The organism is Rhodanobacter sp. B05 (genome assembly GCF_002001085.1).
In the GTDB taxonomy this organism is placed as follows: Bacteria; Pseudomonadota; Gammaproteobacteria; order Xanthomonadales; family Rhodanobacteraceae; genus Rhodanobacter.
Map to the genome: position 1 here is coordinate 57672 of NZ_MUNU01000017.1, position 57671 is coordinate 115342.

At 66.1% G+C, this 57671-nt stretch carries 50 protein-coding genes (2 of these 50 cut by a window edge); 28 read left to right on the plus strand and 22 right to left on the minus strand.

Annotated elements, in window-relative coordinates; all coding sequences use genetic code 11:
- The 7 genes in view from B0E47_RS11625 to B0E47_RS11650 are tightly spaced (at most 37 nt apart) and all read left to right on the plus strand, a layout consistent with a single transcriptional unit that may run on beyond the window.
- A protein-coding gene (locus tag B0E47_RS11625) for a non-ribosomal peptide synthetase (RefSeq protein ID WP_077514435.1) crosses the window boundary here: on the plus strand, positions 1-5886 show its 3' portion. It extends 573 nt beyond the left edge of the window; the window shows 5886 of its 6459 coding nt (coding positions 574-6459); the start codon falls outside the window, past its left edge; its stop codon occupies positions 5884-5886.
- A 37-nt stretch (positions 5887-5923) separates the two neighbouring features.
- Positions 5924-6214: a hypothetical protein gene (locus B0E47_RS16895; protein ID WP_139351445.1), complete on the plus strand. Its 291-nt coding sequence runs from the start codon at positions 5924-5926 to the stop codon at positions 6212-6214.
- On the plus strand, positions 6202-7464 hold the full coding sequence (locus tag B0E47_RS11630) for an O-antigen ligase family protein (protein ID WP_077514436.1): 1263 nt from the start codon (positions 6202-6204) through the stop codon (positions 7462-7464). The genes B0E47_RS16895 and B0E47_RS11630 overlap by 13 nt, the downstream gene beginning before the upstream one ends.
- A complete protein-coding gene (locus B0E47_RS11635; protein ID WP_077514437.1) occupies positions 7461-9011 on the plus strand; it encodes an oligosaccharide flippase family protein in 1551 nt (516 codons plus the stop codon). The genes B0E47_RS11630 and B0E47_RS11635 overlap by 4 nt, the downstream gene beginning before the upstream one ends.
- Complete coding sequence (locus tag B0E47_RS11640) at positions 9008-10378, plus strand: phenylacetate--CoA ligase family protein (protein WP_077514438.1); 1371 nt, start codon at positions 9008-9010, stop codon at positions 10376-10378. Before B0E47_RS11635 ends, B0E47_RS11640 begins: the two co-directional genes overlap by 4 nt.
- The gene (locus B0E47_RS11645; protein WP_077514439.1) at positions 10375-11484 is read left to right on the plus strand and encodes a glycosyltransferase; all 1110 of its coding nucleotides are present in this window, start codon (positions 10375-10377) and stop codon (positions 11482-11484) included. Before B0E47_RS11640 ends, B0E47_RS11645 begins: the two co-directional genes overlap by 4 nt.
- Positions 11485-11494: 10 nt before the next feature.
- A complete protein-coding gene (locus B0E47_RS11650) occupies positions 11495-12646 on the plus strand; it encodes a glycosyltransferase (RefSeq protein WP_077514763.1) in 1152 nt (383 codons plus the stop codon).
- 9 nt (positions 12647-12655) lie between these two features.
- Here the strand turns inward: B0E47_RS11650 and B0E47_RS11655 are convergent, their stop codons facing one another.
- Positions 12656-14764, minus strand: coding sequence for an NAD-dependent epimerase/dehydratase family protein (locus B0E47_RS11655; RefSeq protein ID WP_077514440.1), 2109 nt, complete (start codon positions 14762-14764; stop codon positions 12656-12658).
- 25 nt (positions 14765-14789) lie between these two features.
- Positions 14790-15953, minus strand: coding sequence for a glycosyltransferase (locus B0E47_RS11660; protein WP_168171062.1), 1164 nt, complete (start codon positions 15951-15953; stop codon positions 14790-14792).
- Positions 15954-16214: 261 nt separating this feature from the next.
- Here B0E47_RS11660 and B0E47_RS11665 point away from each other — a divergent pair, with 261 nt between their 5' ends.
- The 7 genes from B0E47_RS11665 to B0E47_RS11700 all read left to right on the plus strand — a co-directional run bounded on the left by B0E47_RS11665 (position 16215) and on the right by B0E47_RS11700 (position 23877).
- The gene (locus tag B0E47_RS11665) at positions 16215-16847 is read left to right on the plus strand and encodes a polysaccharide deacetylase family protein (protein WP_077514442.1); all 633 of its coding nucleotides are present in this window, start codon (positions 16215-16217) and stop codon (positions 16845-16847) included.
- Positions 16848-16905: 58 nt separating this feature from the next.
- Positions 16906-18093, plus strand: a complete 1188-nt coding sequence (locus tag B0E47_RS11670; RefSeq protein ID WP_077514443.1) for a hypothetical protein — start codon at positions 16906-16908, stop codon at positions 18091-18093.
- Positions 18094-18228: 135 nt separating this feature from the next.
- Positions 18229-19170: a class I SAM-dependent methyltransferase gene (locus B0E47_RS11675; RefSeq protein ID WP_077514444.1), complete on the plus strand. Its 942-nt coding sequence runs from the start codon at positions 18229-18231 to the stop codon at positions 19168-19170.
- A 606-nt stretch (positions 19171-19776) separates the two neighbouring features.
- A complete protein-coding gene (locus B0E47_RS11685) occupies positions 19777-20838 on the plus strand; it encodes a glycosyltransferase family 2 protein (protein ID WP_077514446.1) in 1062 nt (353 codons plus the stop codon).
- On the plus strand, positions 20835-22046 hold the full coding sequence (locus B0E47_RS11690; RefSeq protein WP_077514447.1) for a GNAT family N-acetyltransferase: 1212 nt from the start codon (positions 20835-20837) through the stop codon (positions 22044-22046). Before B0E47_RS11685 ends, B0E47_RS11690 begins: the two co-directional genes overlap by 4 nt.
- Entirely contained in the window at positions 22043-23038 is a 996-nt protein-coding gene (locus B0E47_RS11695; protein WP_217318930.1) for a polysaccharide deacetylase family protein, read from the plus strand. Before B0E47_RS11690 ends, B0E47_RS11695 begins: the two co-directional genes overlap by 4 nt.
- 71 nt (positions 23039-23109) lie before the next feature.
- Positions 23110-23877 (plus strand): glycosyltransferase family 2 protein, encoded by a 768-nt coding sequence (locus B0E47_RS11700; RefSeq protein ID WP_077514448.1) that lies wholly within the window; start codon positions 23110-23112, stop codon positions 23875-23877.
- 75 nt (positions 23878-23952) lie between these two features.
- On the opposite strand, the gene B0E47_RS11705 is transcribed toward B0E47_RS11700, so the two are convergent.
- The 8 genes from B0E47_RS11705 to B0E47_RS11735 form a co-directional block, all read right to left on the minus strand.
- Positions 23953-25794 (minus strand): hypothetical protein, encoded by a 1842-nt coding sequence (locus B0E47_RS11705; protein WP_174566981.1) that lies wholly within the window; start codon positions 25792-25794, stop codon positions 23953-23955.
- Positions 25791-26783 (minus strand): UDP-glucose 4-epimerase GalE, encoded by a 993-nt coding sequence (galE, locus tag B0E47_RS11710; RefSeq protein WP_077514449.1) that lies wholly within the window; start codon positions 26781-26783, stop codon positions 25791-25793. Before galE ends, B0E47_RS11705 begins: the two co-directional genes overlap by 4 nt.
- Positions 26780-27511, minus strand: a complete 732-nt coding sequence (locus B0E47_RS11715) for an alpha/beta hydrolase (RefSeq protein WP_254422911.1) — start codon at positions 27509-27511, stop codon at positions 26780-26782. Before B0E47_RS11715 ends, galE begins: the two co-directional genes overlap by 4 nt.
- A 98-nt stretch (positions 27512-27609) precedes the next feature.
- Positions 27610-28287, minus strand: a complete 678-nt coding sequence (locus tag B0E47_RS17030; RefSeq protein ID WP_254422932.1) for an alpha/beta fold hydrolase — start codon at positions 28285-28287, stop codon at positions 27610-27612.
- A 101-nt stretch (positions 28288-28388) separates the two neighbouring features.
- Entirely contained in the window at positions 28389-29705 is a 1317-nt protein-coding gene (locus B0E47_RS17035) for a hypothetical protein (protein WP_168171064.1), read from the minus strand.
- Between the two features lie 55 nt (positions 29706-29760).
- Positions 29761-30552 carry a polysaccharide biosynthesis protein gene (locus B0E47_RS11725; RefSeq protein ID WP_254422912.1) on the minus strand — a complete coding sequence of 264 codons (792 nt, stop codon included), beginning with the start codon at positions 30550-30552 and terminating at the stop codon, positions 29761-29763.
- Positions 30549-32102 carry an XrtA system polysaccharide chain length determinant gene (locus B0E47_RS11730; RefSeq protein ID WP_077514452.1) on the minus strand — a complete coding sequence of 518 codons (1554 nt, stop codon included), beginning with the start codon at positions 32100-32102 and terminating at the stop codon, positions 30549-30551. The genes B0E47_RS11725 and B0E47_RS11730 overlap by 4 nt, the downstream gene beginning before the upstream one ends.
- A gap of 36 nt (positions 32103-32138) precedes the next feature.
- On the minus strand, positions 32139-32759 hold the full coding sequence (locus B0E47_RS11735; protein ID WP_077514453.1) for an XrtA/PEP-CTERM system exopolysaccharide export protein: 621 nt from the start codon (positions 32757-32759) through the stop codon (positions 32139-32141).
- Between the two features lie 190 nt (positions 32760-32949).
- On the opposite strand from B0E47_RS11735, the gene tviB reads away from it, so the two are divergent.
- On the plus strand, positions 32950-34227 hold the full coding sequence (gene tviB / locus B0E47_RS11740) for a Vi polysaccharide biosynthesis UDP-N-acetylglucosamine C-6 dehydrogenase TviB (RefSeq protein ID WP_077514454.1): 1278 nt from the start codon (positions 32950-32952) through the stop codon (positions 34225-34227).
- 63 nt (positions 34228-34290) lie between these two features.
- Complete coding sequence (locus B0E47_RS11745) at positions 34291-35307, plus strand: NAD-dependent epimerase (protein WP_077514455.1); 1017 nt, start codon at positions 34291-34293, stop codon at positions 35305-35307.
- A gap of 82 nt (positions 35308-35389) precedes the next feature.
- Here B0E47_RS11745 and B0E47_RS11750 read toward each other — a convergent pair whose 3' ends face one another.
- Positions 35390-35605 carry a twin transmembrane helix small protein gene (locus B0E47_RS11750; RefSeq protein ID WP_077514456.1) on the minus strand — a complete coding sequence of 72 codons (216 nt, stop codon included), beginning with the start codon at positions 35603-35605 and terminating at the stop codon, positions 35390-35392.
- A gap of 59 nt (positions 35606-35664) precedes the next feature.
- On the opposite strand from B0E47_RS11750, the gene B0E47_RS11755 reads away from it, so the two are divergent.
- From B0E47_RS11755 to B0E47_RS11785, 7 genes are all read left to right on the plus strand, one after another.
- Positions 35665-36393 (plus strand): SURF1 family protein, encoded by a 729-nt coding sequence (locus tag B0E47_RS11755; RefSeq protein ID WP_077514457.1) that lies wholly within the window; start codon positions 35665-35667, stop codon positions 36391-36393.
- 34 nt (positions 36394-36427) lie between these two features.
- Positions 36428-37000, plus strand: a complete 573-nt coding sequence (locus tag B0E47_RS11760) for a hypothetical protein (protein ID WP_077514458.1) — start codon at positions 36428-36430, stop codon at positions 36998-37000.
- Positions 37000-38163, plus strand: a complete 1164-nt coding sequence (locus B0E47_RS11765; RefSeq protein WP_077514459.1) for a COX15/CtaA family protein — start codon at positions 37000-37002, stop codon at positions 38161-38163. Before B0E47_RS11760 ends, B0E47_RS11765 begins: the two co-directional genes overlap by 1 nt.
- 1 nt (position 38164) lies before the next feature.
- On the plus strand, positions 38165-39085 hold the full coding sequence (cyoE, locus tag B0E47_RS11770) for a heme o synthase (RefSeq protein WP_077514460.1): 921 nt from the start codon (positions 38165-38167) through the stop codon (positions 39083-39085).
- A gap of 302 nt (positions 39086-39387) precedes the next feature.
- The gene (locus B0E47_RS11775) at positions 39388-39621 is read left to right on the plus strand and encodes a hypothetical protein (protein ID WP_077514461.1); all 234 of its coding nucleotides are present in this window, start codon (positions 39388-39390) and stop codon (positions 39619-39621) included.
- A gap of 159 nt (positions 39622-39780) precedes the next feature.
- Complete coding sequence (gene mgtA / locus B0E47_RS11780; RefSeq protein WP_077514462.1) at positions 39781-42438, plus strand: magnesium-translocating P-type ATPase; 2658 nt, start codon at positions 39781-39783, stop codon at positions 42436-42438.
- Between the two features lie 16 nt (positions 42439-42454).
- Positions 42455-43120: a hypothetical protein gene (locus tag B0E47_RS11785; protein ID WP_077514463.1), complete on the plus strand. Its 666-nt coding sequence runs from the start codon at positions 42455-42457 to the stop codon at positions 43118-43120.
- A gap of 219 nt (positions 43121-43339) precedes the next feature.
- Here the strand turns inward: B0E47_RS11785 and B0E47_RS11790 are convergent, their stop codons facing one another.
- From B0E47_RS11790 to dnaG, 3 genes are all read right to left on the minus strand, one after another.
- On the minus strand, positions 43340-44341 hold the full coding sequence (locus tag B0E47_RS11790; protein WP_077514766.1) for a bile acid:sodium symporter family protein: 1002 nt from the start codon (positions 44339-44341) through the stop codon (positions 43340-43342).
- 8 nt (positions 44342-44349) lie between these two features.
- Positions 44350-44970, minus strand: a complete 621-nt coding sequence (locus B0E47_RS11795) for a DedA family protein (protein WP_077514464.1) — start codon at positions 44968-44970, stop codon at positions 44350-44352.
- 124 nt (positions 44971-45094) lie between these two features.
- The gene (dnaG, locus tag B0E47_RS11800) at positions 45095-46837 is read right to left on the minus strand and encodes a DNA primase (protein WP_077514465.1); all 1743 of its coding nucleotides are present in this window, start codon (positions 46835-46837) and stop codon (positions 45095-45097) included.
- A gap of 85 nt (positions 46838-46922) precedes the next feature.
- On the opposite strand from dnaG, the gene B0E47_RS11805 reads away from it, so the two are divergent.
- On the plus strand, positions 46923-47555 hold the full coding sequence (locus B0E47_RS11805) for a GNAT family N-acetyltransferase (RefSeq protein WP_077514466.1): 633 nt from the start codon (positions 46923-46925) through the stop codon (positions 47553-47555).
- 1 nt (position 47556) lies between these two features.
- Here B0E47_RS11805 and B0E47_RS11810 read toward each other — a convergent pair whose 3' ends face one another.
- Both B0E47_RS11810 and rpsU read right to left on the minus strand, forming a co-directional pair.
- Positions 47557-48003 (minus strand): GatB/YqeY domain-containing protein, encoded by a 447-nt coding sequence (locus B0E47_RS11810; RefSeq protein WP_077514467.1) that lies wholly within the window; start codon positions 48001-48003, stop codon positions 47557-47559.
- Between the two features lie 196 nt (positions 48004-48199).
- Positions 48200-48415, minus strand: coding sequence for a 30S ribosomal protein S21 (gene rpsU / locus B0E47_RS11815; RefSeq protein ID WP_007081639.1), 216 nt, complete (start codon positions 48413-48415; stop codon positions 48200-48202).
- A 101-nt stretch (positions 48416-48516) separates the two neighbouring features.
- Between rpsU and tsaD the strand changes: the two genes are divergently transcribed.
- Entirely contained in the window at positions 48517-49560 is a 1044-nt protein-coding gene (gene tsaD / locus B0E47_RS11820) for a tRNA (adenosine(37)-N6)-threonylcarbamoyltransferase complex transferase subunit TsaD (RefSeq protein ID WP_077514767.1), read from the plus strand.
- A gap of 52 nt (positions 49561-49612) precedes the next feature.
- The gene (locus B0E47_RS11825; protein ID WP_077514468.1) at positions 49613-50320 is read left to right on the plus strand and encodes an MgtC/SapB family protein; all 708 of its coding nucleotides are present in this window, start codon (positions 49613-49615) and stop codon (positions 50318-50320) included.
- A gap of 15 nt (positions 50321-50335) precedes the next feature.
- Here B0E47_RS11825 and B0E47_RS11830 read toward each other — a convergent pair whose 3' ends face one another.
- The 3 genes from B0E47_RS11830 to B0E47_RS11840 form a co-directional block, all read right to left on the minus strand.
- Positions 50336-51055, minus strand: coding sequence for a pseudouridine synthase (locus B0E47_RS11830; RefSeq protein ID WP_077514469.1), 720 nt, complete (start codon positions 51053-51055; stop codon positions 50336-50338).
- Positions 51056-51148: 93 nt separating this feature from the next.
- Entirely contained in the window at positions 51149-51922 is a 774-nt protein-coding gene (locus B0E47_RS11835) for an ABC transporter permease (RefSeq protein ID WP_077514470.1), read from the minus strand.
- Positions 51919-52881, minus strand: coding sequence for an ABC transporter ATP-binding protein (locus B0E47_RS11840; protein WP_077514471.1), 963 nt, complete (start codon positions 52879-52881; stop codon positions 51919-51921). The genes B0E47_RS11835 and B0E47_RS11840 overlap by 4 nt, the downstream gene beginning before the upstream one ends.
- Before the next feature lie 91 nt (positions 52882-52972).
- On the opposite strand from B0E47_RS11840, the gene B0E47_RS11845 reads away from it, so the two are divergent.
- Together B0E47_RS11845 and B0E47_RS17270 are read left to right on the plus strand one after the other, a co-directional pair.
- Positions 52973-53719 carry an FAD-binding oxidoreductase gene (locus B0E47_RS11845; RefSeq protein WP_077514472.1) on the plus strand — a complete coding sequence of 249 codons (747 nt, stop codon included), beginning with the start codon at positions 52973-52975 and terminating at the stop codon, positions 53717-53719.
- A 500-nt stretch (positions 53720-54219) separates the two neighbouring features.
- Complete coding sequence (locus B0E47_RS17270) at positions 54220-55044, plus strand: spore coat U domain-containing protein (RefSeq protein ID WP_254422913.1); 825 nt, start codon at positions 54220-54222, stop codon at positions 55042-55044.
- Between the two features lie 7 nt (positions 55045-55051).
- Here B0E47_RS17270 and B0E47_RS11855 read toward each other — a convergent pair whose 3' ends face one another.
- The 3 genes in view from B0E47_RS11855 to B0E47_RS11865 are tightly spaced (at most 9 nt apart) and all read right to left on the minus strand, a layout consistent with a single transcriptional unit that may run on beyond the window.
- Entirely contained in the window at positions 55052-56023 is a 972-nt protein-coding gene (locus B0E47_RS11855) for a spore coat U domain-containing protein (RefSeq protein WP_077514473.1), read from the minus strand.
- Between the two features lie 9 nt (positions 56024-56032).
- Positions 56033-57040, minus strand: a complete 1008-nt coding sequence (locus tag B0E47_RS11860; RefSeq protein WP_077514474.1) for a spore coat U domain-containing protein — start codon at positions 57038-57040, stop codon at positions 56033-56035.
- Positions 57037-57671: the final stretch of a fimbria/pilus outer membrane usher protein gene (locus B0E47_RS11865; protein ID WP_254422914.1), read on the minus strand. 1699 nt of this gene lie beyond the right edge of the window; 635 of the gene's 2334 nt are visible here — the last part of the coding sequence; its start codon lies beyond the right edge, outside the window; its stop codon occupies positions 57037-57039. Before B0E47_RS11865 ends, B0E47_RS11860 begins: the two co-directional genes overlap by 4 nt.

The following is a 57671-nucleotide window of genomic DNA, read 5'->3' on the forward strand; positions in this document are numbered from 1 at the left end:
CCGGCGGCCGATTCGTTCGCCGACTTTGCGCTGCTGCAGGCGCGCGGCTCGGAGCAGCACGCGCACATCGAGGACGAAGCGTATTGGCGGAGTTGTTACGCCGATTCGATCCCCGTGCTCGATCTGCCGGCCGACCATCCGCGCCCGGCGCTGCGCACTTTTGCGTCGGGGCGCGTGGATCACGTGTTCGAGGTGGCCTTGATGTCGGCGATCAGGAGTGCCGGCGCGCAGCATGGCGCCAGCGTCTTCGCGACCTTGCTCGGCAGCTTCGCGGCGACCCTGGCGCGGATCGCCGGCCACGCCGAGGTGGTGATCGGCATCCCGGCCGCGGCGCAGGCGATCGACGGCCACGACCATCTGGTCGGGCATGGCGTCAACCTGCTGCCGTTGCGGTTTGCGCCCGATCCGGCGGCGCCGTTCACGCAACTGCTTGGCGCGGCCGCCGCCACCTTGCTGGACGGACTCGAGCATCAGCAGTGCACGTTTGGCAGCCTGTTGAAGAAGCTCGGGGTCGAGCGCGATGCGAGTCGATTGCCGCTGGTCAGCGTGCTGTTCAACATCGACCAGGCGCTGGATCACGAAAGCGCGACGTTCCCCGGCCTGGCGCTGACGTTCGCCGGCACGGCGCGCTCGTTCGAGAATTTCGAGCTGTCGATCAATGCGGTGCAGGAGCACGGGCAATTGCGCCTGGAGTGCCAGTACAACCGCGACCTGTTCGATGCCGACACGGTGCGCCGCTGGCTGCGCGCGTACGAGACCTTGTTGCGCGCTGCGGTGGCGCAGCCGCAGCTTGCGCTGGGCGAGCTGCCGCTGGTCGATGCCGCCGGGCGCGCCGAACTGCAGGCGTTGCAGCCGCCTGCCACCCCCTTCGACATCGAGCAGCGCGCCCACGAAGCGTTCGAGGCGCAGTGCGATCGCGCGCCGACGCGCATCGCCGTGCGCGCCGGCGCAACGGCGCTGACCTACGCCGAGCTGGAGGCGCGCGCCAACCGCATCGCGCATTGCCTGCGTGCCCGCGGCGTGCATCGCGGCGCGCTGGTCGGCATCGCGCTGGACCGCGACGCCGACATGCTGGCGGCGCTGCTCGGCGTGCTCAAGAGCGGCGCCGGCTACGTGCCGCTGGACCCGGCTTTCCCTACCGAACGCCTGACCTATATGGTCGGCGACGCCGGTCTCGCCGCCTTGCTTACCCACAGCGCCCATGCCGACCGGTTCGATCTGCGTGGCCGACCGGTGCTGGAACTGGACCGGCTCGAGGCGGAACTGGCGGCCTTGCCGGCTGCCCGGCTGGGCCGCGATGCCGAGGCGGCCACGCCCGATGCGGTGGCCTACGTGATCTATACCTCCGGTTCCACCGGCCAGCCCAAGGGCGTGCTGGTGCCGCATCGGGCCACTGCCAATTTTCTGGCCGCGATGCAACGCGCGCCGGGCCTCGCGGCGGAGGATCGGCTGGTGGCGGTGACCACGCTGTCGTTCGACATCGCGTTCATGGAATTGCTGTTGCCGCTGTGCGTGGGCGCCCAGGTGATCCTGGCCAGTCGCGATGAGGTGCGTGACGGCGTGGCGCTGCGCGCGCTGGTGGAAGCCAGCGCGGCGACGGTACTGCAGGCGACACCATCGGGCTGGCGGCTGCTGCTGGAGTCGGGCTGGCAGGGGCACCCCGGTTTCAAGGCGATTTCCGGCGGCGAGCCGCTGTCGCTGAACCTCGCCGAAGCCCTGCTGGCGCGCTGCGGCGAAGTGTGGAACGGCTATGGCCCGACCGAGGCCACCGTGTATGCGACGTTCTGGAAAGTGCAGAACCCGCGGGACGGCATCGTGATCGGCCGTCCGGTCGCCAATACCAGCGTGTGGATACGCGACGAGCAAGGCCAGCTGTGTCCGCCGGGCGTGCCGGGCGAACTGTGGATCGGCGGATGCAGCGTGGCGCTGGGCTATCTCGACCGGCCGCAGCTGACCGCCGAGCGCTTCGTCGTCGATCCGTATGCGGGACAGGCCGACGCGCGCCTGTATCGCACCGGCGATCGCGGCCGCTGGCTGGCCAACGGCAACATCGAACATCTGGGCCGGGTCGATTTCCAGATCAAGCTGCGCGGCTACCGCATCGAACCGGGCGAGATCGAGGCGCACCTGCTCAGTCGGCCGGAGATCGCCCGCGCGCTGGTGATCGTGCGCGAGGACCGCGCCGGCGACGCCCGCCTGGTGGCCTATCTGGTCGCCGCGTCTGCGGCGGCGGTGGACGAGGCATCGCTGCGCGGAGCACTGCGCGAGTTGCTGCCCGACTACATGATTCCCCAGCACTTCATGCTGCTGGATGCGATTCCCCTGCTGCCCAACGGCAAGCTGGACCGCGGCCGGTTGCCGCCGCCGCTGGATACGGGCGCCGGCCCGGTCGCCCGGGTGGCGGCGCGCGACGAGCTGGAACAGCAAGTGGCGACGGCGATGGCGGACGTGCTCGGCAGTGCCGGCTTGGGCGTGCACGACAACTTCTTCGAGCGCGGCGGCCATTCGCTGCTGGCCGCGCGGCTGGTCGCGCGGCTCAATCGCGAGCTTGAGCTCGGACTGCCGTTGCGCAGCGTCTTCGATGCGCCGACGGTGGCCTTGATGGCAGCGGCCATTCGCGCCGTGCAGACCGATGGCGCGCCTTCGCACGGCATGCCGCGATCCATCCCGCGACTGGCCGACCGGACTGTCGCGCCGGTTTCGCTGAATCAGCAACGGATGTGGTATCTGGAGCAGATCCATCCCGGCCGGGTGGTCTACAACGCGCCATCCGCGCACCGTTTGCGTGGCGCGATGAACGAGGCCGCGTTCGAGCAGGCGCTGCGCGAACTGGTGCGGCGCCAGCCGACCTTGCGCACCTCGATCGAGCCGGGCGACAAAACCGCCATCCAGCGCATCCATGCCGAGCTCGCCTTCGAGTTGCCGCTGGAGGACCTGTCCGGATTGCCCGACGACGAGCGCGAAACGACGCTGGCGCGACGCCTCGACGAGTTGACCGCCGAACCGTTCGACCTGGCCAGGCCGCCGCTGTTCCGCGCGCGTCTGTTCCGGCTCGGCGCCGAGGAGCACGTGTTCTATTTCGCGGTGCATCACATCATCTGGGACGGCTGGTCGTTCGACCTGCTGTACGAGGAAATGTCCAGCCTGTATGGCGCGTTCTGCGCCGGCCGGCCCACGCCGCTGGCACCGCTGAGCGTCGAATACGGCGATTTCGCCGCATGGCACGGGCAATGGATGCGCGGCGAGGAGCTGGAGCGCCAGCTGGATCATTGGCGACAGCATCTGGCCGGCAAGCTCGAACCGCTCGAACTGCCGCTCGATCGCCCGCGCCCGCCACGCATGACGGGTGCCGGCGCCACCGAATGGATCCATCTGCCGGCCGCGCAGCAGACGGCATTGCACCAGTTGGGCCAGCAGGCGCAGTCCACCCTGTTCATGGTGCTGCTGGGCGCCTGGTACGTGCTGTTGCAACGCTTGAGCGGCCAGCACGACCTGATCGTGACTACCCAGGTGCGCGGACGCGACACGGCGGAGCTCGAGCGGGTGATGGGCTATTTCGCCAATGCGTTGCCGCTCAGGGCGCAGCTGGATCCCGGGATGTCTTTCATCGAGGTGGTGCGCAAGATGCGCAGCGTGGTGCTCGATGCATTCGCCTATCCCGATGTGCCGTTCGATCACCTGATAACCGAACTCGATGTTCGCCGCGACGACAGCCGGCCGCCGATCAGCCAGGCCATGTTCTCGTTCCAGGATGTGCGCTTGCGCCCCGACCATTGGGGCGATCTCGCGCATCAGAACATCCCGCTGTTCCAGCATGGCGCGGCCGACGACGTCGGCCTGTGGTTCATCGAACATGGCCACGGCTTGGCGGGTGGGCTCACCTATGACACCGACATCTTCGATGCCTCCAGCGCGGCGCGCTGGGCCGGCTATCTCAAGCAGATACTGGCGCAGGCGGTGGCGAAACCGGATACCACGCTCGGCGAATTCGAATTGATGGACGCCGCCGAGCGCCAACAGCTGCTGCAGGGCTGGAACGCGACGGCGATGGACTACGACCGCAGCCAGGGCCTGCCGACGCTGATCGAGGCGCAGATGGCCAGGACGCCGCAGCGGATCGCGGCGGAGTGCGGAGGCGAGCGGATCGACTACGCCGGCCTTGATCGCGCCAGCCGCAGCTTGGCGGCGGCGCTGGGGCGCCGTGACCTCGGTCGGGGCGACCGCATCGGCGTGTGCGTGCCGCGCAGCCTGTCGATGCTGGTGGCCGTGCTCGGCGTGCTGCGCAGCGGCGCCGCCTACGTGCCGCTGGATCCGACCTTTCCGCCCGAACGCCTGCAGTACATGGCCGAGCATTCACGCCTGCGCCATGTGCTGGTCACCGACGCCGGGCTGTTGCCTTCGGCGGTTGCCCAAGGGCGTGAACTGCTCGGTGTGGACGCGCTGGCGGCGGAGCCTGCTGGCCCCGCAGGCTTGCCGGAGGTACGCGGCGACGATACCGCCTACGTGCTGTACACCTCCGGCTCCACTGGCAAGCCCAAGGGCGTCGGCATCCTGCATCGCAACCTGGTCAACTTCCTGCTGAGCATGGCGCGTGAGCCGGGTTTCACCGAGAATGACACGTTGTGCGCGGCCACCACGCTGTCCTTCGACATCGCCGGGCTGGAGCTGTACCTGCCGCTGATCGTGGGCGGGCGCATGGTGATCGCCACCGACGAGGAGCAGCACGAGCCGCACCAGATGTGGGAGCTGATCGATCGCAGCGGCTGCAATGTGCTGCAGACCACGCCGTCCATGTTGCGCCTGCTGCAGGACACCGGACAGGACCGCGCCGTGCATCAGCTGAGCCTGTTTGTCGGTGGTGAGGCGCTGCCGCTGGTGGTCGCCAACAGCATGGCCGGGCGTTGCCGCGAGTTCTGGAACCTGTACGGTCCCACCGAGACGACGATCTGGTCCACCGTGGCGCGGATCAAGCCGGGCATCAACGTGGTGCCGCTGGGCAGGCCGATCGCCAACACGCAGGTTTATGTGCTGGACGCCCGCCTCCGCCCGCTGCCGCCGGGCGTCATCGGGGAAATATGGATCGCAGGCGATGGCGTTGCCGCGGGTTATCTGTTCCAGCCCGAGCTCACCGCCGAACGCTTCGTCGACGATCCCTTTGCCGGCGGCGCGGCACGCATGTACCGCACCGGCGATCTCGGCACCTGGCGTGATGGCGTCCTGTACTTCCATGGCCGCGCCGACCACCAGATCAAGGTTCGCGGTTTTCGCATCGAGCCGGGCGACATCGAGGCCGTGGCCGACAGTTACCCGGTCGTGCGCGAATCGGTGGTGGTGCTGCGCCAGTTTGGCGCCAACGACGCGCGCATGGTGCTGTACGTGGCGATTGACGGGGACATCGAGACGACTGCGCGGGCGTTGCGCGAGCATTTGCGTCAGCGCCTGCCCGGCTACATGCTGCCGCAGCACATCGAGGCGCTGGTGGAGCTACCGAAGACGCCGAACGGCAAGATCGATCGCAAGGCGTTGCCGATGCCGGCGGCTGCCGTCGCCGTCGCGGAGTCCAGATCGGCACCAACGGAACCCACGGCAACCGCGGAAACCATGACCGACCCGCGCGAGCTTTACCTTGCCAACATCTGGCGCGAACTGATCGGTGTGCAGGATATCCGTCGCAGCGACAACTTCCTCGACCTGGGTGGGCATTCCATGCTGGCGGTCGAGTTTGCCACCCGGGTCAGAAAGGAGACCGCGGTGAGCCTGCGACTCCTGAATATCGTCACCGGTACGCTGGCATCATTGGCCGTGGAGCTGCCCAGGGATCGTTCGGTGTCGACCTCGGAAGACTCCCTGTGGTCGCGCTTGCGCAAGCGTCTGGGACGGCGTTGAGGTGTTCGACCGACGAGAAGATGCAGGGGTGTGCCGCGTGACAGGCAGCAGGAATGACCTGATACCGCACATCGGCGGCTGGTACTATCGCGACATGTCGCGGCGGCATCGCCGTGCATCACGACTCCCGGGCAGAACATCGGTTGATCGGCGTCACGACGACGTGCCGCACGTTCGAAGGTTGGTGCGCGATGCATTGCGCGGGCCCGTGATCAAACGCAACATGGAGCCGGGCTGGCTGGATGCAAAGCCGATCTCGATCGACTGGCTGGGTCACTTCATTCCGAGTCATGCGCTCGATCCTGATCAAGCCGAATGTTCATACTAAGTCTCCTCTATCTCGCGCTCACCATCGTTCGACCGCAGGACTACTTGCCCGCGCTGACCGGCATTCCGCTGTTGCCGGGAGTACTCGGCCTGGCGTTTCTGGCATGGGCGATCAGCGGCAAGAAGCGCCTCGACGCTCCGCAGTTCTTGCTGCTTCCGGTGTTCCTGCTGGTCGGCATGGTCTCGATGGTCGCCAACCACTGGGCCGGCGGCGCGATTGAATTCCTCGTGCGTTTCGGCCCGATCGTCATTGCGTTCTTCGTCTTGGCGGCGGCCTGCACCACCCAGCGCCATGTGACCATCGCCATGACCGTGTTCGTGCTCTGTGCGGCCGTGCTCGCCGCGCACAGCATCCAGCAGGCGAACACCGGGGTAGGCTGGACGGGCATGACCATCGGCGAGGATGGGCGCGTTCGCTACGTGGGGATCTTCAACGACCCCAACGATCTCGGTTTGCTGTTCGTGGCGACGCTGCCCATGGCCATTTTCCTCAGCGGTCTTGGCGGTTTCCTGCGTCGCGTTTTGTGGCTGACTGCCGCGGCTCTGCTGCTGTACGGGATCTACCTGACCAATTCGCGCGGTGCCATGCTCGCGGTGCTGGTGGTGGGCGGCATCTTCATCTGGCGGCGTCGCGGCATGTTCACCGCCGGTGTCCTCGGCGTGGCGGGGCTGCTGGTCATGCGCTTGCTGTCCTCGCGCATGCAGGAGCTGGATCCCGACGAATCCTCCGCCTTCGGGCGGGTGGATGCCTGGTATGAAGGTATCCACATGTTCTTTTCGAATCCCTTGCTTGGCGTCGGGCCCGGCAACTTCACCGATTACAATCAGCTGACCGCGCACAACTCCTGGGTACTGGTGCTGGCCGAAACCGGGTTCGTCGGCTACACCCTGTGGCTGGCGTTCGTCGTTTATGGTTTCTGGATGATGGTGAACGTCATGCGATACCAGCCCGATGCGGTCGCTGCCCCCGACCAGGAACGCCTGTTGCAGGGCGAACGCAGCATGGCGTTCACCTTGCTGCTGTCGCAGTACGGCCTGTTTGCCGCCGCATTCTTTCTCAGCCGCAGCTACACCGTGGTGATGTACCTGCTGATCGCGGTGGTGGTCGGTCACTATCTGGGGATGCGACAGCGCTGGCCGGAGTTGCCGATGCTCCGGCTGTCCGACCACTGGCTACGCTGGATGATGGTGTCCGTGGGCAGCATCATGGCGTTGTACGTCATCACCACCCTGATGCTGATCGGCACATGAGCACTCGCAGCAGCGCCTTGCGCAACACGTTGTTTTCCTCGGTCGGGATCTATGTCGAGTACTCGCTTGGCATGCTGGCGGCGATCCTCATCGCCCGGCAACTGGGCCCGGATCACTATGGCATCTACGGCCTGTTCATCTGGTTCGCCGCGGTGGGCGTGGTGGCCACGAACTCGGGGGTCACCACGGGAGTGATCAAGTTCGTCGCCGAGTTGCGGGGATCGCAGCAGGAACACCTGATCGTGCCGGTACTGGCCTATCTGCGGCGGATGCAGGTGTGGCATCTGCTGATCGTGATGGGGTTGGCCCTGGTGCTGTACCTGCTGTTCGGCGAACGCTTTGCTGCCGAAATGGGAGTCACCGAGTTCGCGATGCTGGCCGCGGCGGTGGCGATGCGCGCGCCCTACATGTTCAACATCGCGATCGCCAAGGGCTTCGAGGCGTTCGATGCCACCGCGAAGGTGAGCATGCTGTCGGCGCCGCTGAATCTGCTGATGGTGATCACGGCGATGCTGCTGGGAGCGTCGATATTCTGGTTTCTGGTGGTGTACCTGATTTCGAGTGCCGTGTTCCTGCTGACGTCGCGTCACCAGGCACGCCGGCTGCTGGCGCCGCATGCGAACCACCATGCCGTACCCGACCAGTTGCAGCAGCGGGTTCGCCGACATCTGCGCATCGTGTCGGTGACGATCATCGTCGGCTTTCTGATCGCCAGCGACGTGGAGATCCTGTTCCTCAACATGTTCGACAGCGCCGCCTCCGCGGGCTACTTCAAGGTGGCCTACCAGCTGGCGACGGGAATCATGTTGCTGGTGCCCGGCGTGTTCGGCGCCGTCCTGTTGCCGATGATGGCCAAGGCGCAGAGTCAGGGGCGCGAGGCTGGCGGACGGCGCTTCGTCGCCGTCACCAGTTATCTCGCCTTGCTGGCGGCGCCTGTGGTGGCCTTTGGCGGCACCTTTTCCGGCCCGGTCATCGCCCTGCTGTACGGCGCGTCATACGCCACCGCGGCACCGGTATTCGCCTGGTGCCTGTTCGCCTGCGCCATGGGCACGCTGATCCAGGGCGCCACCAGCCTGCTGGTCAGCGCGGACAGGCAGCACGTTGTGCTGATCCTCACGATTGCGTTGGGCGCGCTCAAGATGCTGCTCGATTTCGTGCTGATCACGCGCTTCGGGCTGTACGGTTCGGTGGCCGCCATCGTGATCGAGTTGCTCGTCATCGCGACCTCATACCTGACCATCGCCGTGCGTATCAGCGGAGTGCAACTGGAGTGGCTGCGCCTGTTGCGCATCGTGCTGGCCGCGGCGCTGGCAGCCGGTCTCGCCGCGCTGGTACGTACGCTGCAGCTGGCGCCGATACCGACCCTGCTACTTGGCGCTGCCGTGTTGAGTGGAACCTACCTGCTGCTGACCCTGGTGCTGCAATGCTGGAGCCGCGCCGACATCGTACAATTGCAAGGCCTGCACGAGCGGTATGCAGCCGGCCGTCCGCGCCTGTTTGGCCGCCTGCTCGACTGGGCCGGCGCGCGCGCGTGGGGGGAGCCATGAAAGCATCCTGGTACGAGAAGGCATTCAGTCGCGTGCTCTACCCGGCATGGGAAAGCGGCCTGCTGCGTCGGCACACCTTGTCCCACCTGGCCGACTACCAGCGGGATCAGTGGCTGGCGCCCGAGCAGATCGCCACGCTGCAATGGCAGCGTCTGCAGCGTTTGCTGGAGCACTGCGAGCGCGAGGTTCCGTACTATCGACGACGCTGGCGCGAGTTGGGCATCACCGCGGCGGACATTCGCAACCTGGACGACTACGCGCGGCTGCCGCTGCTGACCAAGGCGGATATTCGCCAGCACTTCGACGAGCTGAAGGCGGATTCCTGGCGCGAGCGCCTGCTGTACAAGGCCACCGGCGGCTCGACCGGCGACCCGATGCGCTTCGGCTATACGCGCGAGAGCTATGAGCGACGCACTGCGGTGATGTGGCGCGGCTACGACTGGGCCGGCTCGCGCATGGGCCGGCGCACGCTGTTCCTGTGGGGCGGGGCGGTCGGCGAGCCGAGCCGGCTGCAGCAGTTCAAGGACCGCGTGTACAACGCGGCCTTCGCCCGCCACGTGCTGAACAGCTTCAACATGACCGAGGCCAACATGGCCGGCTTCGCCGATGCGATCGATCGCTACCGGCCGCAGGTCATCGTGGGCTATGTCGGTCCGCTGGTGCGGCTGGCGCAATGGCTGATCGCGCAGGGGCGCAGGATCCATGCGCCGCAGTCGATCATCGGCGCGGCCGAAGCCCTGCACGAGTTCCAGCGCGAGATCATCGAACAGGCCTTCGGCTGCCCCGCCTACAACACCTACGGATGCCGCGAGTTCATGCTGATCGCCTCCGAATGCGAACGGCGCGAAGGCCTGCACGTGAATGCGGATCACCTGGTGGTCGAGCTGCAGCGGCCGGCGCATGCGTCCGGCGAGCAGCCCGGCGAGGTGGTGATCACCGACTTGTTCAACTACGGCATGCCGTTCGTGCGCTACCTCAACGGCGACGTCGCCACGGCGAGCAGCCATGCCTGCAGTTGCGGGCGCGGGCTGCCCTTGCTGCAGCGTGTCGACGGCCGCCTGCTCGATGCCATCCGCACGCCGGCCGGCCATGTGCTGCCCGGCGAGTTCTTTCCGCACATGCTCAAGGACGTGCCGGGGCTGCTGCGTTTCCAAGTTGTGCAGCGCCAGCTGGATCGACTCGACTTGTCGCTGGTGCGCGGTGCCGGTTTCGACGAATCGTCGCTGTCGTACATCCGCCGCGAACTGGCCAAGGTGGTCGGCGACAGCCTTGAACTGCGCTGCCATTTCGTCGACGAGATCCCGCTGACGCCCAGCGGCAAGTGGCGCGTCTGCATTTCCGAACTGCCGGCCACGCCTGCGGCATGAACATCGTCCACGTCGTCGAGAATCTCAATCGCGGCGGTCTCGAGCGCATGGTGATCGATCTGGTGACGATGCAGCAGCGGCAGGGGCACGCGTGCCGGGTGGTTTGCCTGTTCGAAGCGGGCGCGCTGGCGCACGAGCTGGCCGAACAGGGCGTTCCGGTGCTGGCCTGCGGCAAGCGTCGCGGCGTGGATCTGCGCGCCCTGACGCGGCTGCGGCGGGCGCTGTCCGCGCACGCCGCAGAGGTGCTGCACACCCACAACGCGGTGGCGCACTATCACGCGGTCTGGGCCAGTCGTGGCCTGGCCATCCGGCGGGTGCTCAACACCCGTCACGGCATGGGCGCGAATCGAGGTTCCGGTCGTCGCGAGTGGCTGTATCGATGGGCGCTGGCGCGCACCGATGCCGTGGCCACCGTGTGCGTGGCCGCGCGCGACGATGCGGTGCGCCGCGGCATCGTGCCGCCGGAGAAGGCCCGGGTGGTGCCCAACGGCATTCGGGTGGAGCAGTTCCAGCCGGCTTCGGCCGAGCATCGCTTGCGCGTGCGGCAAGCGCTGGGGCTGACGCCGCAGACACGCCTCATCGGCAACGTCGGCCGGCTCAACTGGACCAAGGATCAGGCCAGCCTGATCCGGGCTTTCGGCGCGGTGCAGCGCCAGGTCGCCGACGCCGTGCTGGTGCTGATCGGCGACGGCGAGCTGCGCGCCGAGCTGGAGCAATGCGCCGCTGCCGAGGGAGTAGGTGAGAGGGTTCTGTTGCTGGGAGACCGCAGCGACGTGCGCGACTTGCTGCCGGGGCTCGACCTGTTCGCCTTGTCCTCGTTGAGCGAAGGTTATTCGATGGCCTTGCTGGAAGCCTGCGCCAGCGCGCTGCCGATCGTCGCCACCGCGGTGGGTGGCAACGGCGAGATCGTGCGCGACGGGATCAGCGGGCGGCTCGTCCCGGCCGGTGATCCGGCGGCCCTGGCCGGCGCGATGATCGCCTTGCTGGAAGCGCCCTCGTCCGCTTGGGCGCTCGGCGCACAGGCGCGCGCGTGGGTGGAGGCCGAAGGCTCGCTGGAAAGCATGGCGGCCCGCTATGCCGCGCTTTACCGCGACGCGGCGAAGTGAGGCGACGCGCTTGAAACTTCTGGTGACCACCAACCTGTTTCCGACCCCGTGGGATCCGCTGCGCGGCACGTTCAACCGACAGCAATTTGAGCGCCTCGGCCAACGCCACGAGGTGCACGTGCTGACCGCGGTGGATTTTCGCGAACGGCTGGCTGGCGTGCGCGGCCAGGTCGAGGTGGCCGGCCTGCGCCGGGATCACTTCGTCTTCGTGTTTCCGCCCGGGATCGGACGCGCGCTGCACGCCGGCTGCTGGTTTGCCTCGCTGATGCTGCAACACGGTCGCCGCCTGCGCGCGGAAAAATACGACGCGATCCTGGCCAGCTGGGCCTATCCGGATGCGGTGGCCTCCGGCTGGCTGGCGCGGTGGCTGGGCATTCCCTATGTGGTCAAGGTGCATGGCAGCGATCTGAACGTGACGGCCGAAGCCGCCTTGCGTCGTCCGCAGATCCGCTCGGCCCTGCGTCACGCCGGCGCGGTGGTGGCGGTGAGTCGCGCGCTGGCCGACAAGGCGGTGGCGATCGGCGCGGAGCCGGCGCGGGTGCACACCATTTACAACGGCGTCGACGAGCAGTTGTTCTCGCCCGGTTCGCGCGATGCGGCGCGGCAGCGCCTGGGTATCGCGGACGATCGGCCGATGCTGCTCTACGTGGGCAATCTCAAGCGGACCAAGGGCTGTGTCGATCTGCTCGAGGCTTTCCCCGCCATGTTGGCACAGCGGCCGCAGGCGACCCTGGTGTATGCCGGTGCAGGCGCGTGCCGGGCCGAGTTGCTGGCCCGCGCCGCCGCGCTGGGCTGTGCCGAGCGGGTCAGCCTGATCGGTGCCGTGTCGCATGGCCAACTGGGCGACTGGTTTCGCGCCGCCGACCTGCTGTGCCTGCCCAGCCACAACGAGGGCGTACCGAACGTGGTGCTGGAAGCGATGTCCTGCGGCACGCCGGTGGTGGCGAGCCGGGTCGGCGGGATCCCCGAAGTGCTGCCGGAGTTTGCCGGCATCCTGGTGCCCGCACGCGAACCCACCGCGCTTGCAGACGCCTTGCTGGACGCCACCGCCCGCACCTGGCAGGGCGAGCGCATCGTCGAACACGCGCGCGGTTTTCGCTGGGACGACAATATCGATCGGCTGGAGCGGATCCTGCAGACGGTGGTCGCCGAGCGCGTTTAGCCGCTGGGCTCAGGAATCGACTCCGTCCGTTTGCGTCGTCGCGGTATCGGCCGATGGTTGCCCGAACATCTGCTCGAGACCCCGTCGCAAGCCGGTGCGCGGCTCCCAGCCCAGCGCGCCGCGCGCGGCGCTGATGTCGAAGTTGGCCAGCGGGCGCAGCGAACGTACCCGGTAGCGGGTCAGCGGCACGCCGCGATGGAGCAGCTTGCCCAACAGCTCCACGCCGCTGGCGAGCAGCATGAACACGCCGGTCGGCACGCGCAGCAGCTTCAGCTCGGCGCCCAGTTTGCCCTTCACCTTCGCCAGGTAGTCGCCCTGGGTGACCACTTGTGGATCGACCAGGTTGAAGATCCGGCCCGTCGCTGCCGGCGCTTCGGCGGCCAGCAGCAGGCCGTCGACGACGTCGTCGACGTAGACGAGCGGCAGCGTCTGCTGTGCCGAACCGACCGCGATCCAGCGCCCGGCCAGCGCCAGCGTGCCGTTGGGGGTGACGCGCTCGGCCCCCGGCCCCACGATCTGGCCGGGACGCAGGATTACTGCCGGCAGCGCGCGGTCGCGGATCGCGTCGGTCACTATGCCCTCGGCAGTCAACTTGGTCTGGGTGTAGGCGCCGCGTCGCTCGGGCCAGGGCTCGAACGATGAGTTCTCGGTGATCGCCACCGCCGGATCACGGCCGGCGTGGTCAAGCACGCTGAGCGAGCTGACGTAGACCAGCCGCGCGACGGCATGCTTGAGGCAGGCCTCGACGACATTGCGCGTGCCCCAGACCGTGCCCGCCTCGAAGTCGCCCGGGCCGCCACGCATCGCTGCGCCGACGTGGTAGACAATGCGGGCGCCGTCGACCGCATGGTCGACGATGTTCGGATCGCCGAGGTCGCCCACGACGACCTGCATGCCGGGGGTCTGCGCAGCGACCGGATCGGCGCGGCGAACCAGGATGCGCACCGACTGCCCGCGCGCGCGCAGGGCGGCGACCACGGCGCGACCGAGGAAACCCGCCGCGCCCGTCACCAGTGCATCGACGGGTGCCAGCGGCGTGATGCGCGCGGCCAGCTCGTCGCGGCGTTCCCGATCCGCCTGCGCGCACACCGCTTCCATCAGGGCCACCGGCCGGCGGCCGTCCTCGGCGCTGATCGGCGGCGCCGAACCTTCGTGCAAGGCGCGCGCAAAGGCTTGCGCACCATGCTGGATGCCGGGCGAGGGCCGCAGCCGGCCGGTCGCGAAGCGCAGCACGTTCCACGGCACGCGAACAACATCACGCAAGGCGTTGGTGAACGCGTTCAGCACGATGCCGATGAACTTCGGACCGGGCAGGACGCGCTTGATCCGGCAGATCTGCAGGAAACGATCGGCCTCGATGACGCCGCGGGTGCCCTGCACGATGATCCGGTTCTGCATCGGGCGGACATTCCACGACAGCAGCAGCCGTCCGATGCCGTCGGCGCATTGCGCCCGGGCGTCCCATTCGTCGAATTTCAGATTGGTGATGCGGCTGCTGGCGCGATAGTGGACATCGAGCCGATCGATCGGCCCCAGGAACGATTCGAGCACGTACAGCCCGTGCACGCCGAGGTCGCGAAACGGATACGAGCCCTGCCTGACCATGCCGGGCAGGGGGCCGCCCGCGTACGGCGGGTAATCGGAGCTGCGCAGCACGTCGAAGGCCAGCACGTCGCCGATCCTGCCGGCCTTCGTCCATGCCAGCGCCTGCATGATCACCGGGTCGAAATGATCGGAGTGGTCGACCGACAATTGCAGACCTTTTTCGCGGGCCTTGGCGATCATGGCGTCGCACTCGGCGACCGAGTCGGCCATCGGCTTCTCGACGAAGACGTGGCAACCCATGTCGAGCGCCTGCAGCGTCAGGGCGGCGTGGCTGGAGGGCGGCGTCAGCACATACACGGCATGCGGTTGCCGGGTGCCGAGTTCGGCGAGGTCGGCGGTGACGAAGCCGATGTCGAAGGTTTTCGCCAATGCCTGCGCGGCCTTGGTGTCGAGGTCGCAGATGCCGACGAGCTCGACGAAATCGAGTCGGCGCAAGGCGGCGATGTGATAGCGCGCCACGTAGCCGGCGCCCACGATGGCAATGCGCAGCTTCCCTTCGATTCCCGCGTTCATCCTGTCCCCTGTGGTTTCCACTGATTCATGCCTGCTGTCGTTCCAGCGCTGATGATACTTCGCGCAGTACCTCGTCGACCCGGTTGTCCCAGGTCTGGTCGGCCACGGTGGCCATGCGTTCGCTCGCCGCGGCGGCCGAATCGCTGTTCAAGGCGTGCTCCAGGCCGAGCAGGAACGCCTCGCGGTTCTCCGCGATCGTGATCCAGCGCGAGAACTTGTTGATCTCGGGCTGGCTCACGCTGACCACCGGCTTGCCGGTCGCCAGATACTCGCGCAGCTTCAGCGGATTGGCGTTCTCGACCTGGCGGTTGTGGCGGTAGGGGATGATCGCGACGTCGAACGCCTTGGCCCAGCCCGGCAGATCCACGTAGGGTTGCGCGCCGACCAGCCGGACGTTGTCCAGCGCGCGCAGGCGGGACACGTCGACCGCGGCGTGGCCCACCAGCAGGAACGTCCACTGCGGGCGCTCCCGCGCCAGCCATTCGATCAACTCCAGGTCGATCCATTCGTGGATCGAGCCGAAGTAGCCCACCACCGGATGTGGCAGGTTTTGCGCCGCGGCGGGAACCGGCGTCGCCGGATCGTGCGCCTGGCCGAACAGCGCCACGTCCACGCCGTGCGGCGAGAACTTCGCGCCGGGGTGGATCGCCTGCTTGGCGGCAAGCAGGGCCGGCGGCGCCACGAACACCAGATCGGCGCGCCGGGTCAGTTCGAGGTCGCGGGAGGCGATCAGCTCGGTGTCGACGCCGGGATGGGCGGCGTAGTCGTCGATGCAGTAGTAGACGCACAATCGCTCGCCCAGTTGCTGCGCCAGGAACCCGGGATGCGGCACCGCGAACCAGGAGATCGGCTTCGCCCCCTGCAGCACGCGCATGCCGCGGCGCACCGCCCAGCGACCGAAGGCCTTGTTGAGCCACTCGACGCCCGGCACCCGGCGAAATGGCAATTGCGGCACGGTGCAATGCCAGAGGTTGGGCCTGACCGGCACCGGCGCGCGCAGCGCCGCGCGCAATTTGCGCAAGGCGCGGCGCAGGTCACGGCCGCTGGCCTGTGGCGCGCGCAGGCCGGGCGAGTCGACATACAGCAGGGGTGCGGCATGCGCCAGGCGTTCGGCCACGTGATGGCTGCTGGTGCGGTTTTCCGCATACCAGTCGTTGCCGAAATAAACCACGCCGTATCCTTTCAGCACGAATCCCCCGCCGAATCGTGGCGCCGGAGCGCAAACCAAAGGTTCATGACCGACCTGTTGCCACCAGGCTTGGCCGGCCCGAGCGGTTGCCGACGTGCGAGAATCCCACGTCGGGGAACCGAATGAAGATATTCTTTGCATTCACCATCGGGTGGCGGCAGAACAGCTACCAAGCCACCGACGACAAGGACGAATTATGCCTGCAAGTAAGGGTCTCTGCCGATTCCGGCGCGGCTTGCCCGGAACCGACGGTGGGTCGAGATGATTGGCTGGTTGAAGCGCACGCGATTGCTGCACTGGTTGCCCGACGCCGTGGTGCTCGCCGCCATGCCCCGCGGTGCCCGGAGCCTGTACCTGACCTTCGACGATGGCCCCGACCCGCATTACACGCCGGCCCTGCTGGATCTGTTGCGGCAACACCAGGTGCGCGCCACGTTCTTCCTGATCGGTGCCAAGGTCGAGGGCCACCCGCAACTGGTGCAGCGCATGCTTGCCGAAGGGCATCGCCTGGGCAATCACTCCTACAGCCATCCGAACTTCAATAGCTTGTCGCTGGCCGGCAAGATGACGGAGATCGATCGCACCGATCGGTTGCTGGAGGGCTTCGACGGCATCCGGCATCACGGCGTGCGACCGCCGAGCGGGGCGTTCTCGGTGGCGCTCACGCTGCATCTCGCGCGCCAGCGGCGCCGGCTGATGTACTGGTCGTACGACAGCCTCGACTATCAGCATCGACCGCCGGAGGAACTGGTGCAGCGCATGCGCGTGGAACCGCCACGCGCCGGCGACATCGTGCTGATGCACGACGACAGCGATTGCTGCACCCGCATGCTGGAGATCCTGCTGCCCGAGTGGCGAGCGGCCGGCCTTCGTTTCGATGCCTTGCCGACGTGAGGCGGATGCCGGGAGCGGTCGCCATCAACGTACAGCCATCTTTTGACGGAGCCTGCGAATGACCGGCCAGATCGGGATTGTCCTGCTGCTGCTCGCCCTGCTTGGCGTCGCCGCCATCACCGTGGCGATCCGCGCCCGCAACATGCAGTACTGGCTCGGCGGCTATCTGCGCCGCCGGCGGCCGCCGGCGGTCGACGGGCCGATCCACGTGATGTTCTGTTTCGTCGATCACTTCGAGCCGGCCTGGGGCAAGGTCGACCTGGCCACCCAGCGCGCCCGCGTCGATCGCTGGTGCCGCGACTATCGGGTACTGGCTTCGGCGCACCGGGACGCCGATGGTCGGCCGCCGCAGCACACGTTCTTCTATCCCGAAGAGGAATACCTGGAGGAGCACCTCGACAAGATCGCCGCGCTGTGCGCCGAGGGCTATGGCGAGATCGAGATCCACCTGCATCACGACGATGATACCGAAGACAACTTCAAGGCCACGATCAGCCGCTTCAACGCCTTGCTGCACGAGCGCCACGGCGCCCTGCCGCGCGACCCGGTCACGGGGCAGCTGCGTTTCGGCTTCATCCACGGCAACTGGAGCCTGGACAATTCGCGCGCGGACGGTCGCTGGTGCGGCATCAACAACGAGTTGATCCTGCTGCGCGAGCTGGGCTGCTACGCCGACTTCACCCTGCCGTCGGCACCCAGCGACACGCAGACGCGGATGAGCAACGCGATCTACTACGCCACCGATGATCCGCTGCGGCCCAAGTCCCACGACAGCGGCGTGCCCGTGCGCGTGGGCGGCATGGCCAGCGGCGACCTGATGATCGTGCAGGGGCCGCTCGGGCTGAACTGGCGCGAACGCAAGTTCGGCGTGATGCCGCGGATCGAGAATGCCGACGTGCGCCGGGGCTGCCCGCCGACGCCGGAGCGGGTGGATGCGTGGGTGCGCACCGGCATCCACGTCGAGGGGCGGCCGGAGTGGGTGTTCGTCAAGGTGCATACCCACGGCACCCAGGAGCGCGACATGGATACCTTGCTCGGTGACGCGGCGCGGCGCATGCACGAGCACCTGGAACGCGGCTACAACGATGGCGTGCGCCACGTGTTGCACTATGTGACGGCTCGCGAGATGTACAACATCATCAAGGCGGCCGAGGCGGGGCGTGACGGCGATCCCGATGCGTTTCGCGATTTCCTGTTGCCGCCGCCGCACAGCAAGCGTGAAGGAGCGCGGCGGCAGGACGGCTGATCCGGCGACAAGTCGAAGGTATGCTCTTTGTGCCTGCAACCCCGGTGGTCGATCCGTGCTTGCTCTGGTCGGCCGCCATCCACCCCGCCACGTAGTGGCCGGACACCGTCTTCATCCTGCAGAGGGTTGAAACACATGGACTGGCGTGCGAAAGGGCTGCTGCAAAAAGTACTCGGCTCCGTACCGGGGGGGGATTCGATCCATTACCAGCTCCAGCGGAAATTCGGCGGGCTGCGCAATTTCGATCGCGAGTTCGACATCAAGGTCGACGACTGGCGGCTGATGGCCAACCAGTTGCGGGAGGTCGGTGTGCCGATGGTGGGCGCGCGGCTGTTCGAAATCGGCAGCGGTTGGTATCCGACTTTTCCGCTGAGCTGTTTCCTGGCGGGCGCGCAGCGCGTCGTCACCGTCGACCTCAGCCGGCATCAGAGGTCGGAGTTGGTCCGCGCCTGCGCCCTCGGCCTCGGCCGGCATACGGCCTTGATCGCCGACATGGCCGGCGTGTCCGAGGCCGAGGTCTGCCGGCGCCAGCAACAACTGGTCGGCAGCCTGGCTCGCTCGGCTGACCTCGGTGTTGCCACTGAGGGCGTGGTGGTTTACCAGGCGCCGGCAGACGCGGCCGGCACGGATTTGCCGCCAGATCAAATCGACTGCGTGTTTTCCAACAGTGTGCTGGAGCATGTGGCGCCGGCAGCGATCGACGGCATTTTCCGCGAAGCCATGCGCATGCTCCGGCCGGGCGGGATCATGTTCCACTCGGTCAATTGCGGCGATCACTATGCCTATGTCGACCGCCAGATCACGCAGCTCAACTATTTGCAGTATTCGGATGCGCAGTGGAAGCGCTGGGACAACGCCTTCCTGTACCAGAACCGGCTGCGCGCCGATGCCTTCATCGAGTATGCCGAAGCGGCCGGTTTCCAGATCGTGACCCGCGTGACTTCACCTCCGGCCAAGCGTCTGCGCGAGCTGGCCGCGCTGAAAGTTGCTCCACAGTTCGCCCGGGTACCTCCGGAACGCCTGTGCATTACCTCGATCGACTTCATCGCGCGCAAGCCGGTTGCCGGCCCCGCCTGACGGCTGGTGCCATGGTCTGCCGGGCGATGCCTGTCCACGACGCGGTAGCCGGGCTGGCGTGAGGCCTGGTCAGTGCGAAAGCCGATCCATCGCGGCCGCTGACCTGCTCAAGGCCGTGCTGCGCGGGGAAGTAGAAGTCGATGGCGGCCCCAAGCAACCCACCGGCCCGGCATGAGTAGATGCGGGTGCATTCCAGCACCAATGTCGAGCGGCGGCTGGAATGGATGTTGGTCAGGCGTATGCCAGCGGCATCCAAACGTGGGACATGGACGCCTTGCCCGGAGGGTCCGCGGATGTCATGTATGCCTACCTTGAAAGCGCTTACAATGGCGGCGGCTGCTTCATGGTGCATGACCCGACCATGGAATGGCCCACAACCTCATTGAGGCGGCTGATGCGAGCAGGCGGGCGGGCGACTCCGGTGCGTTTCGTGATTGTCCGTTACTGCACCCGGGCAGTGCCCGGTTCGATACTCGCGCCACCGCCGACAGCTCGTCAGGCGCGCCTGATCCCGACGGAGCGGGAATCGGGGGGTGGCGCCGGCTGGACCAGCGAGGCAACCAGGGGCACGTGCTGGCCGCTTGACTCAGGAGTCGTCAACAATTCATGGCACTGGTGAGCGTCGTCATACCCACCTTCAATCGGGCCTACTGTCTGGCACGGACGCTGGATAGCGTGCTCGCGCAGACGCATGCCGATCTCGAGGCCCTGGTGATCGATGACGGATCCACGGACGGGACCCGTGAACTCATCCAGGCCCGCTACGCCGCCGAGCCACGGGTCAGGTATATCCAGCAGGAGAACCGCGGCGTGGCCGCGGCGCGCAACCACGGCATCCGGATGGCTCGAGGCGATTTCGTGGCGCTGCTCGATTCGGATGATATCTGGCAGCCGTGGAAGATCGAGCTGCAACTGCGTTGCATGCAACAGTACCCTGAACTCGGCATGGTCTGGACCGACATGGAGGCGATCGACCCGTCGGGTCATGTGTTCAATCGCGCCTATATCCGCACCATGTACAGCGCCTATGCCCTGTTCCCCGAGGTCGAGCTGTTCCCGGACTCCGTGCCGCTGCATTCGTTCGCACCGTCGATGGCGGGCATCGTTGGCGATGCGTCGCTGCGGATGGGCATGATCTTCTCGCAGATGATCATGGGCAATCTGGTACACACCTCCACGGTGTTGATCCGTCGCGAGCGGCTGGCGAAGGTCAAGGCGTTCGACGAAACGCTACGCTATTCCGGTGAAGACTATGATTTTCACCTCAGAACCTGCCGGTTCGGGCCGGTGGGCTTTGTCGACTTGCCGGCCATCCAGTACCAGCGCGGCATGCCCGACCGGTTGACCCGCTCCGAGTACCGCATCCATACCGCCACCAATTTCCTCAGGACGATCGCGCCGTTGATCGAGTCGGCGCGCGCCGAAATCCACCTGCCTCGACGGATGATCCATGGTGCCCTGGCCGATGCCCACGAATGGATCGGTGAACTGCAATTCGAGGCAAACGACGTAGCCGCTGCCCGGTTTCATCTCCTTTCAAGCATTCGTCATCGGTGGTTTCAGCGGCGCGCCTGGCAGCTGTTTCTGTGCTGCTACCTGCCTGCGGCGCTGCGCGGCTGGCTGCGGAAACACCGTCGACATCTGCGTCGGCCGGTGCCATCACCATGAGGCTTGGCCATGGGGCTCACGACGCTTCCGAGACGGTCGAGGGGAGCCGTCCGGACGAAGCCCCGCTCACGAAACGCATCATCGACGATGTGCGCGAGTGGGATGCCATCCGCGCCGACTGGGATCGCCTGTACCAGACGAGCCCAACCGCCTCGACGCCGCTTGATTTTGTCTGGTTGCGCAAGTGGTGGGAGGTCTACGGGCCCGTCTACGGAAGGGGCGGCTTGCGCATCATCAGCTTGTGGCGCGGGTCCCGTCTGGTGGGGGTTCTTCCCTTGTACCTCGATGTCGGGCGCGGTACATCGTTCGGTGTCCGTTGCCTTCGATTCATCTCGACCGGGGAGGCGGAGTACGAGGAGACCTGCCCGGATTACCTGAACCTGCTGCACCTGCCCGACGAGGGGGACGCATGCGCCCAGGCGGCGTGGGCGGCGGTGGCCGCCATGCAGTGGGATACGCTGGAGCTGCTGGATCTTCCGGACGACACGCCCTTGCTGCGCGCGCGCGGGGCGTTTCCCCACGACGCCGGTTTGCAGGTTCTTTCGCGCGGCGCCTGCCCGATTGCCTTCATCGGAGACGGCTTTGAGGCCTACCTGGCGCGATTGTCGTCAAAGAGTCGCATGCGTGCCCGCCAGGAGGTTCGCAAGGTCGAACGTTCCGGTGCACTGTTCGAACTGGCGAGCGCGGCGGATGCCGAGCAGTACTTCGATGATCTGATTCGCCTTCATCAGGAGCGCTGGACCGCCGAGGGGCGGCCGGGTTGTTTCGCCGCACCACGGTTCACCGAGTTTCATCGTGGCCTCGTGCGCGAGTGGGTCGCAAGCGGACGCGTGATTCTGGCCCGCCTGTCGCATCGTGCCAGCACTTTCGTGGTTCTCTATGGATTTGTGACAGGCCCGAAGTTCGACCTCTATCAGTTGGGGGTGGCGTCCGACGAGCGCGCGATCATCCACAGCCCCGGCATGGCGACGAACCTGCTGTTGATGGCGCAACTGGCCGAACGAGGGATGGATCAGTACGACTTTCTGCGTGGAACCAGCACCTTCAAGAAGTCGCTGACGACGGAACAACGTGCCCTGATTTGCCTGGCATGCGGGAGACCGACGGCACGCGCGGCGCTCGGTGAGGCGAGGCGTCTGCTGGCGCGGGCCGGCAGGAAAGTTGCCCAGCTGGTTTCGCGTGCTGTATCGCCATGGCATTCCCCATGAAAAAGGCCGTCGCGTCCCGCTTGCTTTGCCGCAGCGGCCTGCGCCGCCTGTTGCATCGAACCGCGCGTTGGTCCGGCGTGCTGACGCTCAACTACCACCGCATCGGTGATGCGCTCGATTCGAACTTCGACCGCGGCTTGTGGAGCGCCAGCGCAGATGCGTTTTCCGAACAGATCCGCTTCTGCAAGGCGCAGTTGGAAATCATCGATCCGGCCGATCTGCCACGCGTGCTCGCGGCGAAGCGCGGCCGCTACGCCATGATCACGTTTGACGACGGCTATCGCGACAACCATGCCACGGCGTTGCCCATCCTCAAGCGCGAGGGAGTCACCGCCACGTTCTTCGTCGCCACCGGTTTCATCGACGCGCCGAGGCTGCCATGGTGGGACGAGATCGCGTGGATGGTACGAACCAGCCGCCAGGATGGGCTTGAACTGCCATCGTGCTTCGATGCGCCGATCCGGTTTGATGAGCCACATCGGGAAGGGGCGGTACGCAGGCTGCTGCGCAAGTACAAGGAGATGCCGGCGGACGCCACGGCGGGTTACCTCGACGCGCTGGCGGCAGTCACCGGGACGGGGCGCTGCGGGGCCGGGGCGGGCGAGCGCCTGTGGATGACATGGGACATGTTGCGGGAAATGAAGGCGGCGGGCATGACCATCGGCGGGCACACCGTGACGCATCCGGTGCTGTCCCGCATGTCGGCGCAGGATCAGCGCCACGAGGTCCTGGAGTGCGGACGTCGGCTTGCCTGCGAGCTGGGTGAGCCGATGCGGTATTTCAGTTACCCGGTGGGCAACGCGAATGCGTTCGACCAGACCACCCGCGAGTGCCTGCGCGAGGCGGGCGTGTCCTACGCTTTCAGCTATTACGGTGGCTATCGCCGGTTCGATGCCTGGGATGACTACGATGTCCCGAGAGTGGCAATCGAGACGGAACTGGATACGGACTGGTTCCGTTCCCTCGTGACCTTGCCACAACTGTTTGGGTGAGATGGAGCGGCGATGGTGACGTATCCAGCGTGGCCGCTGCGCCCATCGCACGACAGGTCCGGAGGCCGGGCATGAGCGGGGATCTGGTCAGCGTCATCATGCCCGTGTACAACGCCAGCGCCTGGCTGCACAGGGCCGTCGACTCGGTGCTTGGGCAGAGTCACCACAACGTCGAGCTCGTCGCGGTGGATGATGGATCACGGGACGAGTCGCTGGCGATCCTGCAGGCTTTCGCACGCGCGGATGGGCGGGTCCGCGTGCATCGGCAAGCGGTAAACGGCGGCGTGGCCGCCGCGCGCAATGCGGGGCTGGCCGCCGCGCAGGGTGACTACATCGCGTTTCTCGATGCCGACGACTGGTGGCATCCGGACAAACTGGGGCGGCAACTGGCCAGCCTGCGCGCCAACGGGGCGCTGATCAGCTACGGGGACTATTGGCGGGTGGCGGAGGATGGTCGCGTGCTGAGCCGGGTCTCGCCGCCCGCGCAGCTGAGCTATCGCGACATGCTCGCCAGCAACTTCATCGGCAACCTGACTGGCATGTACGCCCGCGATCTGGGCGACGTGCCGTTTCGCCGGATCGGACACGAGGACTACGCGTTCTGGCTGGAGCAGGTTCGTCGCGCTGGCAGGGCGGTGCGCGTGGATAGTCCCGAGCCGCTGGCCTGGTATCTGGTGCGCGAGTCGTCGCTGTCGGCCAACAAGTTTCGTGCGGCAAGCTGGCAGTGGGTGATCTACCGCGAGGTGGAAAAGCTGGGCCTCTGGCGGTCGTGTCTTTGCATGCTGCGGTACGTGTGGCACGCGCTGGCCAAACGCAGGCGCTTCAGCAAGCCGGATTGACGGCGCCATGGCAACGCGAGGCGTGAGGTCAAGGTTGGCCACGGCGATGCAAGGGCGACTGGCAACTCGTTTCGCTCAGGGTTTCGCCTCACGCATGGCGCCAGCTGCGGCACCGCTACCTGCCGGCTGGCTCATCAGCCACTGCACGACCCCGGTACCCCGATTGTTCCAGTTGAAGCGTCGCAGCGTGCTGCTGCTCTTCGCGCACTCCGGGTTGTAGGACGATGCCAGGGCCTTCATGCGCCGATCCAGCGCGTGCTGGAAAGGCGCGTCGGTGCTGAAGTAGCGGGCGGCCGCCACCGGCAACGTCAACTCCACGTTGTGCGAATCGCTGTACCAGCCATCCGAGCTTTCTATGGCGACCAGCTGGGCCGTGCTCGCGTGCGCCGACGACCAGTACCAGCTGATCTGCCCGTCGGGGCCGCTGCAGGGATCGCGCCAGTCCTTGCCGACCGTATGCATCGTCTTCGCATCGTCGATCCAGCCGTAACGCTCAAGGTAGCGGCCGAAGGCCGTGATCATTACGGGTATGCGCGAATCGCCGGTGGTCAGCCAGGCATGCCACAGCCCGTCGATGATGTTCTGGGTCATCCAGGGCGAGCTGCCAAGGACATCCGTGGCGGCGTCGTACGTGTTGCCTTCGTGCATGTCCCAGCTGTTGCGCCAGGAACCGTCGTTGCCAAGGCCGTCGGGATTGTGCTGCTGGTGCTGATACAGCCAGCCCAAGCGATCGTCAATCCGTTGCAGATACTCCGGCTTGCCGGTGATCTCCCAGGCGCTGACGATCTGCAGCAGCCCCAGGCCGGTCTGCCGCTCGGTGAAGAAGCGCTGGGTGGCCCCGGTGTAAGGGCCGACCGGAATGGTCCAGCCGCCGGTATCCCAGGAGCCAACCATGCGCTGGATCAGCTCAGGATCGCTGTAGCTGTCATCGCCCATCAGGCCGAGCGCAAAAATGGTCGGTTCGATATAGACGTACTTGGGATCGCATACATTGACTTCGCCCAGCTGGAAGCCGCCGCCGCACAGCGGCCACCCCGGCGCGCCGAAGCGCCGGATGTGAGTCATGTAGAAGCGGTAGCTCTCGACAGCCGCTGCGAGGTAGTCGGCGCGACCCGTGCGTACATACTGCTGGAACAGCGTGGTGGGTCGATCGAACAACCATGCCGAACCGTCGGTCACCGGCAGCTTCCTGGCCCAGGCGAACTGGGTTTCGAAGTAACGATCGTATGGCCCCGGCGGTGCGGCAGGCTGTTGTGGGCCGGCAATCATGGATGCCGACATCCATTGCGGCGTGAGCGTCGCCAGTACGCCAGGCACGCGCACGCCATCGGTACCAGCTACCAAACCGTCAGCGTAGGGCCAGCCTTGCGCGGACGGCGCTGGAACGAGATGGTTGCTGGGGGTGATGCTGAAGCGCAACAAGCCTTGCTTGCCCTCGAGGGCGACGTGGAACTGCGCGCGTACCGCGCGGATGCCGCCATCGTTGAAATGCCACAGCAGGGTTGAGTCGATATGGGCCGGTATGGGCCTGCCCTCGGCATCCTCGATGCGAACCTGCCGGGCATCGTGCAGCGCGCCGGGTGGGAAGGGGATTCCGACAGTCACTGCGACACGCTCGCCGACGGCGCCGTTGCGATGCAATTCGATGACCTGCCAATCGGGGTGGCTGTCGGCGGCGCTTGCGTCCGCGCGCGCCAATCGGGCGATCGGTGGCGACGCAGTCGCGTGGGACGTTGATCGCTGGTCCGACGAGCGTGGCGCCGAGGAGGAAGAGCCGACAGTGGCCGTTGGGGGGGCACCAGTCGCGTCACCGCCGTGCGTGGCCGTCGCTGGCGCCGCGATGACCAGCGCGGTCAGCGCCAGCGCGTTGCGTATCCGGCGCCCGATGCCGTGAGCCATGAGAGCCGTGTTCGTCATCTGGCGTGCTCCCGTGTTGCCAGCTGGCGCTCCCACGCCAGCGCGGTGCGCACGATGAATTCCAGGTCGTCGTGGCGCGGGCTCCAGCCCAGGCGCTGGCGCAGGCGATCGGCGCGCGCGATCAGCATCGGCGGATCGCCGGCGCGGCGTGGCTGTTCGGTAACGTTCAGGGTGCGACCGCTGATACGCTGCACGGCGTCGATCACCTCTCGCACGCTGTAACCGTGGCCGTAGCCGCAGTTGAGAGTGAGCGATTCGCCGTCGGCGCGCAGGTGGTCCAGCGCGCGCAGGTGCGCGGAGGCCAGATCCTCGACGTGGATGTAGTCACGGATACCGGTGCCGTCCGGAGTGTCGTAGTCGGTGCCGAAGATCGCCAGGCCAGGGCGCTTGCCGACCGCATGCTCGCAGGCGACCTTGAGCAGCAGGGTGGCGTTGGGCGTGGACTGGCCGATTCGCCCCTGCGGGTCGCAGCCGGCGACGTTGAAGTAGCGCAGGATCACGTACTGCATGGCACCGGCGGCACCCAGATCGCGCAGCATCATCTCGGACATCAGCTTGGAGCTGCCATACGGGTTGATCGGCTGCAGCGGCGTGTCCTCGTCGGCGATGCCGCTGGCGGGCGTGCCGTAGACCGCGGCGGTGGAAGAAAAGATGAAGCGGTGCACGCCGGCGTCGACGCAGCAAGCGAGCAGGTTGCGCGTGTTGCAAGTGTTGTTGCCGTAGTACTTCAAGGGGTCGCGCACCGACTCCGGTACCACCGTATGCGCGGCGAAGTGCATTACCGCATCCACCTTGTGCTCGCCGAGCACGCGCGAAACCAACGCTTGGTCGCCGACGTTGCCGACCACCAGTTCGGCGCCGCGCACGGCGTCGGCGAAACCGCTGATCAGGTTGTCCAGCACCACCACCCGCTCGCCGCGCTCGCTCAGTTGCTGGACGACATGGCTGCCGATGTAGCCGGCGCCGCCGGTGACCAGGATCGTGTTCATGCCGTGCTCCCGTCGGAGGTCGGAAAATTGCGTTGCAGCCAGCCTTCGACCTCCTGCAGGAGGCGTTGGCGATCGACCTGCAGGGCGTAGGTGTGGTCGGTGCCTTCAAACTGGCACGCGCTGATTTCAGGTCGGCTGGCCAAGCGACCGAAGCATTCGCGGAACTGGCGCGGATGATTGAAATAGCGGGTGACCCCGCCGCTGTAGATGAAGTGCAGCCTGAGGCCGCGATCGAGCATGTCGGTCAGCTCGCGCCGCACTTGATCCCGCGGTGGAAAACTGACTGCAAACACGTCGTCGCCACGCTGGTTAGCGGCAGCTTGCAGCTTGCGGCTGATGAATCGGTGCCAGAGCGCCGCGCTATGCAGCCGCGGCAGATAGTGACGCAGGTGGAAGCCGAGCGTCCGGTACGCATAACCGTCGAGGAAGATCGCGCCGGCCACGCGGGGCTCGTCGACGGCCACAATATGGGCATTCTGCGCGCCGGAGCACAAGCCGAGCAGCACGAAGCGGGTGCAGCCGGCGTGACTTGCCAGCAAGCTCATGGCATCGGCGACGTCGGCGCGAATCTGCTGCGCCCGCGACTGCGATTCGTTGCTGGCTCCGCTATCGCCGAGTGTGGACAGATCGAAGCGCAGCGTCGGGTAGCCGCAGGCATTGAGGCGTCGGGTGATCTCCACGTGCAGCCGGAATGGTCCGACTCGGTACACCATGCCGGCGTTCAGCACGATGATGCCGACCGATCCGGTCGGCGCTGGTGCTGCCGGGAGTCCGGCCACACCGATCAGATGCTGTGCGCGCCCGAAGCGAAGCACCCGTTCTTTCGTCATGCCGCCACCCGCAGGTAGTCGCCGACCGCACGGATCAGGTCGGGCGAGAGGATGGCGTGCTCCAGCCGATCCAGCTCATCCCAACTCGCCGCTGTTGGCAGCTCGGTGACGTTGACCGCGTCGCCAAGCAGCAGGTTCCAGTCATGCGCGGCGGTCGGTGGCAGCGAGTCGAATACGCGAACCGGCATCGGCAGCGGTTCGGCGCGCCAGGTGTCGAGCTGCCGACGCAGGCCTGCGCCGACGGGGAAACCCAGCCATTGCCCGGCGGCATCCTCGTACGTGCGGGGCTCGCCGAAACGCATCGGATCGGCCCGGAGGGCGTCCTGCAGGGCGTCGAGTGCGACCACGTACTGGCTGCCATCCAGTACCGGATCCCACAACAGCAATTCGGACAGGCGGGCGGCGGTGGCGGCGTTGAGCGCGATGCTGCCCCCGAGGCGCGCGCCAAAACCGATCAGCCGTGTGCACCCCGAGCGAGCGCGCAACTCGCCGGCCGCGGTCACCATATCGGTACGACAGCGCGCCCAGTCGAGCTCGGCGCTGTCGCCGGCCGAATCACCCGAGCCGTAATAGTCGAAGCGCAGCACGGCGATACCTTGCTGTGCCAGCGCGTCGGCCAACTGCCGATAGACGCGATGGCTGCGGATCATGTCCTGGCCCAGCGGCGGGCACATCAGCACGGCGGATCGGGCGGATCCGGAGGTCGCATGGTAGAGGCCGAACAAATCCCCGCCGGTACCGAATTGGCACGGTTGTGCTGGTTCGAGCCGCACCGTCACCTCCGATAAGCCACGCCGAGGTAGATCTCGTTGGCGTGGTAGGAGGCATCCGCCGCGTTGCTGCTGCGCAGGCTCCGGGTCAGCGCAACGTTCCAGCTCCAGTGCGTGGTTCGCTTGTCGGTCAGGACGATGCCGAAGTTGGTGGTGCGATCGGTTCGCTGCAGCAAATCGTAGTGCAGCGACTCGGTATTCACGAAGGCTGACAAGGTGGTGCGCGGGCTCAGACGGTAGTCGAGGCCGGCACTGCCGCTGCGACCACGTTGACTGTCCGTGGGGTCGTTGACGTAGTCGAAGTTGCGGTAAAGCGGTGCCACCCGCAGCTTCCATCGTGCGCCGACGTAGGTGTACACCAGCTCGAATCGTCGTTCGATGTAGACCTGCGAGCCGATGACGGTAGTGCCGGTACTCACGTTCGACGATGACGGCGCGACTGGCGGGAGTGTGCCCGGATTCTGGCCAAGCTGGGTGATAAGATCTTCGGCGGCATCCCCGTACTGATGCGCTGCCCCGAATGCCAGGCTGCTGTTCGGGGTCATCTGCCAGGTCAGGTTCAATCGAGCCAGCGGGGTATTGGTGCTCGCGGCGCCGCCAAAGGAGAGCCGGGACCAGCCCAGCGAAGCGTCGATATCGAGCTGGCGGAGGTGGTTGACGAAACTGGCGAACAGCCGGGTGCGATTGTAGGCGGGGCCAGCATCGCTGTGATCGAAGGTGACCCGCTCGGTTTCGGCATTGGCCGACAGCAGCTCGGTGGGGCTGAGATCCTTGAGCAGGCGCAGTGCGAATGTACCCCGAGAGGAGTTGAAGTCGCGGGTCTTGGAGGCGGTGCTGTTGGTATAATTGAGGTCGGCCTGGCCGCGCAGCGTCCCATTCAGGCGAAAGCGCAGCGTCGGCCCCAGCGTCAGCACGTTGGTCTGCTGCTGGTTGCCCGGTGCGTTGCTTGATAACGTCGACAACGGCTGCACGCTGGCCACGTCCAGGATGGTGAAGTCGAGGCGTTGCGGCAGCACGGTCCAGTTGGCCTGGCCGGCGAGCTGGGCCAGTTTCTGGTTGTCGAAGGCATTGCCCAGGTAGTCGCGATACTCCAGGTTGCCGACTACGTTGGTCTGGAAGGTCGAACCCTCCTGCTGGTAGCTGAAATCGAACCCGGGTATCAGCATGTTCTGGCTGATCGGGTCAGTTGTCGTGAGGCCGATGTTGTCGCTGTGGCCGACACCGACGCGCCAGCCGTAGTCGAACTGCGCCGCCGCCGCGCCGGTCGAGGCAAGAGCGAGCATCGATCCCACTACGCAATTGCGGGTGCTGCGTGTCGACATGTGTGCGTCCTCCCCTTTACGGCTTGTCCACGATCGTCAAGCTCAGCGCGTTGCATCAAGGCGCGTGATTGAACACCACCCCGGCGACCTTGCCGGCGTCGAAATTGGCAACTGCCTGGCTGATCGCCGCCGGGGTGTCGCGGCCGTAGCCGGCCACCACAACCACCTGGTCGGCCAGCTCGGACAGGATGCGCGCGTCGGGCGAGCCCTTGATGGCGGGGCCGTCCAGGAACAGGTAGCGATCGGGGTAGCGGCAGCGCAGCGAGTCGATCACCGCGCGCATGCGGAACGATGAGAAATATTCGCCGCTGTTCTCGCGTGTCGAGCCAGCCGGAATCAGCCGCAGGCGAGGGATTCCGGTGCCGTAAATGATGGACTTGATGCCGATCGAGGGCTGTTCGAGGAAGTTGATCAGGCCATCGGTGCCGCGAGCCACGCCGAGCGCCTCATGCTGTGCCGGGTAGCGCAGGTTGCAATCGATCAGCAGACTGGTCTTGGCTTCGTCGAAGGCGAACGCAATGGCCAGGTTGCGTGCCACGAAGCTGCCGCCCGACTTCGGGCTGACCGGCACCACCATGGTCACGAAGTTGCGTTCGCCCGCCAGCCACAACAAGCGCGTGCGGATCTCGCGGAACGCGTCTGACTGCGTGCGTACCGACTCCTCGCGATGGATCAATCGGCGCTCTTCCAACTGGCTGGGAGCCAGGGCACCGGTTTCCGACATCAGCGCGATCGAGTGGCCAGGCGCCGATTTCAGCTCGTCACCCGCTGGCGCAGCGCGCCCGTGGGGTCCCGGCTCGCGCGGGTTCAGATTGACCACGGACTTGTCTTCGTCCATCCCGTTCATGCCAATCCCTTCAGCTTGAGCCAGAACAGCACCAAGTAGGCCAGCATGACGGTCAGCACGATCAATGCCAGCGTCACGTTGCGCCGTTGCTCCCGGCGATGATCCGACGGGCTCGGATAGAACGGGATGTTCGCCAGCACCGGCAATCCGGTCGAACTCTCCAGTTGCTCGGCCGAGCGCACCCGCGGGTCGAACCTTGCAACGCCGAACAGCAGGCCGAACGGAATGGCCAATCCGGCGAAGATGCCGCCGAGGCCGAAGTGCACGAAGCGCAGGCCGGAAGGTACCAGCGGCATGATTGCAGGATTCTGCACCACGAAGGAAGGCCCATCCTGATCGGCGTCGAGGTTCATCGACACGCGCGCGCTCTCGCGGCGCTTGAGCAGGTCCTGGTAGACATCACGATTGACCGTGTAGTCGCGGGTGAGTTCGGCGGTGACGGCTTCGGAGTTGGCGATGCGCTTGCTGCGATCCAGTTCCGATTCGAGCTGGGTCTTGGTGGCGGCCAGCCGCGCCGTCGTTGCGGCGATATCGGAGCGCAAGGTGGTGAGCTGGCTCCGCATCTGCTGATACAACGGATTGAACTGGACCGCGTTGCCGTTGCTGCCCGAGTCGCCGATCGCGCGCGGCGTCTTCGCCTTGCGCTGGTCGGCGCTGGCCAACGCCTGACGCAGATCCTCGATCTGGTGACGGGTGCGCACCACGTCGGGGTATTCGTCGGTGTAGGTCAGGCGCAACTGGTCCAACTTCGATTGCAGTTCCGCGAGCTGGCTCTCGTACACGCCGCTGGAGGTTTGCACCGAGCTGACCTCCGATTCGCCGGAAAGTTGCGACTCCAGCGACGCCGCCTGCGAGCGCTTCTCCATCAGGTCCATGCGCGCCGTCTCGATCTGGTTGCGCAACTGACCGATGCTGGCGTTGGTATCCGCCTCGCTGCCCGGGCGCGCATCGGCGTTGGTGTTGCGATAGTCCTTGAGCTTGTTCTCCGCGCCGGTCAGCTTCTTGCGATACGCCTCGACCTGGCTGTCGATGAAGTTGAATGCGTCGCGGCTCTCCCGTTTCTTCGAAGCCAGGCTCTCGCTGATGAACAACTGGCCGAATGCCTGTGTCACTTCGTAAGCTCGCCGGGCGTCGCTGTCGTGATAGCTGACCGTGATGAGGTTGTCGTGCGCGATCTTGATGACGGTGCGCGATTTGATCTCCTCGATCAGCTTGTCCTGCTCCACCGCCGACGGGTGACTGGCCATCCAGCCGCCGGTGACCAGGATCTGGCTCATCACCTTGCGGCTGAAGATCACTGCCTTGGCGATGCCGGCGCGGTTGGCGTTGCCGGTGGCCGCCGCCGCACCCTCCATCAGCGGGGTGATGATGCTGCTCTGCTGGGCCAGTATGGTGACCGAGGCATCGTAGCGGCGCGGCCAGTTCACTCCGACGACCAGCGCCAGCAGTGCGATCGAGGCAAAGATGATGGCAAGCACGATGCGCCGCCGCTTCGCCTCGGTCCACAGCACCGGCAGCATCGCCAGCAGGGGGTGGGCTTCTTCACTCATGGCTTTGCCTGACTCATGTGTCTGCGTCCTGCCTGCTCAGAACGCCCGCTGCGGCACGGTGATGACATCGCCCGGTTGAACCGGGTAGTTGGTCTTCAGCTCGCCTTTCTGCAAGATGCTGTCGAGCCGGATCGCATACGATTGGGTCTTGTCGTCGGATTTGCGATACAGCTCGGTGCGATCTGGGGCGGCGAATTCCGTGGTGCCGCCGGCCGCCAGTACGGCATCGAGCACGGTCATGCCCTGCCGGTAGGGGATCGAGACCGGTGTGCGCACCGCCCCGGTCACGCGAACGCGCGACAGATACTCATGACTGCGCAGATCCGTCAGGATCACGGCTACCTGGGGGTCGCGGACATAGGCCTTGAGCTTGTCCTGGATCTCGCCAGCCACCTGCTCCGGCGTCCTGCCGCCGGCCTGGACGTCGCCGACCAGGGGCACGGTGACCTTGCCATCCGGCCGCACTGGTACGCTGACGCTCAGATCGGGGTTGTGCCAGACCGATACCTGAAGTTGATCGTCCACGCCGATATGGTAGACGGCGACCGCCTGGGCGTCGGGATTGATCGTCGGCGCCTGGGTCGAGCCCGGCGCGGTGGCGCAGCCGGCGAGTGCCAGCAGCATGCCCAGCAGGAGCAGGCAGTTTGAAATCTTCATGGCAATCCCCCTGATTGTCTTTCAGAATGTGAAGAATATCACGGCGTGACCGATGAAAAACGGGCAAGCAGGCAGGGCGTCGAGATTCAATGCGCCGGACCGGGCCGTTGCCGTGGCGAAATCCGCATTCCGGCTTGACTTGACCGTGCCGGGACGCACTCAATCATAGAGAACCATAGGGATCGCAGGCATGCAACAACTGGAAAACGCCAGAATCGCCATCGTCGGCCTGGGCTACGTGGGCCTGCCGCTGGCGGTGGAGTTCGGCAAGCGCTATGACACCGTCGGCTTCGACATCCGGGCCGCGCGCGTGGATGAGTTGCGTGCCGGACACGACCATACGCTGGAAGTCGACGCGGCCGAGCTGGCGGCGGCCACGCGCCTGCAGTTCAGCGCCAGCCTGGAAGACATCCGCAGTTGCAACGTCTACATCGTCACCGTGCCGACCCCGATCGACGCCGCCAAGCGCCCGGACCTGACGCCGCTGGTCAAGGCCAGCGAGACGCTGGGCAAGGTGCTCAAGCGCGGCGACATCGTGGTGTATGAATCCACCGTCTATCCCGGCTGTACCGAGGAAGTCTGCATTCCGATCCTGGAGCGGGTGTCGGGCCTGATCTTCAACCAGGACTTCTTCGCCGGCTACAGCCCGGAGCGGATCAATCCCGGCGACAAGCAGCACCGCGTCACCTCGATCCTCAAGGTCACCTCGGGCTCCACCCGCGAGGTCGCCGACTTCGTCGATCGGCTGTATGGCTCGATCATCACCGCCGGCACGCACAAGGCCAGCTGCATCAAGGTCGCCGAGGCGGCCAAGGTGATCGAGAACACCCAGCGCGACCTCAACATCGCCCTGATCAATGACCTGGCCAAACTGTTCAACAAGCTGGGCATCGATACGCTGGAAGTGCTGGAGGCGGCCGGCACCAAGTGGAATTTCCTGCCGTTCCGGCCCGGCCTGGTCGGCGGTCACTGCATCAGCGTCGATCCGTACTACCTCACCCACAAGGCGCAGGAAGTGGGCCATCACCCGGACGTGATCCTGGCCGGGCGGCGCACCAACGACAGCATGGGCGAATACATCGCCGGCGAGGTGATCCGGTTGATGGTGCGCAAGGGCATCAACCCGGTGCGCGCGCGCATTCTGGTGCTGGGCCTGGCGTTCAAGGAGAACTGCCCGGATCTGCGCAATACGCGGGTGGTGGATATCGTCGAGTCGTTGCGCGGCTACAGCGCCGAGGTGGACATCTTCGACCCGTGGGTCGATGTGGCCGAAGCGCGGCACGAATACGGCCTGGACCTGATCGGTACGCCGCCTCAGGCGGACTACGACGCGGTGATCGTGGCCGTCGGCCACCGTCAGTTCGCCGAGCTGGGCAGCGCTGGCATGCGTGCGTTCGGCAAGCCGTCGAGCGTGCTGTACGACGTCAAGTACGTGCTGCCGCGCGAGATGGTCGACGGACGACTGTAGTCGGCGCCGGCGGGCGCGACTGCGTATCATGAACGGGTTATCCATAGCGCAGGTCACCCCGGCATGAAAGTTCTCGTCACCGGTACCGCCGGCTTCATCGGTTCCCACGTCGCGATGCGACTGCTCGAGCGCGGCGACGACGTGGTCGGTATCGACAACCTCAGCGACTATTACGACGTCGAGCTGAAGAAGGCCCGGCTGGCGCGTTTCAGCGGCAACCCCGCCTACCGGCATGAGCCGGTCGACCTGGCCGATCGCGCCGCGGTCGAGGCGGTGTTCGCCCGGCACAAGCCGCAGCGCGTGATCAATCTGGCGGCACAGGCCGGGGTGCGCTACGCGGCCGAAAACCCGCACATCTACGTGTCGACCAATGTCACGGGCTTCCTGCACGTCATCGAGGGTTGCCGCCACCACGGGGTCGAACACCTGGTGTATGCCTCGACCAGCTCGGTGTACGGCGCGGATACGGCCATGCCATTTTCGGAGCATCAGTCGACCGAACACCCGCTGACCTTGTATGCCGCCTCGAAGAAGGCCAACGAAATGATGGCGCACAGCTACGCCCACCTGTACGGCCTGCCGTGCACCGGGCTGCGCTTCTTCACGGTCTACGGACCGTGGGGGCGGCCGGACATGGCGCTGTTCCTGTTCACCCGCGCGATCCTGGCCGGCGAGCCGATCAAGGTGTTCAACCACGGCCATCACAAGCGCAGCTTCACCTACATCGACGATATCGCCGAGGGCGTCGTCCGCGCGCTGGACAAGGTGCCGGGCAAGGACAGCAGCTGGGATGGCAAGGCGCCGGACCCTGCCAGCAGCGGCGTGGCGCCTTATCGCATCTACAACATCGGCAACGAGCAGCCGGTGGAACTGCTGCGCTACATCGAGGTGCTGGAGGAGTGCCTGGGTCGCAAGGCGCAGATGGAGATGCTGCCGCTGCAGGCCGGCGACGTGCCCGACACCGAGGCCGACATGTCGGCGCTGGCCGCCGCCGTGGGCTACAGCCCCAGCGTGCCGGTGGAGCAGGGTGTGGCGAACTTCGTGCGCTGGTATCGGGATTATTACCGGGTGCCTGGCTAGCCAGGCCGCAGTTCGTTTCGCCACGAAGGCAAAGCGGCCAGTTTGTCGCGGCGGCGGCACCGTGCCGGCGCAACCGCTACAATCACTGGCCGACGCCGTGCGGATGCAGCCAGCCCATCCAGATGCCGAGGGCAACCATGGCGATCAATACCAGCGACAAGCCGATGCGGCGGGTCAGCGCCCAGACCGTGCGCCTGTCGTCGTCCTTGTCGGTCATCATGAAGTACAGCGCCTGGCCGAGGCTGAAGATCACCACCAGCAAGACCACCACCAGCGCAATTTTGTAGACGGTTTCCACGTGACAGACCTGATGTATTTCGACAACGGCAGTATAGCCACCAGCGGCGACCGATCCGCGTGAACGGATTTCGTCGTCCGTCGTGGTGGGCGTTGCTGTTGACCGTCGCCGGAGCCCTGCTTTTCACACGCCTGGGCATCTGGCAGCTGCATCGCGCCGACTTCAAGGAATCGCTGCTGCGGCGCTATGCCGCGGCGGTGACGGCGCCGCTGCAGGACTTTGCCGCGGTCGCCGCCAAGCCACCCGCGGACAGCTTCCCGCGGGTGCAGGTGCGCGGACATTATCTGGTGGACCGCCTGTACCTGCTGGACAACCCCCGGCATGACGAGCGCGGTGGCGTCGAGGTGTTCGCGCCGTTGCAGATCGGCGACCAGCAGCACCTGCTGCTGGTCGACCTGGGCTTCCTGCCGGGCAATGGCAACGGCAAGATGCCGCCACTGCCGCCCTTGTCGGCGGAAGAGGTCGATCTGCATGGCCTGTATGTACCGCCGCCGCCGACCGGCTTCGAGATGGGTGGCGATGCGCTGGCGCGCCAGACCCGCTGGCCGAAGGACAGCATCTACCTGGCGCCTGCACAAGTTTCGCGCGACCTCGGCCGACCACTGTATCCGCGGGTGCTGGCGCTGGACGCCGATGCCGCGTCGGTCTACGTGCGCCGGCACACGCTCGACCTGACGATGCCGCCGAGCCGGCATCGCGCCTACGCGTTTCAGTGGTTCTCGTTCGCGCTTGCCGCCGTGGTGATCCTGCTGGTGCTGCATCGCAAGCGCGGGCCGCGCCGACCCTGACCGCCATCTCTGAATCCATGCCATGACTGCACCGATGAATCCTGTTGACCCGAAGTCCCTGCGCAAGAGCCGCCTGTACCTGCTGCTGATCGGTCTGGTGTTTGCCGCGCCGATGATCGTGGCCGGCCTGCTCACCGTGGGCGGCTGGCAGCCCGGCGCCAAGGGCAGCGGCCAGCCGATCACGCCACAACGCAACTTCGTCGCGGAGCAGTTGCGCGTGCCGATGGTCGACGGCGGCAACTGGGCCTGGCGCGACAGCGAGCCGCGGATGACCCTGGTCGCGCTGGCCGGCCCGGATTGTGCCGCGCGCTGCCTCGCCGCATTGACCTCGATGGCCAAGGCGCGGGTGATGCTCAACCGCAACCAGTCGCGCCTGCGCCTGCTCTATCTCGGCACACCGCCCGGCGACGCCGCAGCGCGCCAGGCCATGACCAGCTACTGGAGCATCGGCACGGATGTCGACGGCAAGCTGGCGGGCTTCCGGTCCAAGGCGCCGGACAGCGTCAGTGCCTTGCTGGTGGAATCCAACGGCACGGCCTTGTCGTTCTATCCCGCCGGTTTCGATGCAGCCGGCTTGCTGCGCGACCTGCGCAAGGTGATCAAGTGATGTCGGCACGTCGCTTGAGGATATTGCGCGGACTGTCCCTGCTGGCGGCGGTATTTGCCTTCGGCCTGGTGATGTTCGGCGCGTTCGTGCGTCTGTCCAATGCGGGGCTGTCCTGCCCGGACTGGCCGACCTGCTACGGCCAGGTCACCTGGCCGCAGCATGCGCAGGCGGTGGCGCATGCCGACGCCAAGTTTCCGGGGCGCCCGTACGAGGCACACAAGGCCTGGCGCGAACAGGTGCACCGGTTCCTCGCCGGCACGCTGGGTGTGATGGTGCTGGCGCTGGCGCTGCTGGCCAGCTGGCGCCGGCGTAGGGCGTTGCTGGCGGTGATCGCCGGTTCCGTCCTTGCCGCGGCCGGGGTGGCTTTGTACATGAGTGGCGAGCACCGCTGGTCGTCGTTGCTGGCGGCGTGCGCGATCGCGCTGCCGCTGTTCGCGGCGATGCGCCTGCCTCGGCCGGGCGCGTGGAAGATCTGCGTGCTGGCGTTGGCGGTAATCGTCTTCCAGGCGATGCTCGGCATGTGGACGGTGACCCTGCTGCTGAAACCCATCGTGGTCACCAGTCACCTGCTGGGCGGGATGCTCACGTTCGGCCTGCTGTCCTGGGCTGCCCTGCGTTTTGCCGGCGTGGCGGCACCGGACCGGCGGCTGGCCGGGTTGCGCGCCCTGGTGCTGCTCGGTGTGGTGCTGCTGGCGTGCCAGATCGCCTTGGGCGGCTGGACCTCGTCGAACTACGCGGCGTTGGCCTGCGGCTACGGTCCCGGCTCGTTCCCGCAGTGTCTGGGCCAGTGGGCACCGCCTACCGATTTTCATCAGGGTTTCGTGCTGTGGCGTGGCATCGGCGTGAACTACGAGGGTGGTGTGCTGGACATGGCCGCGCGCAGCGCGATCCAGATCGTGCACCGGATCGGCGCCCTGGTGGTGTTCTGCTATCTCGGCTGGCTCGCCTTCAAGACGGCCCGGCGCGGGCTGCGCGGTTACGCGGTCGCGATCGTGATGGCCTTGCTGTGCCAGGTCGCCCTCGGCATCAGCAATGTGTATTTCGGGCTGCCGCTGGCCGTGGCCACGGCGCACAATGGCATGGCGGCCTTGCTGCTGTTCACCTTGCTGGCGACGCTGGCACGCACCCAGGATGCCGCGCCGATGCCAGGGGAGTCACGTTGAGATGGAATTGATTCGCGAATATCTGCAGCTGACCAAGCCGCGTGTGGTCGCGCTGCTGGTGTTCTGCGCGGTGATCGGCATGTTCCTGGCGGTGCAGGTGGCGCCGCCGGCGATCGGCATCCCGCCGTGGCGCGCGCTGGTGTTCGGCACGCTGGGCATCTGGATGGCTTCGGGTTCGGCCGCCGCATTCAACCACCTGATCGACGAGCGCATCGACAAGCTGATGGTGCGCACCGCCCGTCGTCCGCTGGCCACCGGCAAGCTCACCGTGCACCAGGCCTTGCTGTTCGCGGTGGTGCTGGGGATCGCCTCGATGCTGGTGCTGGCGCTGCTGGTCAACGTGCTGACGGCGGTGCTGACTTTCGGCGGCCTGATCGGTTACGCGCTGGTCTATACGCGCTACCTGAAGCGGGCCACGCCCCAGAACATCGTGATCGGCGGCCTCGCCGGCGCGATCCCGCCGGTACTGGGCTGGACCGCGGTGACCGGCGAACTGCACGCATTCGCCCTGCAGCTGTGCCTGATCATCTTCGTGTGGACGCCGCCGCATTTCTGGGCGCTGGCGATCTTCCGCCGCGACGACTACGCACGCGCCGGCGTGCCGATGCTGCCGGTGACCCATGGCGTGGTCTATACGCGCTGGCAGGTGTTTTTCTACACGATCCTGCTGGTGCTGGTGACCCTGCTGCCGGCGATTACCGGGATGAGCGGGCTGATCTACCTGGGCGGCGCGCTGGTGCTCGACATCGGCTTCCTGTACTACGCGATCCGCTTGCTGAACCCGCCGGACGAGCTGTTCCCGATGAAGGTGTTCAAGTATTCCATCGTGTACCTGATGGCGCTGTTCGCGTTCCTGCTGCTCGACCACTGGCTGGTCGACCCGCTGGTGCAGCAGGGTCTGCTGCTGCATCGGGTGATCTGAGCAGGTCCCGGCTGCAGGAAATTTCGTCTGCTTCGACATTGACACTTCCGCGGCGCAGCACGACAATGCGCGCGCCATCCGGCGCAACACGTCGGCTGGCTCCCAGTCCTGACAAACCAAGGCATATGGACGTTTACCCTAGTCGCAACGTCGACATCCGCTCGCTTCGGGTGCCGGCGCCGCATTACAACAAGTTGAACGCCTGCGGCGATCGCCTGCGGTCGGCTGGTGCTTTCCTCGACTAGGGAAAGTCCGGCCCACCCCTGACGACGCCACCGGCGTCGTTACGAGGAGATGGGCCGATGAAGCTCCTTCGCGAATCCCTTTTGTTGCGCGCACTGCGCCGGTTGCTGGCTGGCCGGCGTGCGGTCGCGCGTCGTGCTTACGTGGTAACCGTGCCTGCCCCGCTGGCACGGCCGGCCAGTAGCAACGTGATCGAATTGCACCGCCGTAGCCCGGCGGCGGTTGGCCGTGTGCCGGCCCCGGCCGATGCGCTGCCATCGTCCGTACATCGCGCTCTGGTATCCGGTCGCTGATGGTCGTGATGACGTCATGCAAGAAGGGGTGGCCTCCGCCAGCGGCGGTGCCGTTCCGGCCGCGTGTGCGGCCATGCGTAGCGACGGTGATGCAGTTGGCGGAGTGATTCCGCGGGCTCGCACCGGCGACAGGCATCAGCGAATTCACGGAAGCGGGTCATGAGCAAGCAAGTCAATCAGATTGCCGTGGGCAAGGCGGCGGGCAAGGCCGCGGCAGTGTTGCGCACGGCCGTGGCGCAGGAGGCGTTTCGCGCCAACGGCGAATTGCTGGAGGCACTGGAGACCGCGCCGACCGGGCTCGACGAGGCACAGATCGAGACGCGGCTGCATCGCGACGGTCCCAACGAGGTATCCCACGAGAAGCCGCCGCACTGGTCGCTGCAGCTGCTGCGCGCGTTCAAGAACCCGTTCATCATCGTGCTGCTGGTGCTGGCCGGGGTGGAGCTGGCGACGGATGCAGGCGACCTCACCGGGCCGATCATCATTGCGGTGATGGTGAGCATCAGCGTGTTGCTGAGTTTCACCCAGGAATACCGCTCCTCGCGCGCCGCCGAGAAGCTCAAGGCGATGGTGCGCAATACCGCCACGGTGACGCGACAGGCCTCCGACGGCCACAGCGAGCAGATCGAAGTGCCGGTGGTCGAACTGGTCGCCGGCGACATCGTGCATCTGGGCGCGGGCGACATGGTGCCGGCGGATCTGCGCCTGCTCAGTGCGAAGGATCTGTTCATCAGTCAGGCGATCCTCACCGGCGAATCGCTGCCGGTGGAAAAATCCGCGCCCTCGCGCCTGGCCGCGCCAGCGGAGCGCGCCAGCCACGACAATCCGCTGGAACTGCCCACGGTCTGCTACATGGGCACCAACGTGGTCAGCGGCACCGCCACGGCGGTGGTGGTGGCCACCGGCGCGCGCAGTTACCTCGGCTCGCTGGCGCACAGCATGTCCGGCCAGCGCGTGCAGACCAGTTTCGACCGCGGCGTGAATTCGGTCAGCTGGCTGTTGATCCGCTTCATGGCGGTGATGGTGCCGGTGGTGTTCCTGATCCAGGGTTTCGGCAAGCACGACTGGCTGGAGGCGTTCCTGTTCGCGCTGTCGGTGGCGGTGGGCCTCACGCCGGAGATGCTGCCGCTGATCGTCACCGCGAATCTGGCCAAAGGTGCGCTGGCGATGTCGCGGCGCAAGGTGGTGGTGAAGCGGCTCAACGCGATCCAGAACTTCGGTGCGATGGACGTGCTGTGCACCGACAAGACCGGCACGCTGACGCTGGACAGGATCGTGCTGGAGCGACACCTGGATCTGGACGGCGAGGAATCCGACGAGGCGCTGGAATACGGCTATCTGAACAGCCGTTTCCAGACCGGCCTGAAGAACCTGATGGACAAGGCGGTGCTGGAGCATCGCGACCTGGAATCGGCGGCGCTGCGTTACCAGGTGGTCGACGAGATTCCGTTCGATTTCCAGCGCCGGCGCATGTCGGTGGTGGTCACCGATGGTCGCGGCGAACACCTGCTGATCTGCAAGGGCGCGGTCGAGGAGATGCTCTCGATCTGCGCGTTCGCGCGGATCGGCGATGTCGTCGAGCCGATGACCGAGGCGCGCCGCAGCGAGATCAAGGCGATGACCCATCGCCTCAACGAAGACGGCCTGCGCGTGCTGGTGGTCGCGGTGCGGCGCGAATCGAGCCACGAGCGGCCGTACAGCGTGGCCGATGAAAGCGAGATGGTCGCAGTCGGTTGCCTGGCCTTCCTCGACCCGCCGAAGGATTCCGCGGCGACCGCCATTCGCGCACTGCACCAGCATGGCGTCGAGGTGAAGGTGATCACCGGCGACAACGAGGCGGTGACGCGCAAGATCTGCCGCGAGGTGGGGCTGGACGTCACCCATTCGGTGCAGGGCCGCGAGATCGAGGAACTCGATGACCCCGCGCTGGATGCGCTGGTGGCGAGGGTTACCGTGTTCGCCAAGATGTCGCCGTTGCAGAAGGCGCGCGTGGTGCGCTCGCTGCAGCGCCAGGGGCATACGGTGGGTTTCCTTGGCGACGGCATCAACGACGCGCCGGCGCTGCACGATGCGGACGTCGGCATCTCGGTGGATACCGCCACCGACATTGCCAAGGAGTCGGCCGACATCATCCTGCTGGAAAAAAACCTGATGGTGCTGGAGGAGGGCGTGCTCGAAGGGCGTATCACCTTCGGCAACATCATCAAGTACATCAAGATGACCGCCAGCTCGAACTTCGGCAACGTGCTGAGCATGCTGGTGGCCAGCATCTTCCTGCCGTTCCTGCCGTTGCTGCCGTTGCAGATCCTGGTGCTGAACCTGCTGTACGACATCTCGCAGCTGTCGATCCCGTTCGACCGCATGGATGAGGACTATCTGAGCAAGCCGCGCAAATGGGACGCCGGCGACATCGGCCGTTTCATGGTGTGGGTGGGGCCGGCCAGCTCGGTGTTCGACATGACCACCTTCCTGTTGTTGTGGTACGTGTTCGGCGCGAACTCGGCGGCGCACCAGTCGCTGTTCCAGTCTGGCTGGTTCGTCGAGAGCCTGCTGACGCAGACCCTGGTGGTGCACATGATCCGCACGCGCAAGATCCCGTTCCTGCAGAGCAGCGCGGCGGCACCAGTGCTCGGCCTGACCACGGCGATCATCGTGATCGGCATGTTGCTGCCGTATACCGCGATTGGCGCGAAGATCGGCATGATGGAAATGCCGCCCGTGTATTTCGCCTGGCTGGCATTGACCGTGGTGGCGTATTGCGCGCTGACCCAGCTGGTGAAGGTGGCCTACACGCGCCGTTACGGACGCTGGCTGTAGTCATGGATTGCGGAATATGTACCGGGCCTGGTTGTTGGCAGCCTGCGCTTGGGTGGCCTGGTTCGGGCTGGTGCCGCGCACGGCGAACGCGGGCGGAAGTCTGCTGGTCGACGACGCCGGCACCGCGTCGGATGGTTACTGCCAGCTCGAATCCTGGCTGCGCATGCAAGGCAATGCCATCGGCAACACGGCCGCGCCTTCCTGCCGCCTCGGTAGCCTGGAATACGATCTCGCGGTCAGCGGTTATCTGCACGGTCCCGATGGCTTGAATCTACAGGCAGGCGTCAAGCGCACGCTACGCGATCCCGGCGAGGGTACGGCGGGCTTCGCGGTATCACTGGGTACCGACTGGCAGCGCCTGGGCGGTCGACTGGAAGGGGTCGACGCGAACTTCGTCGCCACCATCCCTCTCGGCGCGTCGTGGACGATGCATGCCAACCTCGGCGCCAAGGCGCAGCCCGGCAGGTCTTGGCAGGCCAGCGGAGGCGTGGGCTTCCAGGATGTCATGGACGCGCACTGGACAGGTCTGGGCGAATTCTATGCCGAAGTCGGTGGATATCGGGCCATGCAGGCCGGCCTGCGCCGGTGGTTCGGGAGCGCCATCAGCCTGGATCTGCTGACCGGCCGCGACCGTCGCGGCGGCTGGATGACAGTCGGGTTCAACTATGCGCCCGGCTCATGAGCGGGCCGGGACCGGTCGTCGCCGGTTCTCGGCTTGGCCACTGCGATCATCGTGCTTGGCGTACCGCCGGATACCCCGGTGAGCGCGAAGACCGGCATGATGGAAATGCCGCCGGTGCATTTCGCGTGGCTGGCATTGACCGTGCTCACCTACCGCGCGCTGACCCAACTGGTGATTTATATCCGCCGCTACGGGCGCTGGCTGCAGCACGGCCGCTCTTCAGTCCGCTTCGATGGAGTCACTGCCCGCGCCAGCCATGGCGGCCCCATCGGCGTAGCGCTGCGCTACCACCGCGCATACCATCAACTGCAACTGGTGGAAGATCATCAGCGGCAGCACCAGCGCGCCGAGGCCGCCGAGCTGGTCGGCGAACAGGATTTTCGCCATCGGGATGCCGCTGGCCATGCTTTTCTTGGAGCCGCAGAACACGATGGTGATCTCGTCGGCGCGCGAAAAGCCGCATCGACGCGCGACCCAGGTGATCGTCGGCATCGCCAGCGCCAGCAGCAGCGCGCATGCCGACAGAGTCGCCAGCAGCGCGGAGACCGGTGTGTCGCGCCAGAGCCCCTGCACCACCGCCGCACTGAACGCGGTGTACACCACCAGCAGGATCGTGCCCTGGTCGGTGAAGCCGAGCAGCGGCTTGCGCCGGTCGACGAAACCGCCGATCCAGGATCGAGCGAGGTGGCCGACGGTGAACGGCAGCAACAGCAGCAGCACGATGTCCAGCACGCCGTGCCAGGAGACGCCGCCGTGGCTTTCCAGCAGCAATCCGACCAGCAAGGGTGTCAGCACGATGCCGATCAGGTTCGACATCGAGGCGCTGACCACGGCAGCCGGCACGTTGCCGCCCGCGATCGAGGTGAATGCGATCGACGACTGCACGGTCGACGGCAGCAGGCAGACGAACAGCACACCCGTGGTCAGGTCCGGGGTCAGCAACATGTGGCCGAGGGGTCGCAGCAGCAGCCCAAGCAGCGGGAACAGCACGAAGGTGCTGGCGAACACGGTCAGGTGCAGCCGCCAGTGCGTCATGCCCTGCACGATTGCGTGGCGCGGAAGCTTCGCGCCATGCAGGAAGAACAGCAGCGCGATCGCGGCGTCGGTGATCACGTCGAAGATCCGCGCCGCCTCGCCCCGGCAGGGCAGCAACGAGGCCAGCACGACGGTACCGAGCAGGGCCAGCGTGAAGTTGTCCGGGCGGAACCGGCGCCGCGGCATGCGCAAGCTCAATCCTGCGCGCAGTCCGAGCGACGACGGTGCCGCCACCAGGAAATCAGCAGGATCAGCAGCAGGATGCCCACCAGGATCCACAGGCTGGCCTGGCCGCGGCGCACCCAGGTCGCCAGCCACTCGTGGTTGTCCGCGCCGAGATAGCCCAGGTAGACCCAGAACGGCACGCTGATCAGCGCGGCCGTGCCATCGAGCAGCAGGAAACGCAGGAACGAGACCCGGTGAGTCATGCCGGCGGTCAGGTAGATCGTGGTGCGCATGCCCGGCAGGAAGCGTGCGATGAACAGCACGCGATTGCCGTAACGATGGAACTTTTCCTGCACCTTGGCGTAGCGGGCAGGCGTAAGGATGCGGGCCACGAAGCGCCACTGCAGGATGCGCGAGCCGTAATGATGGCCGAGCAGGAAGATCGCGCAATCGCCCAGCAACACACCAAACATCGCCAGCGCGAACATCGCATGCACATTGGCGTAACCGAGCCCGGCGATCACGCCGCCGGCGACCAGGGTGATGTCCTCGGGCAAGGGCAGCCCGGCACCGCAGATCATAAGCGCGATGAACACCGCCACGTAGCCGTTCTCGGCGAAGATCGTGACCAGATGCTGCAGCAGATCCATTACTTTTCTTGCGCTTCTCGTCGGGCCCGTGCGGGCGCAAGGGCCGATGATCCCACAGACACGCCGCGGCTACCGCATCCCGGGCGTCGGTCGGGCGAAATCGGTGCAGGCGTATGGCTGGCCCTCATGTTCTGCCCGGCATGCCCGCCGGCTGCGCGCGCGCGGCCAGCAGTTCGCGCAGTTCGGATTTCTCCGCGCTGTCCAGTGCGCCCTCGCGGCTTTTCGCGGTCAGCGCATCGCGGCGCTGGGTGATGGCTTGATCCTCCATCCGCTGCAAGGCATCAAAGAATTCGGCGGCCTGCGCCTCGGGTTCTCCGACCGCCGCGGCGGCCATCAATTTCTGCAGCGAGGGGTATTCCGTGCGTTCGGCGAAATGCTCGACCAGCATGGCCGGATTGATGCCGGGCCGGGCGCGTGCCAGATCCAGCAATTCGGCCAGCAGCTCCACCCCGGGTTTGTCCAGGCGCAGGAAGCGGTAGGGCTTCTCGACCTGATCGGCCAGCCCCGGCTGAGCCAGCAGCAGCGAGATCGCGCTGCGCACCAGGCTGCGCTGCACCGCCGTGGGGCGCTGCACGGCGCGATGGCTGGTCGGGTCGGCCTGCAGCATCGCACGGGCGCCGCTGCGCTTTTCCAGCTCCTGCGCCATCAGGTCGCGGAATGCGCCGTCGGGCAGCTTCGCGAGCAGCGGGCGGGCACGTTCGGCCAGTCGCGCGCGGCCATCGAGGCTGGCCATGTCGACATCGTGCGACAACTCGTTGAAGAAGTAGTCCGACAACGGCATCGCCTGCTTGATGCGCTGCTCGAAGCCGTCCTTGCCCTCCTTGCGCACCAGCGAATCCGGGTCCTCGCCGTCGGGCAGAAACAGGAAGTACGCCTGGCGGCCGTCGCGCAACCGTGGCAGCGCCGATTCCAGCGCCTTCCACGCCGCTGCGCGACCGGCGCGGTCGCCGTCGAAGCAGAACACCACGTCGGGTGCCGCGCGGAACAGTACCTCGGTGTGCTCCGGCGTGGTCGCCGTACCCAGCGTGGCCACCGCGATCGGCAACCCGGCCTGGTGCAGCGCGATCACGTCCATGTAACCCTCGACCACCACGATCCGCAGCAGGTTCGCGTTGGCCTGCTTCACCTGCCACAGCGCGAACAGCTCGCGACCCTTGTGGAACAGCGGGGTCTCGGGCGAGTTCAGATACTTCGGCGATTGCTCCGAGCTCAGCACCCGGCCACCGAACGCGATCACGCGGCCGCGGCGGTCCAGGATCGGGAACATCAGCCTTTCGCGGAACCGGTCGTACTTGTTGCCCTTCTCGTTGCTGGCGACCATGCCCGCCTCGTTCAGCAGCTCCATCCGGCGCGGCGTGTTGCCCAGCGATTTGATCACGCCGTCGTAGCCGGCCGGAGCCCAGCCGAGGCGGAAGCGCTTGATCGTCTCCGCGTCCAGTCCGCGTTTCTTGCAATACGCCTGCGCGTCGGCGTGGCGCGGCAACTCGCCCTCGTACCAGCCGGCGGCGGAATCCAGCAAGGCATACAGGTCGGTCTTGTCCTCGCGCGGCACCGCCTCGCGACCGCCCTCGCGCGGCACCGTCAGGCCCACCGTCTGCGCCAGCTCCTCGACCGCATCGGGGAACTCCAGCCGGTCGTAATCCATCAGGAACTTGATCACGCTGCCGTGCACGCCGCAGCCGAAGCAGTGGAAGAATTGCTTGGCCGGGCTGACGTAGAACGACGGCGAACGCTCGTTGTGAAACGGGCAGCACGCCGTCCACTCGCGCCCGGCCTTCTTCAGCGGCACCCGCCGCTCGATCACGTCGACGATGTCGACGCGGGCAAGCAGTTCATCGATGAAGCTGTCGGGGATCAGGCCGCGCATAAGCGGTCTAGTTTAGTCGGTTGCCGACGATGAGGTTCGGCCGGATTGCGTTAACCTCGGACGGAATACCACAGGGGAGTGTTCGATGACGCAGGCTGGATTGACCTTTCGCCCGGCCGTGGCGGCCGACGTGGCGCCTGCGGTGCCGCTGATCCACAGTTCTGGCCCGGCCGCGTTTGACTATGTGTTCGCGGTGCCCGGCGTAGGCGATGCGCAAGCCTTTCTGCGCCATGCCTTTGTGGATGGCGCCGGCGAATTCGGCTGGCGCAACCATGTGGTGGGCGTGCTCGACGGCGCGGTGGTGGCGGCCGGGGCGGGGTTTGGCGGTGCCACGAAATGGTCGTTCACGTTGGCGGCGGCGCGGCAGATCCTCGGCCATTACGGCTGGCGCCATGCGGCCGGGGTGATCGTGCGCGGGCTGCGGGTGGAGGCAGTGATCCCGCCGCCGACCGGCGCCATGTATTACCTGGGGCATCTGGGCGTGAGCGAGTCGTTGCGCGGGCAGGGCGCCGGTACGGCCCTCGTCGCGCATCTGCTGGCGGCGCAGCCGGTCGGCGCCGGTCCGGTGGTACTGGATGTGGCGGCGACCAATCCGGCCGCCCAGCGGTTGTATGAGCGACTGGGCTTTGCGGTCGTCGTCGAGCGTCGCTCGACGCTGGCCAATGCGCAGGGGCGAGTGCCGGATCAGCGGCGCATGCAGCGGCAGACGCCGGCCTGATTCAGCCGGCGAGGCGCGTCTTGATCTTGCCGGACACCACGGCCATGTCGGCGCGGCCGGCGGCCTTGGCTTTCACGGCGGCGACCACCTTGCCCATGTCGCGCGGTGCGCTGGCGCCGGTTTCGGCGATGGCGGCAGTGACCAATGCGTCGATTTCGGCCTCGTCCAGCTTGCTCGGCAGGTAAGCCTCGATCACCACCATTTCCGCGCGCTCGATCGCCGACAGGTCGTCGCGGCCGGCGGCGTCGAACTGGCTGACCGAATCGCGTCGCTGCTTGAGCATTTTCTCCAGCGTGGCCAGCACCTGCACGTCGTCCAGTTCGATCCGCTCGTCCACCTCGCGCTGCTTGAGCGCGGCCAGCATCAGCCGGATCACGCCCAGCCGGTGCTTGTCGCCGCTGCGCATGGCGGTCTTCATGTCTTCGGTGATTTGTTGCTTGAGGGTCATGGCGATGGCCTTGGCGGAAGGGTGGACAAAGCGGCGCGGCGAAAACGACAAAGCCGGCGTTGTCACTCGGGACAACACCGGCCAGGTCGTATCGGCTGTGCTTGCGGCGGCTGCGAGTACCCGCGCCGGCCGGTTTCCTTGATGCGTGGCGCCAAGGCGCCGCTGGTCCACCGCCGAGGCGGCGGATCGGGGAAACTCAGTACAGGCGGACTTTGCGCGAGACGTCACGCGACAGGCGACGCAGGTGACGCTTCACCGCGGCGGCGCGCTTGCGCTTGCGCTCCTGGGTCGGCTTTTCGTAGAACTCGCGCTTGCGCGTTTCGGCCAGCACGCCGGCCTTTTCGCAGGTACGCTTGAAACGACGCAGTGCGATCTCGAACGGCTCGTTCTCGCGAACTTTTACGTTGGGCATGGAAACTCCGGGTGGTAATCTGCCTGCTCTTGCAGGACAGTGGAATATGGTGAGCCGCGAATTATACCGTGGATAACAGAGAATTTTCAAAGCCCGGCATGATGAAGCCGGTGACCGGCGTGGTGCTGGGCATCGAGACCTCCTGCGACGAGACCGGGGTGGCCCTGCTGCGCTGGGAGCCGGAGGCGCCGGGGCGCGGCCTGCTGGCGCACACGCTGTACAGCCAGATCAAGCTGCATGCCGATTACGGCGGGGTGGTGCCGGAACTGGCCAGCCGCGACCATGTGCGCAAGCTGCTGCCGCTGATCCGCGAGGCGCTGGCCCAGGCCGGGCTGACGGTGAAGGATCTGGGCGGGGTAGCCTATACCGCCGGTCCCGGACTGGTCGGCGCGTTGCTGGTCGGGGCTTCGGCCGGCCGCGCGCTGGCGTGGGCGCTGGGCGTGCCGGCGATCGGGGTGCACCACATGGAGGGCCACCTGCTGGCCCCCTTGCTGGAAGAAAACCCGCCCGAACCGCCGTTCGTGGCCTTGCTGGTGTCCGGCGGCCACTCGATGCTGGTCGAGGTGAAGGCGATTGGCCAGTACACGATCCTGGGCGACACCCTGGACGATGCCGCCGGCGAGGCATTCGACAAGACCGCCAAGCTGATGGGTTTGCCGTACCCCGGTGGTCCCGCGCTGGCAAAGCTGGCCGAGCAGGGCCGTCCCGGCGCGTTCCGCTTCTCGCGGCCAATGACCGACCGGCCCGGCCTCGATTTCAGCTTTTCCGGGCTGAAGACCCAGGTGCTGCTGGCCTGGCAGAAGTCGGACCAGAGCGAGCAGACCCGTGCCGACGTCGCCCGCGCGTTCGAGGAGGCGATCGTCGATACGCTGATCATCAAGTGCCGCCGCGCGCTGGAAGCCAGCGGTGCGCGCCGGCTGGTGATCGCCGGCGGCGTGGGTGCGAACCGGCACCTGCGCAGCGAGCTGGCCAGAGCCGGGGAGAACGATGGCTTCCAGGTGTATTTCCCGCGACTGGATTTCTGCACCGACAACGGCGCGATGATCGCGCTGGCCGGCGCAATCCGCCTGGCCAGCGGCCAGCACCAGGACGAAACCGTGCAGGTGCGACCGCGCTGGGATCTGCAGACGCTGCCGGCAGCGTGATGCGGCCGGTTGCTAGCATGGCTGGAAACGTCAGGCAGCTTGGTGTTCCCGCATGATCCAGCCGCATGAAATCCTGATCCGACTGCTGCTGGCGGCCGTGCTGGGCGCCGTGATCGGCGTCAATCGCGGCCGGCTCGAATGGGCGGCCGGCTTGCGCACGCACATGCTGGTGAGCGTGGGCGCCGCGCTGGCGATGATCGTCTCGGCGTTCGGTTTCGCCGACGTGTTGCACCGGCCGGACATCGTGCTTGATCCCTCGCGTATCGCGGCCCAGGTGATCAGCGGTGTCGGCTTTCTCGGTGCGGGCACGATCCTGTTCCTGCAGCGTGAACAGGTGATCCGCGGGCTGACCACGGCGGCGGGTCTGTGGGCAGTTTCGGCGATTGGCCTGGCCGCCGGCAGCGGCATGTTCTTCGCCGCAATCATCGCCACCGCGGTGATCTGGGTGATCCTGGCCCTGCTCAAGCCGATCGAGCGACGTTTCATCCAGACGCGCAACCGCCGGCCCCGGGCGACCGCGCGTCTCGGTGGCGCGCCTGCGCTGGCGGCGGTCGAGGAGGTGCTTTCGCGCCATCATCTGGCGACGTTCAAGATCATCGTGCGTCGCCACGAAAGCGGGGATGACGTCGTCGACATCCTGTTCGAACGATCGGTGCGCGCGGAACAACTGGCGGCGCTGGTGGACGACATGCGTCGGATCGAAGGGTTGCGTTCCGTGTCCTATGGCGTGCCGGGTGAGGCGGCTTCGCCACCGGCTTGAGCATCGTCGCTTACCTCACCACTGGGTGCGTCCGGGCAGCAGGCCCTTCAGTTCCGCTTCGGTGAGGTTGCGCCACTGGCCGAGCTTCAGATGGGCCAGTTTCACGTTGTCGATGCGCACGCGGCGCAGCTGGGTGACGCGGTAACCGAACGCAGCGGCCATCAGCCGGATCTGCCGGTTCAGGCCCTGGGTGAGCACGATCGAGAAGCCGAATTTCGCGATGCGGCGGGTGCGGCAGGGTTTCGTCATCTGGTTGTGGATGCGCACGCCCTTGCTCATGCCGACGAGAAATTCGTCGGTGACGGCCTTGTTCACGCCGACCAGGTATTCCTTTTCATGGTGGTTCTCCGCGCGCAGGATCTCGTTGACGATGTCGCCGTTGCTGGTCAGCAGGATCAGCCCTTCGGAATCCTTGTCCAACCGGCCGATCGGAAAAATCCGCTGCGGATGGTCGATGAAATCCACGATGTTGCCGGCCACGCTCTGGTCGGTGGTGCAGGTGACGCCGACCGGCTTGTTCAGCGCGATGTAGATCGCCTTCTTCGCCCCCGGCGTGGCGGCGAGGACGCGCGCCTTGACGATCTCGCCATCCACGCGCACCTCGTCGCCTTCCAGCGCCTTGGCGCCGGTGGAGACGACTGCGCCGTTGATGCTGACGCGGCCGGCGAGCAGCAGCTCGTCTGCCTCGCGACGCGAGCACAGGCCGGCTTCGCTGATGTATTTGTTGACGCGCATAAGGCAGGAGTGAGTGGAGAGGAGTGAGAAGTGAGAGGTGGGGAATGTGGCGGGTGGTGGCTTTCACTCACTCCTCCTCCCTCACTCCTGCTTTCAGGATCTGAGGCCGACGCCGCGCCTGAGCAACTGGATGGCCGCTACCGCCAGCGCCGCGATGAACACCAGCATCACCACGAACGCCCAGCCCACCGACACGTCGCTGATGCCCAGGATGCCATAGCGGAACGCATTGACCATGTACAGGATCGGGTTGATCCGCGAGAGCGCCTGCCATGGTTCGCCCAGCATCTTGATCGAGTAGAACACGCCGCCGAGGTAGGTCAGCGGGGTGATCACGAAGGTCGGCACCAGCGCGATGTCGTCGAACTTGCTGGCGAACACCGCATTGATGAAGCCGGCCAGCGCGAAAATCACCGCGCCGAAGGTGACCGCCGCCAGTGCAATGAACGGATGCGCCACGTGCAGCGAGGTGAAGAACAGCGCTACCAGCAGCACCAGCGCCCCGACCACCAGGCCGCGCGCCACCGCGCCGATCACGTAGCCGGAGAGGATCGCCCAGTTCGCCATCGGCGACACCAGCATCTCCTCCACCGAGCGCTGGAACTTCGCGCCGTAGAATGAACTGGAAATGTTCATGTAGCTGTTGTTGATGATGCTCATCATCACCAGCCCCGGCACGATGTACTGCATGTAGGGGAAGCCTTCGATGGTGCCGATGCGGCCGCCGATCAGCTTGCCGAAGATCACGAAATACAGCGTCATCGTGATGATGGGCGGGATCAGCGTCTGCGTCCAGATGCGGATGATCCGCACCACTTCGCGGCGCGCGACGGTGTACAGCGCGACGAGGTTGATCGAGGCATTCATGCCGCTTTCTCCTCCGGCCCTTTTCGACCATGCTCGACCAGTCGCACGAACAGTTCTTCCAGCCGATTGGTCTTGGTGCGCATCGAGTTCACCGTGATGCCGCTGCCGGTGAGCGCGGCGAACAGCGAATTGAGATCCTGCGAGCGCGCCATTTCAGCCTCCAGCGTACGGTCGTCGACGCGGCGGAAGGCAATGCCGTTCAACTGGGGCAGTTCGCCCGGCGCTTCATTGACGTCGAGCACGAAGGTTTCCACGTCCAGCGTCGCCAGCAGGCGCTTCATGCTGGTGTTCTCGATGATGTTGCCGTGGTCGATGATGGCGATGTTGCGGCACAACGACTCGGCCTCCTCCAGGTAGTGCGTGGTCAGGATCACCGTGGTGCCGGCCGCATTGATGCCGCTGACGAAGTGCCACATGGAACGGCGGATCTCGATGTCCACGCCGGCGGTCGGCTCGTCCAGGATCAGCAGCTTCGGCTCGTTCATCATCGCGCGGGCGATCATCAAACGCCGCTTCATGCCACCGGACATCTCGCGCGCCTGGTGGAACGCCTTGTCCCACAGACGCAGTTCCTTCAGGTATTTCTCGGCGCGCTCGGCCGCCAGCTTGCGCGGAATGCCGTAGAAACCGGCCTCGTTGACGCAGATGTCGAACGGCTTCTCGAACTGGTTGAAGTTGATCTCCTGCGGCACCAGGCCGATCAGTTTCATCGCCTCGCTGCGCTGCCGGTTGACCGACACGCCGAACACCTGCGCATCGCCGCCGGTGGAGTTCACCAGCGAGGACAGGATGCCGATCAGGGTGGACTTGCCGGCGCCGTTGGGCCCGAGCAGGGCGAAGAAGTCACCCGGCTGCACGGTCAGGCTGACGCCCTTGAGCGCCTCGACGCCGTTGCGGTAGGTCTTGCGCAGGTTGTCGACGACCAGCGCGGGGGGTGAATCGGTGTGCGGTGCGGACATGGGCTGCGCCAGGAGGGTCAAGCCGCTTATTATACGGGGCTTACCCTTGCCGTCCGGGCCCGCCCGACGCACACACTGTTCCGGGAACCCCATGGCCGACCACTTCCAGCTCCGCCTCGCCGACAGCGTCATGCTCGCCCCGGCGGTACGCCATCTCGTGTTCGAACGTGTCGACGGCCAGCCGCTGGCGTTCCAGCCGGGCCAGTTCCTGCAGGTGCACTTCCACTACGACGACGGTGCGGCCACCAAGCGCAGCTATTCGGTGGCCACCGTCGGCGACGGCAGCTCGCCGGTGCAACGCATCGAGATCGCGGTGAGCTACGTGGAGGGAGGCGCGGCGACGAAATTGCTGGGCGAACTGCCCCACGGTGGCACCATCGACGCCAGCGGCCCCTACGGCCGCTTCTGCCTGCAGGCCACCGATACCCACCCGCGCTACCTGCTGCTGGCCACCGGCACTGGCGTCACCCCGTATCGCGCGATGCTGCCGCAGATCGAAAAGCTGCTGGCCGCCGGCGATCGCGAGGTGGTGCTGCTATATGGCGCGCGCAACGAAGCCGAGTTGCTCTACGGCGAGGAGTTCGAGGCGTTCGCGCACGCCCATCCCGGCTTCATCTTCCACGGTTGCCTGAGCCGGCAGACGCGTGCGGTGCCACGCTCCACCGACCGCAGCGGCCACGTGCAGAACGTGCTGGCCGAACTCGGCCCCGAGCCCGCGCGCGACATCGCCTACCTGTGCGGCAATCCGAACATGGTCGACGCGGCGTTCAATGCGCTGAAGGAGTCCGGTCTGCCGGTGTCGCAGATAAGGCGCGAGAAGTACATCTCGTCGCGGTAGGCGCGACCTGAATACGAGTGCAAGCGAGCGCGCAAAGATCGCGTCGTCGCGATCAAAGCGGTGGCGCACAAGCTCGCTTGCCTGCTACCACATGCCACACGAAGGCACGACGTTCGATCCGACGCGCGCCTTCGGCTGATCACGCTGGCGGTCGCAGGCCGGAAGCGGGGCTTGGCTTCGAGCCAGTGACTCTGGAAGGTCGCGACCGTTGGCACTCGTGTTGAACGCAGGACCGCATGCGGACCGAGCTATCAAGAGGCGGGCTTCAAGCCCGGACTCTGTGCGACGCATGACGCGCACCTGGACGGGATCCGCGATGACCGATGAGTGTTTGGCAAGCGGCAAGGGCCGCTGATGCGGCCCTTGCCAGAACGGTGACTGGTGCGATCTTGGCGTTGCATGAAACACAACGGCTGGTGGTCGGGAACCAGGCGGGAAACTGCTCTTCGGCATGATCGGGGAACGGCAACTGCGCGCCTATTGACCCGGGCGGCGAAATAGTGACCCCGTTCGTCTCCTCGCATGATGCGCGGCTCATCCAGGAATGTGATTCGGTAGGCGTTTTTTATGTGTTCGTGCGCACATTATTGGGCCACGAGACATCAAATATCCGAACCCCTGTCCTAAAGACTTCCCTAAAGACTTCGCTATCTGGTGCCGACATCACTCGGGATGCCCTGCCATGGGAGTGGGATGCGGAGGTTATTGGTATGACGTTGGCGACCGATTTTCTGCCAGTGGGTGGTTTCGCCGTCGAAACGGGCCGCAATCCGCGGCTGGCAGCGGCGAGCCGATATCCGATGAGGCGCGTCACCGAGTCCGTGTGCGAGCCCCCGCCAGCTAAGGCGGGGGGGCAGCGGATTCGACGATCAATGCCGGTGCGGTTGCTGCAAGGCATACTTTTGCTGGGCCTCTGCCTGCCTGCCTTGATCGTCGCGAAAGAAACCACCGGTGTTCTGCAGATTTCCCTGCGGGTCGTGGCCTCCTGCACGGTGCAAACCCGGCCGTTGGTCTTCGCCACCTACACGGCCGGAGGCTCGGCCACGGGCACCGCCACGCCGGGAGTCATTGACGTGAGCTGCACCCGAGGCATCCCGGTGGCCGTCTATCTCGACGGTGACCGCACGCTGGCGGGGCCGGCTGGCGCAAGGGTGGCGTATACCGTGCAGGCCAACGGGCGGGCGTGGCCGGCTGGTGCATCGATCGCGGTATCCGGCCAAGGGGCGCAGCCCATTCGTCTACAGCTCTCCGGCAACGTGCCCGCGGGGCAGAACGTGATGCCCGGTGATTATGCCGATGCGGCCGTGGTGCGGGTCGTCTACTGAGCGTTGTTCAGTAGTTCACATTGATCTGAACGGTGTCCGCGTACCTGTCCGGCGTGACATCGGTGCTGCTGGTGGTTTGGGCATAGACGGTCAGCGGCTGCGCGTTGCCGTTGCCGGTACCATGCACGCCATTGCCAGTGACGGTGCGCGTGGCGGTGCTGCCCCAAGCCGTGCTCAAGGCCGGATCCTGGTAGAGCTGGTACTGCACAATGTCCGTACCGCCGCTGGTTCCCTTCATGATGCCCATGCCACTGGTGTCGCCGTCGGAAGGCAGCAGACCCACGTTGTAGGGAGTCTTGTTCGGGCAGGTCACGGCGATGTTGTCGCTGCCGCTGACGGTAGGCGTGCCAGCCGCCACACCGCCCGCGCTGCCGAAGATCAGATTGGGCCCCGCACTGACCACGCAGGCATTGCCCAGTTGGGCTTGGACGCTGAGAGTGAAACTGGTGAACCGATAACCTGGCTCGGCGCCGCAACTGGATCCGGCGAGGTAGCCGAGCTTGGTGGGGCGGAAGTTCGATCGATAGGTTCCCGCTACCGCGCTGATCTGATTGCCGGGAATGTGGCCGTAGTAGGGGATGGTGCCGGTCAGCGTGGCGCGTGCCGCTACCGATAGCGGTACTGATAACGGGTGGGTCGCATCCCAGGTGTCGCTGGACAGTGGATCGGCAGAGAGGTTGAAGTCGAGGGTGCTGGCGCTTGGGCCCAGCAACACGGGTTGATTAGGCGTGCCCGGCGCGCTCGGCGTGCCGATCGCCACGCACAGCGTGAAGGCGACCGTGGCGGCAGCGGTATTCTGGCAGCGGTAGCCGATGGAGCCGTTGTCGGATGCACCGGAAGTGGTGCTGACCTTGATGGTACCGAAGTTGAGGGTGGGGTGGGTGGCCGTGCAACTCACCTGCGCGCGCGCGGTTCCCGGCATCAGCAGGGCGCCGGCGAGCAGCAGCAACAACAGGAAGGGCAGTCGGAAAACGGTCACGGTGGCGCCTCAATAGTTCACGTTGACCTGGACCGTGTCCGAATAGGTGTCGGGTGTGACATCGGTGGTCGTGGTGGTCTTGGCGTAGACAGTCAGGGACTGCGCCGAACCGGTACCACTGCCGGCCACGCCGTTACCCGTGCTGCCCACGGCAGCCGTGTTGCCCCAGACCTGGGTCAGGCCCGAATTCGAGTAGAGCTGGTACTGCACCGTGTTCGTGTTGCTGCCGGTACCTTTCATGGTGCCAAGCCCGGTTGTGCTGGTCACGTTCAGCGGCGCCAGGCCGACCGTGTAAGGCGTGCTGACGGTGCAGGTGACGCTCAGCGTGGTATTGCCAGGGGCGGTGGCCGTGCCGGCGGCGACGGCATTGAAGGTGAGGTCGTTGGCCGCCACTGTGCAGTTCTTCTGTACCGTGGCGGAGACCAGGAACGGGAAAAACACGTTGGCATTGGTGCCGCCGCAGCTGCCCGGGGCCGTGCTGCCCTGGACATCGTTGACCGTGACCGCCGTGTCGCCGTTCTGGTAGCTGTCGGTATAGCTGCCTGCCGCTGCCGTGGTCTGTCCGCTGAGCACCTGGGCGTACAGCGTGGCTTGTGCATTGTTTGTGGATGCGTCCTTGGCGAGCGTGAGATTCACCGCGAGGGGCGTAAGGAAGGAGCCGAAATACTGGCTGCCCCAGACCTGGGTGTAGCTGGGATCCTGGTAGAGCTGGAAGTTCAGCTTGTTGGTGCCGCTGCTCATCTGGCGCGGATTGGTCTGTGCTCCCCCGGGCTCGCCGATGCTGAAGCAGATCGTGGCCGAATGGGTATTGTTCTTGTCGGAGTTGTTGCACAAATAGGTCAGGGTGGCCGTGGTCGTGCTGAGGCTCGACAACGCGTTCACCGTGCCGAAGCTCACCGCACTCATGTTGGCCGAGGTGCAGCTGATGCCGCCGGCGGCACGTGCAGGCGCAACGTGGAGCAGACCGCCCACGGCCAGCAACAGGACGGCAAGAAAGCGCAGCAGCGACTTGTTCATGGCTTCACCTTGCGGCAGCTCAGCGGCCCGATCTGCGGGATGCCGCCGCTTTGCTTACGGTAGTCGAAATTCGCATGGCAGGCGCCGGTCGGCGTCGTCACGTCCAGCTCATTGTGCGTATCCAACGTATCCAGATAGACCGCGCCGTCGAAACCGACCAGGGCGGGTTCACCGGCATGTCCGTGCAGTTGCACCGAGCTGCCCACCGGCAACGGTTTGCCGGCCTCGTCCATCAGGATAACGGAGGCGGCACGGACGGGCACGATGCCGAACTTCACCAGCGTGCCGGCACGATCGGTGGGCGTGGCGTCCATGTTCACGCGGTCGATGCGCGTGTCGGCCGGCAGGCTCATCGGGTCGATGCTGAGCTTGTTGTTCTGGTAGGCGTTGAGCGGGGTCACCAGCAGCATGCCCTTGCTGTCGGTGGTGCCGATCGGATTGTTCTGCAGGCTTACCGGCACGCCGGCTACACCCTCGGTGGAAACCACGGCGAAACCCGTGTTGATCTGCCGTGCCGCGAAAAGGTCGCCGCCCATCAGCACCAGCGAACCCATGGCGCCGCCATAACCGTAGCGGGTGCCACCGATATCGTAGCCGCCCGCCTGCACCTGGCCGTAGCGGCCCAGATAGT

Bases quoted from the DNA above. Each gene is read 5' to 3' on its own strand.
- B0E47_RS11685 (WP_077514446.1), top strand. From the start codon at position 19,777: ATGGCACTGGTGAGCGTCGTCATACCCACCTTCAATCGGGCCTACTGT.
- cyoE (WP_077514460.1), top strand. From the start codon at position 38,165: ATGGAATTGATTCGCGAATATCTGCAGCTGACCAAGCCGCGTGTGGTC.
- B0E47_RS11795 (WP_077514464.1), bottom strand. From the start codon at position 44,970: ATGGATCTGCTGCAGCATCTGGTCACGATCTTCGCCGAGAACGGCTAC.
- B0E47_RS11630 (WP_077514436.1), top strand. From the start codon at position 6,202: ATGTTCATACTAAGTCTCCTCTATCTCGCGCTCACCATCGTTCGACCG.
- B0E47_RS17030 (WP_254422932.1), bottom strand. From the start codon at position 28,287: ATGTGCCCGCCGCTGGGCCAGGACATGATCCGCAGCCATCGCGTCTAT.
- B0E47_RS11675 (WP_077514444.1), top strand. From the start codon at position 18,229: ATGGACTGGCGTGCGAAAGGGCTGCTGCAAAAAGTACTCGGCTCCGTA.
- B0E47_RS11645 (WP_077514439.1), top strand. From the start codon at position 10,375: ATGAACATCGTCCACGTCGTCGAGAATCTCAATCGCGGCGGTCTCGAG.
- B0E47_RS11690 (WP_077514447.1), top strand. From the start codon at position 20,835: ATGAGGCTTGGCCATGGGGCTCACGACGCTTCCGAGACGGTCGAGGGG.
- B0E47_RS11765 (WP_077514459.1), top strand. From the start codon at position 37,000: ATGTCGGCACGTCGCTTGAGGATATTGCGCGGACTGTCCCTGCTGGCG.
- B0E47_RS11665 (WP_077514442.1), top strand. From the start codon at position 16,215: ATGATTGGCTGGTTGAAGCGCACGCGATTGCTGCACTGGTTGCCCGAC.
- B0E47_RS11805 (WP_077514466.1), top strand. From the start codon at position 46,923: ATGACGCAGGCTGGATTGACCTTTCGCCCGGCCGTGGCGGCCGACGTG.
- B0E47_RS11655 (WP_077514440.1), bottom strand. From the start codon at position 14,764: ATGAACGCGGGAATCGAAGGGAAGCTGCGCATTGCCATCGTGGGCGCC.
- B0E47_RS11845 (WP_077514472.1), top strand. From the start codon at position 52,973: ATGGCCGACCACTTCCAGCTCCGCCTCGCCGACAGCGTCATGCTCGCC.
- B0E47_RS11695 (WP_217318930.1), top strand. From the start codon at position 22,043: ATGAAAAAGGCCGTCGCGTCCCGCTTGCTTTGCCGCAGCGGCCTGCGC.
- B0E47_RS11725 (WP_254422912.1), bottom strand. From the start codon at position 30,552: ATGAACGGGATGGACGAAGACAAGTCCGTGGTCAATCTGAACCCGCGC.
- B0E47_RS11840 (WP_077514471.1), bottom strand. From the start codon at position 52,881: ATGTCCGCACCGCACACCGATTCACCCCCCGCGCTGGTCGTCGACAAC.
- tviB (WP_077514454.1), top strand. From the start codon at position 32,950: ATGCAACAACTGGAAAACGCCAGAATCGCCATCGTCGGCCTGGGCTAC.
- B0E47_RS11705 (WP_174566981.1), bottom strand. From the start codon at position 25,794: ATGACGAACACGGCTCTCATGGCTCACGGCATCGGGCGCCGGATACGC.
- galE (WP_077514449.1), bottom strand. From the start codon at position 26,783: ATGAACACGATCCTGGTCACCGGCGGCGCCGGCTACATCGGCAGCCAT.
- B0E47_RS11825 (WP_077514468.1), top strand. From the start codon at position 49,613: ATGATCCAGCCGCATGAAATCCTGATCCGACTGCTGCTGGCGGCCGTG.
- B0E47_RS11670 (WP_077514443.1), top strand. From the start codon at position 16,906: ATGACCGGCCAGATCGGGATTGTCCTGCTGCTGCTCGCCCTGCTTGGC.
- B0E47_RS11735 (WP_077514453.1), bottom strand. From the start codon at position 32,759: ATGAAGATTTCAAACTGCCTGCTCCTGCTGGGCATGCTGCTGGCACTC.
- B0E47_RS11810 (WP_077514467.1), bottom strand. From the start codon at position 48,003: ATGACCCTCAAGCAACAAATCACCGAAGACATGAAGACCGCCATGCGC.
- tsaD (WP_077514767.1), top strand. From the start codon at position 48,517: ATGAAGCCGGTGACCGGCGTGGTGCTGGGCATCGAGACCTCCTGCGAC.
- rpsU (WP_007081639.1), bottom strand. From the start codon at position 48,415: ATGCCCAACGTAAAAGTTCGCGAGAACGAGCCGTTCGAGATCGCACTG.
- B0E47_RS11790 (WP_077514766.1), bottom strand. From the start codon at position 44,341: ATGCCGCGGCGCCGGTTCCGCCCGGACAACTTCACGCTGGCCCTGCTC.
- B0E47_RS11860 (WP_077514474.1), bottom strand. From the start codon at position 57,040: ATGAACAAGTCGCTGCTGCGCTTTCTTGCCGTCCTGTTGCTGGCCGTG.
- B0E47_RS11640 (WP_077514438.1), top strand. From the start codon at position 9,008: ATGAAAGCATCCTGGTACGAGAAGGCATTCAGTCGCGTGCTCTACCCG.
- B0E47_RS11635 (WP_077514437.1), top strand. From the start codon at position 7,461: ATGAGCACTCGCAGCAGCGCCTTGCGCAACACGTTGTTTTCCTCGGTC.
- B0E47_RS11835 (WP_077514470.1), bottom strand. From the start codon at position 51,922: ATGAATGCCTCGATCAACCTCGTCGCGCTGTACACCGTCGCGCGCCGC.
- B0E47_RS11730 (WP_077514452.1), bottom strand. From the start codon at position 32,102: ATGAGTGAAGAAGCCCACCCCCTGCTGGCGATGCTGCCGGTGCTGTGG.
- B0E47_RS11745 (WP_077514455.1), top strand. From the start codon at position 34,291: ATGAAAGTTCTCGTCACCGGTACCGCCGGCTTCATCGGTTCCCACGTC.
- dnaG (WP_077514465.1), bottom strand. From the start codon at position 46,837: ATGCGCGGCCTGATCCCCGACAGCTTCATCGATGAACTGCTTGCCCGC.
- B0E47_RS11760 (WP_077514458.1), top strand. From the start codon at position 36,428: ATGAATCCTGTTGACCCGAAGTCCCTGCGCAAGAGCCGCCTGTACCTG.
- B0E47_RS11830 (WP_077514469.1), bottom strand. From the start codon at position 51,055: ATGCGCGTCAACAAATACATCAGCGAAGCCGGCCTGTGCTCGCGTCGC.
- B0E47_RS11700 (WP_077514448.1), top strand. From the start codon at position 23,110: ATGAGCGGGGATCTGGTCAGCGTCATCATGCCCGTGTACAACGCCAGC.
- mgtA (WP_077514462.1), top strand. From the start codon at position 39,781: ATGAGCAAGCAAGTCAATCAGATTGCCGTGGGCAAGGCGGCGGGCAAG.
- B0E47_RS11775 (WP_077514461.1), top strand. From the start codon at position 39,388: ATGAAGCTCCTTCGCGAATCCCTTTTGTTGCGCGCACTGCGCCGGTTG.
- B0E47_RS11785 (WP_077514463.1), top strand. From the start codon at position 42,455: ATGTACCGGGCCTGGTTGTTGGCAGCCTGCGCTTGGGTGGCCTGGTTC.
- B0E47_RS17035 (WP_168171064.1), bottom strand. From the start codon at position 29,705: ATGTCGACACGCAGCACCCGCAATTGCGTAGTGGGATCGATGCTCGCT.